Consider the following 57,671-nt stretch of genomic DNA (forward strand, 5'->3'; position numbering starts at 1 on the left):
CGCTTGCTTTGGTTTAACCTGAGCAGCTTAGCTTTTGCTGCGCTTTTTTCCGGCTTGAGATTTTGAGTTTTACGGCAACTGCTTGAGTTTTTTTGAATTACCCCTTGACAATCAAGACAGTCGCTACGATGGGACTGAACAGCACAAATACTCGGAGATTTTTTGATGTCTTTAACTTATCGCTGTCAACTACAGAATCGCTGGATTACACTGACGCAAGAACTGGCGAACAGTGGCGAGGCGAAAGTATGGCACACTAACTTTAATGGGTACTTAGCGAAAATCTACCACAATCCCCATAATGAAAGGGTTGATAAATTACAGTTAATGGTGAGAAATCGCCCTAGTGATCCTAATGCTCATCTTAACCATATTTCCTTCGCTTGGCCCTATTCTATCTTGGAAGATAAACAGGGAAAAGTCGTTGGTTTTTTAATGCCAGAAGTGGTGGGTTCAGAAACATTATTAAAGCTTTGTACGCCCATAATGAGAAGAAAATACAAGTTAGAAGCTAATTGGTATTTTCTTCATGTAGTAGCGCGGAATATAGCCGCTATTATCGAAGCAATTCACCTTAAAGGTTATGTTTTGGGAGACATCAAGCTAGAAAATATTTTAGTGAATAATCGGGCGTTGCCTACAATTATTGACACAGATTCATTTCAAGTATCAGATCCGGATAGTAGTAAAATATATCGGTGTTTAGTTGGCTCAGAAGGATTTACACCGGCGGAATTAATCGGAGTGAATATAGCAGATGTAGATCAAACAGAAGTGCATGATCGCTTTCGATTAGGAGTTGTTATTTATTATCTACTATTTGGCGGGCCGCCGTTTCGGGGATTGTGGCAAGGAGGAGGGGATTCCTTGGAACAGTCGGAACTAATTCGACGGGGACTATGGCCTTTTTCTGGGGATAAATTGCTTGTACCTAGTAATACAACAATCCCATTAAATATTTTACATCGCAACTTACACGCCTTATTTTTGCGTTGTTTCAATGAGGGACATAAATTCCCCCACAGACGACCGACGGCTGAGGAATGGCGCGGTACTTTGGAAGTTGCATTAAATGAGGTTATACGCTGTGGCAAAGTTGATAATCATTACTACAGTCGGAGTTATGGAAAGTGTTATTGGTGTGAGCGATTTAGTAATTTAAAGTTTGATATTTTTCCGGGTAAAAGTATCGCTACTGTGACATCTACACCGTCACCTAAAGTAGCGCCAACTCCACTGACAAACTTTACCGAAAACCTACCCAAGGGAATAACACTGGAGATGGTGAACTTACCAGCAGGTCAATTTCTCATGGGATCTCCTGACAGCGATCGCGATGCTAAAAGTCATGAAAAGCCTCAACACCAAGTTAAAGTCAACAGTTTTGCGATCGGGAAATATCCAGTGACTCAGGCACAATATGAAGCGGTAATGGGAAAAAATCCCTCTAATTTTAAAAACAATCCCCAAAATCCTGTAGAAAGGGTTAGTTGGGACGATGCTCAAGCCTTTTGTCAGAAATTGAGTCAAATAACCGGGAAAACCTATCGCCTCCCCACAGAAGCGGAATGGGAATATGCCTGTCGTGGGGGGACAACCACTCGCTTTTATTTCGGTGATGATGCTAATCAGTTAGGAGATTACGCTTGGTATGGCGGAAATTCTCAGCAGACAACTCATCCTGTGGGTCAGAAAAAGCCCAATGCTTGGGGACTCTATGACATGAGTGGCAATGTTTGGGAGTGGTGCGAAGACAATTGGCACGATAACTATATCGGAGCGCCAAGGGATGGCAGTGCTTGGCTGATAAGGGATAATGATTATCAAATACTGCGGGGCGGTTCTTGGTACTTCAATCCCGATTACTGCCGTTCCGCTTTCCGCTACTTCAACAACCGCTGCGGCAGCTTCAACTCCTTCGGTTTTCGGGTGGTGTGCGTCCCCACTGTGACATCTACACCGTTACCTATTGCTACTGTGACATCTACACCGTCACCTAAAGTAGCGTCACCATCACCCTCTTCGCCACCACCTCCCCCAGCAAAGCTAACTCTATTTACCGAAAACCTACCCAAGGGAATAACACTGGAGATGGTGAACTTACCAGCAGGTCAATTTCTCATGGGATCTCCTGACAGCGATCGCGATGCTAAAAGTCATGAAAAGCCTCAACACCAAGTTCAAGTCAACAGTTTTGCGATCGGGAAATATCCAGTGACTCAGGCACAATATGAAGCGGTAATGGGAAAAAATCCCTCTCGGTTTAAAAATAATCCCCAAAATCCTGTAGAAATGGTTAGTTGGGACGATGCTCAAGCCTTTTGTCAGAAATTGAGTCAAATAACCGGGAAAACCTATCGCCTCCCCACAGAAGCGGAATGGGAATATGCTTGTCGTGCGGGGACAACCACTCGCTTTTATTTCGGTGATAATGCTAATCAGTTAGGAGATTACGCTTGGTATGGCGGAAATTCTCAGGGTAAAACTCATCCTGTGGGAAAGAAAAAGCCCAATGCTTGGGGACTCCATGACATGATTGGCAATGTTTGGGAATGGTGCGAAGACAATTGGCATAATAACTATCAGAATGCGCCAAGGGATGGCAGTGCTTGGCTGACAAATGATACTGATTATCAAATAGTGCGGGGCGGTTCTTGGTTCAACCATCCGAATGACTGCCGTTCCGCTTACCGCAGCAACCGCTACCGCCGCGACTACCGCTTCAGCTTCATGGGTTTTCGGGTGGTGTGCGGTGTCGGGGGGACTCTGTAACCCTTATTTTCTTTTTACCCTTTTTTACCCTTTTTTACTTTTTTCAATTTTTCTCTTTTTCCCACCTAGCGGCGGGTCGATTTTTTTGGGAAAATTGAGGTAGTAATCTGTAGGTTAAGTTAAGGTTCGTAGTTGCGCTTTAGCGCCAACTTGGAATACAATATATAGGGGTCTGCCTTAAAGCGATATTCAGGTAGAACCTGAAGGGAGCATTCCCGGGTAGAACCGGGGAACGGGATAACGAGATAACAAGCAAACCAATAGTGAATCTCGCGTATTTTATTTTAAAATTGATAGAATAAACTATAAAAAGATAATGACAATGGTAAACCTAGAAACAATTCAAAAAGATATTGCGTCCCTTCCCCTCGACGCACAACAGACTATTATTGAACTTGTAGATATTCTAAAAAAACGATATTCTCCCAACCAACAGGAAATCAAAGAGCAGGGAACAGAAGATTGGTCTGATTTTATCGGTTGTATAGAAGCTGAACCAGACCTTTCGCAAAACTATAAAACCTATTTAACAAGTGAACTTAATCAAAAATATGATCATTGTTGATACTGGTTTCTGGCTGGCCCTTGCCAATAAAAACGACTCACTTCACCCATTAGCAAAAAAACAATTTCAAAAATTAATCAATCAACAATTTATTACAACCTGGTGCGTTGTCACTGAAACTTGCTACTTACTACAAAAACGAGTAGGAATAAATGTTCCAAAAACCTTTATTCATAAAATATCCACAGGAGAACTACAGGTATTCAACCTCAAAACTAAACACTGCCAACGCCTTGAAGAACTGATGTAAAAATATAGAGATTTGCCAATGGATTTAGCCGACGCATCCTTAGTTATTTTGGCAGAAGAATTAGATTCAGGTAAAATTCTTTCCGTTGATTATCGAGATTTCAATACCTATCGTTGGAAAAATACGGAGCCATTTCAAAATCTTTTTCAAGAACAAATGTAATTTAGTGTCATCATGAATATTCAACTAAAACCCAATCAAGAACAATTTATCCAAAAACAGTTAAAAAGTGGCAGATTTAATAATTCAGAACAAGTCATATATACCGCTTTTTACTTGCTAGAAATCCTCGATCAAGATGACTGACAATGGGTAGAAGAAACTCGTCAAAAAATTGACGTGCCATAACAGAATTAGATAATGGAGAGGGATTAGATGGAGAAAAAGTCATAAATTATATACTAGAAAAATTTCAAAAAGCGCAACAAAAATAATTATGAATCGTTAGATTATTGCGCCTTCAGCCAGTCAATATTTAAACAAGATTGCCGATTATTTTTTAGTAGTAAATATTAAAGCAACTGAAAAACTATTCAGAAAATTTTACAAAAAGTGTCAACAATTAGTATAATTTCCAAGGTTAGGACGCAGCTATAGTCATATTAAACCATCCTTAAGAGGTTTACCTTTAGATGGATATATTATTTTCTAGCGAGTAATTGAATGAAACGGTGGAAATTTTAAGGATTGTTAATGGTCGTCAAGGGCTCTTCTAGGTTCTGTGTGATAAGTTTAACTTACATAGGATCGATCTTTGTGTCCTCTGTGTCTCTGTGGTTTCTTCCACTCCTTCGCCAGCAGGACTGTATCTTAGAATACATTTTACCCACCAAATCCAAGAGAGCCCGTCAAGATTTAGATGCTTTATTCTCCGAGATAAAATAAAGGTTGAATGATGCAATTCATCTGCATAAAAACGGGCGTTGTCGAATTGAAAGATGTTCCGAATCAGCCCGGAACTGAAATTACTTTGACTTGCCCTGAGCCAAGTCGAAGGGTAGCAAGGATTGCATGACATCTTTCCTATTCTGATCTGACAACGCCCTTTCCTAGCAAAGTTTTTGAGTATTTTCCCCAATCTTCATCAATAATGCTGGCTAAGTACATAAATTTTCACAACTCGATCGCTACAACTAACCAGCCAAGAACTACAATAACTCTAGCATCTGTGTCAAAAAAGGCCTATCTATGCAACTTTCGCCCCAAGAAAAAGATAAATTACTCATTTTCACGGCGGCACTGCTCGCCGAAAGACGCAAAAACCGCGGTATTAAGTTAAATTATCCCGAGGCGATCGCCTATATTAGTGCCGCCATCCTCGAAGGTGCTAGGGAAGGTCGTAGCGTGGCTGAATTGATGAGTTACGGCACCACTTTATTAACTCGCGAGGAGGTAATGGAAGGCATCCCGGAAATGGTTACGGAAGTACAAATCGAAGCGACTTTTCCCGATGGTACTAAATTAGTTACCGTTCACAATCCCATTCACTAACAGGAGATTTTTAGCACTTATGATTCCGGGAGAAATTATCACACCATCTGGGGAGATCGAGATTAATGTCGGTCGCGACACCCTGCGTATTTCTGTGGCTAATACAGGCGATCGACCGATTCAAGTGGGTTCCCACTATCATTTTTATGAAGTTAACGAAGCCCTGGAGTTCCAGCGCGAATTAACTAAAGGAACCCATCTGAATATTCCCGCAGGTACATCAGTTCGATTTGAACCGGGAGACACGAAAGAGGTGGAATTAGTTGCCATTGCGGGAACTGAAGAAATTTATGGCTTTAATGGTTTAATTAATGGTTCTCTCAAGGGCAAGAAAAAGAAAAAGTAGGGCTTTGACGGAAAAATTATCACAGTTCGATCGCTCAATTGTGGTAACATCAAGGCAACGATAACTAATTCTTTTCAAGACTATGACGACGGTAAAAATTGGTATCATTGGCGGCAGTGGTTTGTATAAAATGGATGCCCTCAAGGATATGCGGGAAGTATCCCTCGATACTCCTTTTGGTTCTCCTTCCGATGCTTTAATTATTGGGACTTTGGAGGGAACAGAAGTGGCCTTTTTAGCGCGTCATGGTAGAAATCACCATTTTTTACCGACCGAATTACCCTTTCGAGCTAATATTCACGCCTTCAAACAGTTGGGGGTTGAATATATTATTTCCGCTTCGGCGGTTGGTTCCCTAAAAGCCGAAGTTAAACCCCTAGATTTAGTCATTCCCGATCAATTTATTGACAGAACCAAAGAGAGAATAGCGACTTTTTTTGGGGAAGGAATTGTTGCCCACGTTCCCTTTGGCGATCCCGTTTGTCCCCAATTAGCCGAAATTTTAGGGGATGCCGTCGCTAGTTTAAACCTACCGGAAGTTACCTTGCATCGGGGCGGTACATACCTCTGTATGGAGGGGCCAGCTTTTTCTACTAAAGCGGAATCAAATCTCTATAGAAGTTGGGGGGCAACCGTGATCGGTATGACCATTTTAACCGAAGCAAAATTAGCCCGGGAAGCGGAAATTGCCTACGCTACCTTAGCCCTAGTTACCGATTACGATTGTTGGCATCCCGATCACGATCAGGTCACTGTAGAAATGGTACTCGAAAATCTATACCGTAACCCTATTAATGCCCAAAAAGCCATCCGAGAAACGGTGCGCCGTCTGATGGCTAATCCTCCCGTTTCCGCCGCTCATTCTGCCCTTAAATACGCCATTCTTACCCCTCTAGATTCTGCCCCCGTCGCCACTAAGGAAAAATTAGCGCTCCTTTTGAAAAAATATCTTGAATAAATAGAGAAATAGCCGAGAAAAGTCGCCGATGAATCTAGAAATGGGTCATTTTTCTGGCTGTGATCCAGACGATTAATTTGACCCAAATTCTAGGTTATCTCTAGCTTAACTAGCTAGATATTCTCTGATGTTGCCCTTGCGTTTTCTCAATTTAGCGATCGCTTCTCGTTCGATCTGACGGACGCGTTCACGACTGATATTGAGTCGAACGCCAATTTTCGCTAGGGTGAGGGGCTGGCCATTATCTAAACCAAAACGCAGACAAATCACTTCTTTTTGTTGGGGGGTGAGGTCTGCCATCAGTTTTTCCAAATCCACCTGTAGGGAAGAATGGGCAGTGTAATCTTCGGGGGAAAGTCCCGTATCTTCCAAGAGTTCCCCTAATTCCGTGTCTTGATTGTCCCCCACCTTTAAGTCAAGGGAAAGGGGTTGACGGGCTTTTTCTAAGTAGTCTCGCACCTGTTTGGGAGTTAGGTCTAATTCCTCGGCTAATTCGGCAATGGTGGCAGCGCGACCTTTATCTTGAGCTAGTTGACGCTGGGCTTTTTTGATTTTATTCAGTTTTTCGGTAATGTGGATGGGCAGACGGATGGTGCGACTTTTTTCTGCGATCGCCCGGGTGATAGCTTGGCGAATCCACCAATAGGCATAGGTGGAGAAGCGATAGCCTTTGGTGGGATCGAATTTTTCCACACCTCTTTGCATTCCAATGGTTCCCTCTTGGATGAGATCTAATAGATCTAGATTGCGTTTTAGGTATTTTTTGGCCACGGAAACCACTAGACGCAGGTTCGCTTCTACCATCTTGCGTTTGGCGAAATCCCCCGCCCCTAATTCTCGACGGAGTTGTTCTTCACTAATTTCCGCCGCTTCTGACCACTGGCGATCGCTGGGATCGCTGCCAAGTTTCGCCCTTAGGGATTCCTTGATTTTTTCCAGAAAAATTAATCTTTGTACCTGTTTCGCGTAGAGAATTTCCTCTTCATGGCTGAGAAGGGGAACTCGGCCAATTTCTCTGAGATAGGCGCGAACTGGGTCGGTCTGGTTTTGCGAGGTTTTCATAAGTGCGCGTCGATTGAGGGTTGATATTCAGGGATTTATGGCGTTTTTCAGATCGCTTCTCCAGGGGCAGTTAAGGAGATGCTATCAGGGTTTTTTCTAGTTTTGTAAAGAGATAAGTAAGTGGTTACTCAAGGATAGAGAGAAATCTAATTGGGGATTTAATTGCCTCTATAGTCCAGTTTTTAGCTATATATAGAGTTTCTGGGCATAAATGGCAAGTAGTGAGAAGCTTGGTTATTTAACTAATATTACAACAATTATTAAATAATGTAAAGTTTATGAGAGAAAAAATTATCCTCATCAGGAAAGCACCGATGAAGAGGAGGTTTGAGTATCCCTACTCATAGATTACCCAGAGGTTTCCGATCAGGCTGCAATCTAGATGACAAAATCAGCAATTTTCTCAGATAGCGATCGCAGAATAAGGGGTGAGGGAAGTGGGGAGATGGGAGAGGGGAGATCGGGGAGTGGGGGAGTAGGAAGTATAAATAAAAATAATCTTCTGCCTCCTGCCTCCCGTCTCTTGACCTTGCCTAGCGGTTCAGGGGGGATTGTGTAAAGATAAGAGAAGATCGGTTTTTTTTCACTAAACCTATGGCCACTTCTTCCATTGCCGTTAGAGAATTACCTCTCTTTCCCCTACCCGAAGTTGTTTTATTTCCGGGTCGTCCCCTGCCCTTGCACATCTTCGAGTTTCGCTATCGGATTATGATGAATACGATATTGGAAGAAGATCGCCGTTTTGGGGTCTTAATGGTAGATCCGGCCACGGGAGAAATCGCTAAAGTCGGCAGTTGTGCGGAAGTTGTCCGTTGTCAACGTCTCCCGGATGATCGCTTAAAAATTCTCACCATCGGTCAACAGCGTTTCCGTGTCCTAGAATATGTCCGGGAAAAACCCTATCGCGTCGGTTTAGTGGAGTGGATTGAAGATGTCCCCACCACCCAGGATCTGCGACCTCTGGCCAAAGAAGTGGATCGACTGCTGCGGGATGTGGTTCATCTATCAGCCAAATTAACTGCTCAAAAAATTGAACTTCCTGACGATTTGCCTAGTCTTCCCCTGGAATTATCCTACTGGGTGGCGGGTAATCTCTACGGTGTGGCCGGGGAACAACAAGCTTTATTAGAAATGCTCGATACAGTCAGTCGTCTGCAACGAGAATCGGAAATTCTCACCTCGACTCGCAATCATCTGGCCGCTCGCACGGCTCTTAAAGATGCTTTAAATCAATGATATTGAGGTTTTCAAGCTTGAGGAGATGGAAGTGGAGGTGTTATTTCAGTGATCAGTGAAACGATGGCAAGAAACTGCTATTTAATACTGCTCACTTAAAACTCACATCTGATAACTGCTAACTGCTAACTGATTATTGATAACTCTCGATTACTTGACGAAATTCGCTTTTTTGTTTGACTCCGCGCATTTCCTTCACTAATTCCCGCTCCTTAAAGAATTGTACCGTGGGAGTACCGGTTACTTGACCCATTTTGGCAATTTCTGGGTCAGCTTCGATGTCAATTTCCACAAAATAAATTTTGCCATCGTACTCATCGACCACTTTATCTAAAATCGGTTTCAGGGTTTTACAGGGGCCACAGGTGGGAGAAACATATTTTACCATTAACAAGCGATCGCCATCGTGGAATAATTTCCGCAAAGCATAACCCCCAACGTGACGAGTTTTGTGAATATCAAAAGTCTCCTCCGTATCAGCCAGGGTTTCGCTAACGGTTTTCGTCTCGTAATGTTCAGAAGTGGCCGATTGACGGTATTCTTGGATTAAATTATGCTCCGATAACCATCTTTCTGCCAATAACGCCGCCATACACCCCGTACCTGCGGCAGTGATGGCCTGACGGTATTCGTGGTCCTGCACGTCTCCTGCGGCAAAAACCCCCTCGACGCTGGTAGCAACAGTCCCCGGTTTGACTTTCGCATAACCCACCTCGTCTAATTCTAGTTGTCCTTGGAATAGGGAAGTATTGGGAGTGTGACCGATGGCATAAAATAACCCTCTCACGGCTAATTCGCTAATGTCTCCCGTTTGCGAGTTTTTAATGCGTAATCCTGCCATTTTACTGCCTGTACCGAACACATCCACCGCTTGGGTGTGAAAATGAACGGTAACTTTCGGATTATTTAACACCCGGTCCTGCATTGCTTTCGAGGCGCGCATCGCTTCCCCGCGAATTAATAAATGGACGTGGGAGCCGTATTTAGTTAAATATACGGCTTCTTCCGCCGCCGAGTCACCGCCACCAATGACAGCGAGGTTTTCCTCTCTAAATATCGGTGTAGCACCGTCACAGATAGCACAAGCAGAAATGCCGTTACTCCAGAATTGGGCCTCGCTGGGTAATCCTAAGCGTTTGGCAGTGGCTCCCGTGGCGATAATAATACTATTGGCCTTCACTTCCCGGTCCGTGGAACGAATGGTAAAAGGACGCTGACTTAAATCCACCGAGATAACATCTTCGGTATAGCATTGGGTCCCCCATCTTTCGGCCTGTTCCTTCATTCTTTCCATCAGCTTCGGACCGGTGATTCCTTCGGGAAAACCGGGGAAATTTTCTACTTCTGTGGTAGTCATCAATTGTCCCCCCGGAATGCCTCCCGCTTGGAAACCCTCAAACATCAAGGGTTTTAAGTTCGCACGCGCCGCGTAAATCGCCGCCGTATATCCCGCGGGTCCCGAACCAATAATGACTAAATTCTCGACAGTCATAACCGTAAATGCAACTCATAACGACTACGCTTTTTAGTATAGCAGCATCAGTTACTGGTTATCTATGTAATATTTTTCGTCACTGACTCTACCAGTGGGTAAAGTCTGCCCCAAATTGAGATAGGGATAACAGTTTAATACGGGTATCTTGAGCGACTTTTTGGCGCATTTGGGCGGTATTATAGCCCCAATCGGCTAAATATAAGCCCACATCGTTTAAATCTGCTTGTTGCTGCACTAATTCCAAGGCATCGAGACGATCCTCGACAAACCACAAATTAGCGGGAGATTCCCGTAAATCAGCCAGTATTTGCTGAATAGTGACGTATTTCGGCTGTTTAATTTCCTTGCCAATTAATCTCGCTGCCGGAAAATTAATTGCTACTTTTTGTAACAATCGCTTGACAAAACGACTTTCTTTGGTAGTGATAATATAAACCAAAAAATCCGAGTCTAAAAGAGAGGCTAGGCGATCAATGGCGGGTTGATAAAATTGATGTAAGGCTAACCAAGACTCTAGATCCGACTCAATCCATTGATCCCTAAGACCATCGAGAGCATTTGAGAGAACTTTTTTCGCTATTTTCTCCCTTTCTAGCAGATTTTGCCGAATTGACGGCCAATTATTTAAAGCTTCCTCGTCGGGAATACCGAGAACGAGCGATCGCAACAGTAAAGGCATTTCCCAACCGGTTTCGATAACGGGACGAAGTTGCGAAAACCTCGGAAAAAAATACTCGGGAATTATTTCTGGCCAAAGGGTTTCATAGGTGCGTTTGCTAATCTGAAAGTACTCGATCATGCCATCACAAAGAACACCATCAAAATCGAGTGCTAGAATGCGGGGAGATTGATTCATAAATGCTGGTTTAATCTCAATAATGGCAGTATAGCGCAGCTATTAGCTATTCTTTGCTTCATCGTTGACATAACATAGCTGTCTGATGATTTCGGTGACAGAATTTTTCAATCCCTCTGCATGAATCCAGCCCACATATACAGCATATACAATATTTTGATGATTGTCCTGTATATAAACATGATGGACACGATATAAATCTGAGCTTAAATAAATATAACCACTGGCATCTTTAAATTTACCTTCTAGTAATATTTTTTCTTTTAAAGGTTTCATTTTTGCCAGATCTTTAGTCACCCCAGATATTTTAGCTATTCTTTCTATGGCAAGATCAACACAAGTGTTATTACTGTAACTATGACCATGATTATAATCCTGCTGATCAAAATAAATTGTCTCTACTATATTTTTGGCCACTTTATCTGATGTTAGGTAATAGGTATGAGCATTAAGGGAATTCAATACTACGGCAGCAATTTCTACAGAATCAAAAATATTGCCAGTCGCTTCTAGATAATAATCGCTCATTAAAATCTTGGATACATCGGTTATAGAATCAAAAAGAGGACGAATTGGATAAGCGATAATATCGGAGGAATTGATCAGATTATTCCAGAGCAAACGCTGGCCTTGATGCTGGGTAATAAATTTTTCAATTTGATTAGCATCAATGCCTAGAGTTAGATTTAAAAATGGGATCGGTGAACCCATTGTTGTTACACTAGATAGGGAAAGTTTGCCCCGCTCTTTACCGATAAGATCACGAATTTCATGAGCGGGATCTTTAGGATCAAAACGCTCAGAAAATAACAGATCCCAAAGGATTACAGTACCCAAAGAATGGGCGACTATATGTAATTCGGTTTCCCGGGGATAAGCTTGAATAAGATCGATTAATTGATCAGCAATAATGCGGCGAATTTGTTTTCCTCGATCGCTGCCTAAATAGCTAAATGCGTCACCGATAAAATAAGATAAATACTCTTTTCTAAAATTTTGATAGCGAAAGGATTGCTCGGGGTTAAAATTACTATTTTTCTGTTTTTGTATCTGTAATTCTTGGTCGATATCTCGCCATAATTTTTCGGTTCCTTTGAGGACATTTCCCCAAAATCCTGCATAACAGTAGGGAATTGTCCGATTTTTGCGTTTACATTCTTCTTCAATTAGTTTAATTAATTTATTGGCATAACTAGCATCTCTTGTGGCCACTCCATGAATAAAGTAAATAAGCATAATAGATTTATCTCAATAAGCGGTGATCGGAATCTTTCTTAATATACCCTTCTAGCTTCAGAAAAATATCAGGATGGAGGGAGATATAGTAATACACAATTAAGGCGATTTGTCAAGAGATGGTGGAGGGATTATTTAGGTTCTCTCTCCACTGACCAATCCTCTGAGGATAATCCCATAGTTTCTACTCCTTTTACACAAAAATAGTAGATATCTTGGGCGGAAAAATTAGTTTCTACTATAAAAATATTATTTTCAAGTTTTTGAGGTCGGCGAAATTTTGTGTCATCTTTCGATAAAAAGCGAGGAAACTCTAGCACAATCTCTTGAAACTTTTCAGGATCTAGATCGTAGAGAGTATTCAATGTAAAAATTAGTACATCTTTCCAAGTTTTTACTGTTTGTTGTTTACCACGAATAATTAGTTTTTTGGGTTTTGTATCCTTGACAGATGCAGTTTCATTGACCGGCAGCGAATCATCGCCAAAATAACTCCAAATTTTTATAACACGGTCGGCCAAATATTCGGCACGTTGTTCAATATCTTCTTTTTGCCATGAGTTAATACTATCAAAGTATTTATTGATTTCAAGATGGCTTTTATGGAGTTCTTCTTTCTTGTGAGAAAAATCTTTATCCGCCAGTTCTCCATTATAAGCCGTCAGGGTTAAATTACCTAAAGTATGCACAAGAAGTTGATGGGTAATATCTGCATCTGTTCCTAAATAATCTCTCCACTTATCATTTAATTTTTGCGGCATAATATGTTCAATAGTCAGGCGAGAATCACTTAAATTTACAGTTTCTCGATGACCAAAAGATTCTTCGATCGCACCGAGAATAATTTTCGCTTTTTCGCCGCGATTTCCTCCGTATAGTTTAATGGTTATTAACTTTTCTTTAAAATCATTATCTTTTGGGTAGTCCTTCTTTTGAAGAGAGATTTTTAATCTTTTAATAAAAGGTTCAGAGTTTAAAGCAGCATCTTTCTGAACTTGGGAATATAGTAAAGCAAAAGTTTTATTAAGTCCGCGGGTCTGAATACCACAAACAAAACGACGGACAAGAAAGTTTTCAAGGGTTTTTAAAACCTCTATAAAATCCTTTTCAGATAATTTGCCATTTTCCCAATCATCATAACAATTTAAAAGAAATGGATAGATAGTAGAGACTTCTAGACCTTGGAAAGAATCAAGATATTTACGAATACTAGAATTAGTTTCAAGGGTGGGAGTGATTAGTTTGGCATAATACATAGAAAATGTATATAAGTCCTCTATATAGAGAGCAGGATTATTATCAGCTAGTTTATTTTTAAAGGCAGAATAAATTTCGTTATTTCTAATTTCTGCCCCACTTTTTGATAAATAGTGACGGATAAATTCTGTTAAATTATCTCCTAAGTTTTTTTGCATCGGCAGCCAGTATCTATCATATAGTGTCTGTTGCTCCTCTTGACGAACCTTCATAAATAAATGATTACGAATTAAATCGGCCTCAGTTAAAGGCTGCCCCGTGGCATTCAAACTTTCAAATACTAGGTAGGGATCATCATCATTACCAAGAGTTATATTGACCAAGGATAAGTTATTACAGATAACTTCTGTTAGTTTATCTAACGAATATGGTTGTTCATTAATCTTTCTTTTAAAAAAGAAATAACATTGGGATATGGTATTTTCCTTGTCACTGATTTTGTTATTGATTACAGACTGAAAATATTCTCGATCTAATTGGGTAGGTTGAATTCTAAAGTAATCAGAACCTTTTTTAAACGAATTAACAAGAAATGTTATCTTAATTTCTTCACTTAACTCGTGTTTTTGTTTGTCTTTCGCTACGTCTCGCAAGGCAGCAAAGAGCAGAAAAATAGTCGTTAAACGTTGCTGTCCATCAATTAGCAGATATTTATTGACCACGCCAGAGTTAGGCGAAACTTGAGTTTTAACTATCGAACCCATAAAATGGGGGCGAGGGTTTTCTTGACCGTACAAATAGCTGATGTCATCCCATAAATCTTCCCAATCTTTCTTTTTCCAACTATAAGTGCGCTGAAATAGTGGAATTATATATTGTGTGTTGCCTTGAATAATTTCTTGAAGAGTAACTACCGATGCTTGCATAGACGCTAGTATAGGAAGATTCACTGATTATTCCTAGTATTTATCACTCTAACACAGCAATTTGGCACTGTCTAGGATCCTGGCGGTAGCCTAGGCCTTGCTAACCCAGCGGACGAATTGCTATATAATACAAATGCCCGCTATTATAGAATTATATTTTTTACTTTTAACTTAGTCTTATGGTTTCACAACTAGATAAAACTAACGTCACTGAAATTATCTACCCCGATAGCGATGGTCAACCCATGGCCGATAATACCTTGCAATTTCGTTGGATTACGACGATTAAAACTAATTTAGACTGGCTATTTCGCCGGCAGTCTGATGTCTTTGTTGCAGGTGATTTACTCTGGTATCCTGTGGAAAATGATAATAAACTACGTCAAGCGCCGGATATCATGGTGGTTTTTGGGAGACCAAAAGGGGAAAGGGGTTCCTATCGACAATGACTAGAAAATCATATTAGTCCCCAGGTGGTTTTTGAAATCCTCTCTCCGGATAACACCCTCACGGAGATGTCCAAAAAACAGCTATTTTATCAGCGTTATGGGGTCGAGGAATATTATCTATATGATCCCCATAAAAATGATGCCAGTGCTTGGATAAGAGGCGAAAATCAGCTAGAAATTCTGGAAACTCTCGATAATTGGGTTAGTCCCCGTTTAGGTATTCGTTTTCAGTTAGGGGAACCGGAAATGTTGCTTTTTTATCCCGATGGACAAGCTTTCACCAGCTATAATCAGGAAAAACAACGAGCGGAACGATTAGCCAACAAACTGCGGGAATTGGGCATTAATCCTGACCAAATCTGAGAGGATGTTTCTTGGCTGCTATTAAAAACGGATTTGCTCTGAGAGTGCCTATTGACTAGAGGTAATACCGCGCTGACGTAATTGGTCGATAAAAAATTCTTCCAGGGAAGCACGAGCTAAATTAAGACTAATCAAGCGAGCATCGATACTAGACAGGGCAGCCAGAAAAGCATCGGGTTCTCCCTGTAGTTGTCCGTGCCAACAATTATCGCGCCAATGCAAACCGAGGAGCCATTGCTGTAGTTGATCCTCCCTACCACCTTGAACAATCACCTGATAGACATCAGCACGACCGAGAATTTGATCGAGGGAACCGACACAGAGTAATTCTCCCCGGGCTAACAGGGCAATGCGATCGCAAATTTGTTCCACATCGGAGAGAATATGAGAGTTAAAAAAGATGGTTTTCCCCCGTTGTTTGAGGGAGTGAATAATTTCTCGCACCTGATAGCGACCGATAGGATCTAGTCCCGACATCGGTTCATCGAGAAAGACTAATTCGGGATCATTGATTAATGCTTGAGCTATACCGATCCGTTGCATCATACCCTTAGAATATTGACGCAATTGTTTTTTCTGGGCAGTTTTGCGGTCTAATCCCACTAAATCCAATAATTCAGGAATGCGTTTGTTTTGCAGAAAAGAGGGAATTTGAAAAATGCTGGCGATTAATTGCAGGAATTCCCAGCCGGTGAGATAGTCGTAGTAGTAGGCATTTTCGGGAAGATAGCCGATGCGTTGCCTGACCGAGCGATCGCCAATTGGTTGACCGAGAATCAAGGCCCGTCCGGAAGTGGGTCGGACAATCCCTAAAAGGGTTTTTAAGAGCGTGGTTTTGCCGGCCCCGTTCGGGCCTAATAATCCAAAGGTTTCCCCCTCATGGACAATTAAAGTACAGTTTTTCAAGGATTCGATTTTTTTATTTAACCAGAATCCTGTCCGATAAGTTTTTTGTAAGTTTAACGTCTCTAGCACAGTTTGACGGCTGGTATTCGTCATTGTTTTGGAATCATCTGAGACAGAATACATGGGTCTGATATCCCTTTTCCGACACTTTGCCTTTATTATCCCCAAATTGTCAGCAGTAATGTCAAGGGTATCAAAATATCACGATTTTGGAACCCAGCAAAATTCCAACCAGTCTTGAGAAGGGGCATCAGTGCAGTTCCGGGCTAGGATACTAAATCCGGTTATTAAAGACTGATTATCTATTCCCTCTTTTGCCTTTTGCCCTTTGCCTTTTGCCTTTTTTAACTAGCCATCTCTGCCGCTAGTTTAGAAAATTGGTGTAACGTTGACACTTGAGCGGCAACTGGTACAATAGGGCGAACGCTTGCGGAAACCATACTCTTACACGAACACAGCATGAAACAACTCCTCAATTGCCTCAGTCCGCTGACAGTGGCCAGTGCAGCCACTATCGCTTTGGCCTACCCTAGCATCGCTCAAGTTAATCTGTCTGTTTATCCCGCTCCTTCCTCGTCGAACGAATCCATCGAATTATACGTTCCCCCGCCAGAAAACAATAACACCAATAATAATACCTGTACTCAATTGATTGGGGCAAATATCGATAAAATTATCAGTCAAGCTCCCAATCAGTGGGGTATATTAATCGAATCTATCGATCGCCAAACGGTTATTTATAGCCATAACGCTGATCGCTATTTTATCCCTGCTTCTAATACAAAGTTATTTACTACGGCTGCCGCTTTACAAGTGATGAACCCGGAGACGACAATTCAGAAAAAATCCCTGCGCGATTGGGTGAATATCACTAATCAGAGAAGTAATAATTTCTACGCCGACACTCTTTTTCGCTTTATCGGCGGTTCTAAAAGTGTTACTGCCATCTTGGCACAATTGGGCATCAATCCCAGTGGTTTTCGTTTAGCCGATGGTTGGGGATTATCCCGCCATAATACCGCTACTCCCCGCTCGATCGTGGAAATTTTGCGGGTGATGTATTATTCTCCTAATCGCGACACTTTCTATGCTTCCTTACCGGTAGCGGGAATTAGTGGCACCCTGAGAAACCGAATGCGTCAGACGGCCGCTACTGGCACAGTTTACGCTAAAACTGGCACTCTTACTGGTGTGCGGGCCCTATCGGGTTATCTAGAAAACCCCAACCAAGAACCGATGTTATTTAGCATTATCGTTAATAATCAACGGGTTTCCGGACAGGCTCTGGTGAAAGCGATCGATACTATTGTCCTACAGATGACCGAATCTCGTTCCTGTCAAGCTCAGTAAAGGTTAATAATAGCCATAATCTGCTTCAGTTTGGGTTTGGGTTTGGGGGGAGAGATATTCAAAATTAGAAGGATCTCGCAGAAAACGAAATATTTCTTCTTCGAGACGATGAATTAGATAGGGTTCTATGGAATTAGAATCGCGTAAACAGGCTAAATAGCCTTCAACGTATAGCCGGATCTCATCAAAACGTGAGCCACGGTGCCAAAGATCCACCATGTCATCGGTTAGTCTTTGATAGTAACGAATGGATTGGGTATCTTGGAGCATGGGCAGTAGAACAAAAAAGAGAGAGTGGGGGTAAGTTTGTATAGATAATACTAGGGAGAACTGCTATTCTTGGTCTCCCCTATCTCTATTGTACCCACCAAATCGGCAAAACACAGGCGAGGGTATTTTCAGTGATCAGTAAAGGGTGTGGGGTGTGGGGTGTGGGGTGTGGGGTGTGGGGTGTGGGGTGTGGGGAGAACAAAGCTGCCTTTTGCCTTTTGCCTTTTGCCTTTTGCCTTTTGCCTTTTGCCTTTTGCCTTCGTATAGATTATTCATGGTTTCTTTGTCTTTTTGCCCGTTCAATTTCTGCTTGTAGTTCTGCTATTTGTCGCTGCAATCTTTCGCTTTCGCTATCATTAGCATCAATATTAATTGAGCTTTTTACCCCTGTTTTGGCATAGTTTCCCTGGCGAATTTGACGATAGGATTCCGAGTTAAACCATTGCTGTAGATACTGGACTCTTTCCACGAAAAAAGGATGGTTAAAAAAGGAACCTTTACCGCCATTATAAATGAGAAATTTATAAATCTGGTTTAAGTTATCTTGGTCTAATTGTCGGTAGGCTTCCCCTTGACGAATAAATTCTTCTAAGTTGCATTCATGCAGATATTTTTGGCTTCCTCCTGCACATTTCATTAAAGTTCTCAGGACTAAATTTAAATCATCGGTAACTAATAAAGCGGCGCGGTCTGCTGATAATTCGGCTTTTCTGCGCCATTCATAAAAGGCATAAACTAGACCGGTAGTAATGGCTTTTCCTAGTCCTAAGGTGATGTCTCCAAGCAAATTAGCCGCCCCCATCACCCAAAAAGACATTTGAATTAAAATACTATGATCGCATTTTAAATGACCTAATTCGTGGGCAAGAATTACTCGAATTTCTTCTTCATCTAAGAGGTCTAAAAGGGCAGTATTAAAGACTATATAGGGATGTTCTGAACCCAAAGAATAGGCATTGGCTAAAGGGTTTTGACTGACATAAAGATTCGGTTCTGGGGACATATCTAAATCCCGCAGACATTGGCGATATATACCGTATAAAGTGGCGTATTGACGCGGGCCGACTTTTAGATCATTGCCCATTAATAAAATTTGCTGGGGACGTTCATAGAGATATTCGGAAAAACTTTTCGCTAATAAGTCAAACCCCGGAACTGATCTTAATGCTTGTTCAGCTTGCTGATCTAGGGGATGTTTAAAAGCTTGACTGGAAATATCAGGATAAGTTGGCATATTTTTTCAAGGAGAAAGGAAAAAAGGGAAAATAATAATTCAGTCGTTAATCAGACATAAACTGGTATTAATTGCCAAGTTTTTTAGATTTTCTTGCCAACTTTTTCGAGAGAAATGAAGGAGTTATAGTCGGGAACTACTTCTAGAAAACTCCGACTTTCTCAATAGGTTTTTAATTCTGCAAAATTGCGGATTCCAAAGTTGATTTGATTTCAGTGACATAGAATAGACCTGTGGGAGAAGTGAGCTTTTTTCTTGTTAACTATCTTTGGCAATAATTCCTAAATTTGATAACAAAGCTTGTAGGTTAGTTTGCACGGTAGCGGGTTGGTATCTCTTAATAGTTTCTAGGGAATTATCAGCGAGTTTTTGCCACAATTCCCTATTATCATAGAGTTCGATCACTGCGCAGGCAAATTCCTCGGCAGTATCGGCAATTAAAACATCCTGATGGTCGATTAATCCCATACCTTCGGCACCAATTTTTGTGGTAATAGTGGGTAATCCTAGGGAAAGACTTTGACCTATTTTACCCTTCATTCCCGCACCAAATCGCAGGGGAGCAACAAAAATCCGACTCTTTTGGAAATAGGGTTCTACTTCGGGAACATAACCGGTGACAATTACTTGATCACTGGCTAATTCCTTCACTTCATCCTTGAGGTTACTTCCCAATAAATTAACGGTAATATCGGGACGGGATGCCCAAACTAAGGGCATAATTTCTAAACATAACCACTTAACTGCATCAATATTAGGAGGGTGATTATAGCTGCCAATAAATACTAAACCCGATCGCTGGTCAAAGGCAACTTTTTCTGACAGGGAAATTTCTTCATGGATATTGGGGATTACCCAAACATTTTTCACTCCTAAAGAGGATAATACCTGCTTTTCGTCTTCGGTTACTACCACGGTTGCTTCCGCTTGGTTAGCATAGTTTAACTCTAATTTCTGATAGGTTTGCCAACTCCAGCTAGTATTTTGATAACTGGGATCGAGATAGTCTTTTTGTCGTTTTAAACGTAGAAAATGCAGGTCAATTGTATCATAAATAATTGGTGCTTTTGTTTTTAAGCGAATTAAGTCCATATACTTATCGCACAATTCGGGCCGACACAACCAAACTCCATCTATCAGAGGTAAATATTTGATTAATTTTTCTTCTAGATTATATCTTTGCGGTGTGCCATAAATAACTTCAATTCCCAGCTGTTGCAGGACAGAAGTATAGGGTTGTTCAGGATAGCCATTATCGGGAAAGAAAATCACTGAATAGCCTAAATTGAGCAGTAGCTTAAGAATATTTAATAAACGCACACAGCCGGACTCTCGATCGTATAGTGGCACATAGGAATCGATGACTAAAATTGTCGGTTTTCCTTGTAAACGTCGGGCAGCTTTCGGTACATTATTAGCATCGTTATCTAGGTGTTTAGTTAATACCTTTGACCATTTTTCTCGAAACTTAGTTTGATTAATAACTTGATATTGTTTGATCCCACTGGAAAGGTCTGTTCCCGAGGTGATTCCTTCGTAGTGAATGACGTTAGATTGGGGTTGATAGAGGACTTGATAACCCAATTCTCGGAGGGCAAAACATAAGTCTGTATCTTCGTAATACGCGGGGATAAAGTCTTGACAAAAACCACCTAATTGCTTAAATAAGTTCGTAGGAACTAATAAACTGGCCCCCGAACAATAGTCCACGGGACGCACATAATTATATTCTGGTTCATCGGGACTATCTAAGCGTCCATAATTCCAACCATCGGCAGAATTCCAGATAATTCCCCCCGCTTCTTGTTGTTTACTATTAGCATAAATTAACTTGGAACCCACCGCACCAACTCGGGGATTATTGATGATTAATTTTAATAAACTTTCTAGACAATTTTCTAGAATTCTAGTGTCGTTATTGAGAAAATATAGGTATTGACCTTTTGCTTGACTAGCCCCATAATTACAGGAACGAATAAAACCAGAGTTTTCTGCATTAGTTAATACTTTAATTCCTTTAATTAAAGTGGCTAATTGTTCTAAGGTTTCATCGCTGGAAGCATCATTAACAATGATTATTTCATAAGCTAAATCAGAACCTAGGTTAACACTTAAGGATTCCAAACAGTTAAAGGTGTAGGCAAATTGGTTATAAACAGGAATAATAATTGAGACTAAAGGATTGTCACTGCTGGCAATTTCTAGGGGCCGGGGTTCGGCTAATTTAGCACTTTCGATCACCTGTTCTTCAAATTCAGAGGAACTCTTTCCTGTGAGAATTTTAATAATTTTTCGTTTCGTCTTTTTGAGTGCTGGTTTCCATCCTTCCTCTTGGAGACTAAAGACAAATTTTTTGAGTAGTTTTTTAACTTTGAAAATAATCATTATTACCATAAATACTCCTCTAGAGAAAACCAATCTTGTGCTAAATTTAAATCTCTTTCTGCTCTAACAATAGCTCCTTCCTTTAATTGTTGCTTGAGGTAGTTTCTCTGTTGTTCCATAATATATAATTTAATCGCTTCATTAATTAAACTATTATATTCTTTTTCAGGATAATCACTACTTGTCAACCATCGATCGAGAAGTTCCATGGTATCTTCAGGGAGAGTTATCTGAAGTTGTCTGGCCATTTTGTCTTTTCTAACCATATCTAGGCAATAACAATTATAAACCCCTAGAGCGATTTTAGTTGCTGTCGGGATAAATTCTCGGGGCTGCGGCGATTAATTTTTGGGTGTAGGGGTGTTGGGGATGGCTAAAAATCTGTTCAGTGTCACCCATTTCAACAATTTTACCCGCAGTCATCACCGCAATTCGATCGCAGAGGAATCTCGCTAACCAAAGATCATGAGTTATAAATAAATAAGTGAGATTAAATAACTTTTGTAACTCTAACATTAACTCTAAAACCTGTGTCTGAACACTAGCATCAAGCATACTAACTGGTTCATCACAAATAACTAATTCCGGACGAGTAATTAAAGCGCGAGCAATGGCTACCCTTTGCTGTTGTCCTCCCGATAACTCCCTAGGATAGCGTCGATAAAATTCCTCTACTGGTGTCAAACCGACTCGATCTAACATTTCTAAAACCTGTTTTTTTGCCGTTTCTAGACTAATTTTTTGATGGATCAAAAGCGGATCGGCGATACTTTCTCCCACCGTCATTAGAGGATTAAGACAAGCGAGAGGATCCTGAAAAATCATCTGCATTAAGCGCCGTTTGGGACGCATTTTTTCCCCCGACAAAGGGGTTAAATCTTCTCCTAAAAATTCCACTTTTCCCCCAGTGGGTTTAATTAACTGTAATAGGGTTCGCGATAGGGTACTTTTCCCACATCCCGACTCCCCAACTAAACCGAAAATTTCCCCTCGATACAGTTCAAAATTCACTTCATCCACCGCTTTAATAAATTTCTTTTCTTTTTTTAAAAAACTATCTAAAAAGTTACCTTCTAGGGTATAATACTGTTTTAAATTGTCCACCTTTAACACCGTTTCTTTGCCTTGAATTGCTGTTGATTTTTCCTCCCGTAACTGTAGGTGTAAAGCAGCGGACAAAAGAGAACGAGTGTAGGGGTGTTGAGGTGTATTAAAAACTGTTTTTATCGCTCCCGATTCGACAATTTTGCCCCCCTGCATCACCGCTAATTGATCGCAATATTCTCCCACCATCGCTAAATCATGGGAAATTAACAATAATCCCATCTGTTCCTCGCTGCATAAACGCTTTAATTCCCGCAGAATTTCCGCCGAAACTGTCACATCTAAACTGGTGGTGGGTTCATCGGCAATAATTAACTTAGGGTTTAATAATAAAGCTAAAGCAATAGCCACTCTTTGCCGCATTCCCCCGCTAAATTCGTGAGGATATTGGGACCAACGATTAGCGGGAATTTTTACTTTTTCTAGGACGGTACAAGCTTGACTTTTAGCTTGACGATAGGTTAAATTTCCTCGATGAGCTTGCAAGGTTTCCACACAATGATCGCCAATAGTCATCAGCGGATCCAGTCGCGTCATCGGATCTTGAAACACTAATCCCACCGCTTCCCCGCGAAACTTTTCTAACTGTTTGCTAGACAAAGATAAAAGCGATCGCCCTTCAAAGGTAATCTCACCTTCCACATGAGTGTGATTAGGTAATAACCTTAAAATAGCCTTACCGATGGTCGATTTTCCACAACCAGATTCACCCACTAATCCCAGAGTTTCCCCTTTGCCTATACTAAAAGATACCCCATCGATCGCCCAAGAGGGAGAACTTAATTCGGTCGGGTAGGCAATTTTTAGGTCTTTAATTTCCAACATGAGGCGATCGGTAAGGATAAAAGTTAGGACTTAGGGTCAAGTATGCCACACAAATGGCGATCGAGCATTTAATTACTAATCGACAACTGCCCCTAACAAAACCCGACAATACCCCTTTAAAGTTGCCACTCGATCGCTAATTATCTGTAAACGCTTCTCCCGTCCTTGCCGGGCTGAGGCCAAAAAAAACCAGTCCGTCTCCAGCAATCGCCAGGATCGATATAGTTCCGTCTGGACCGCGCGCCAACGATTAGCGACTTCTGGGCTGAAATTGTCATCATTTAGTGACAATATCTCCCCTGCTAGACAGGTTTGTAAAGCTTGAAAAGATTTTGATCCCGTGGGGACATCCCCATCCAGAAGGGCAAGACTGAAATCCTCCAGTTTTCTTAACAAAGATTCGTAGGCTTGACGGTAATTTTTCGGTAGCATCCAATACAAAGCGCGTTAGAATTTGTTACATAAGATTAACGATTTGTCTTCACGGTTGCAAGTCCTCCTCCTGACTGGAGACAAAAACTTAAAAGAATCTCGCCTTTTTCGCCGATAAGTCCGATTCCAGTGTTAGAAAATTAAGCAGTCTGGCATCCCTTCGGCCTAATAATTTTCTATTTATCTGTCTCCACCACCCCTATTATCCCCCTGATCTAACCATGAACGCCATCACTGCCCCCCAACCAGAAATCCTCACCGCCCTTCCCCGGGCCACGGAACCGAAAAAAGCGTTAGTTTTACCCGATTGGCTGCAAGAATGCCTAATTAACCACGAAAACGACCCTCAGAATCCCGATATCGATTTAATCTGTCGGGCCTTTAATTTCGCCTACAAACTCCACGAGGGACAGTATCGCAAATCTGGGGAACCCTATATCGCCCATCCCATAGCCGTGGCGGGATTACTGCGGGATCTCGGGGGTGATGGGGCAATGATCGCGGCAGGATTCCTTCACGATGTGGTGGAAGATACGGAAGTCACCCCCGAAGAAATCGAGGCTAGATTCGGTGTTGAGGTGCGTAATTTGGTGGAAGCGGTGACAAAACTCTCCAAATTCAACTTTTCTAGCAAAACTGAACGGCAAGCGGAGAATTTTCGCCGAATGTTCCTGGCGATGGCTCAAGATATCCGCGTCATTGTGGTAAAATTAGCCGATCGCCTGCACAATATGCAAACCCTCGAACACCTTAACCCGCAACAGCAGCAACGCATCGCCCTCGAAACTAGAGAAATCTTTGCTCCTCTGGCTAACCGTTTAGGGATTGGGCGATTTAAATGGGAATTAGAGGATTTATGCTTTAAATACCTCGAACCCGATGCTTATCGCGCCGTGCAGTTATTGGTATCGGAAAAACGCATTGATCGAGAGGCCCGCATCGAAACCGTTATTAACACATTGCGGGAAAAATTGCAAGAAATTGGCATAAAAGTTCTTGATTTACAAGGTCGCCCCAAACATCTCTACGGCATCTATCATAAAATGCACAATCAGGGCAAGGAATTCGAGCAGATTTATGATATCGCCGCCGTCCGCATTATCGTCGAAACTAAAGAAGAATGTTATCGTTGTTTAGCCATAGTTCACGACCAATTTACCCCGATTCCCAACCGTTTTAAAGACTATATCGGTTTACCAAAAGCTAACCGTTATCAATCCCTCCATACCACCGTTGTTGGGTTAAATGCCCGCCCCCTAGAGGTGCAGATTCGCACCCTAGAAATGCACCATGTTGCTGAATACGGGATTGCAGCCCATTGGAAGTATAAAGAAACCGGTTCTAGTCAGACAACTTTAACCGCCGAGGATGAAAAATTCGCTTGGCTGCGTAATCTTCTCGACTGGCAAAAAGACCTGAAAGATGGCCAAGAATACATGGATGGCCTAAAAAATAATTTCTTTGAAGAAGATATCTATGTTTTCACCCCTAAAGGTGATGTGGTGGCCCTGGCCCAAGGTGCGACACCGGTAGATTTTGCCTATCATATTCATAGCGAAGTAGGTAATCAGATGAAAGGGGCAAGAATTAATGGTAAATGGTCAGTTCTTGATGCTCCCTTGCAAAATGGTGATCTGGTGGAAATTCTCACCAGCAAAAATAGTCACCCTAGTTTAGATTGGTTAAATTTTGTCGTTACTCCTAGCGCCAGAAATCGCATCCGGCAATGGTACAAAAAATCGCGCCGAGAAGAAAATATTAGCCGAGGTCGTGATTTATTAGAGAAAGAATTGGGGAAAACTGGCTTCGATGCCCTGCTGAAATCGGAACGAATGCAATCGGTGGCTAAACAGTGCAATTATGTGGCAGTAGATGATTTATTGGCGGCTTTGGGTTACGGCGAAGTTACCCTAAAAAATGTGGTTAATCGTCTGCAAGAAACAGTTAAAAATCAACAGGAAATTTTAACAGCTAAAAATCCGCCCGATGTCCTGACTGATGCCCAATTGATTCTACCACCTCCTCCCGTTCAAAGGGCTTTACCCGTCAGTAAATCACCGATCGCCGGTGTGGAGGGATTAGTCTATCGTTTAGCCGGTTGTTGTTGTCCTTTACCCGGAGAAAATATTACTGGTATAGTCGCCCATGCGGGGGAAGGTATTGTTATTCACCGTCAAGGCTGCTCGAATGTGGAAAGAGCCGAAGCTGAACGCTTAATTCCTGTTAGTTGGAATCCCGTAGATGAGCAGGGACGTTATCCAACTTATCCGGTAAATATTCAGATTGAAGTGATTGATCGCGTCGGGGTTTTAAAAGATATTCTCTCTCGTTTAAGTGACCAAAATATTAACGTTCGCAATGCCGGAGTTAAGACTAATTTCGGTAAACCCGCTTTAATTTCCCTGAAAATTGAAGTAAAAGACCTGCAACAATTTGAACGCTGTGTTAGTCAAATTAAGCTGATGAGCGATATTTTAAACGTTCGTCGCACCAGTCAGGTAAAAAGCGATCGAGAGTAGGGTGAACCTGAAATTGCTACTCATATCCCCCAAACCCCGGACCGCCTTAGCTTTGGAAGTGGGATGCTGACACTGACTAAAACCATGATGGCAATATCGGCACTTTTTGTCACCGAACAGCGTAGGATCGATAATTAATCTGAGCGCAAAAATCCCTATGTTATTATCCCTACTGTCAGTCATCAGTTTTCTGATCAGTTTTCTGGTGGTTGCCCTGATTAAACAACGTTTTAGTCAACAATTGTTAGATATTCCCAATGAGCGTAGCAGCCATAGTCAACCCACACCTAGGGGGGGTGGACTCGGTTTTGTCGTCGCTTTTGCTCTGACCGGCGGCCTCAGTTATTTTCTCCTTCCTCCTTCCCTACCTCTCATTCCCCTGTGGTTGTCCCTGACTCCTTTGATTATTATCGGCCTTCTCGATGATCGTCGCGGTATTCCCTCTAGTATTCGCTATTTAGTGCAGTTATCCTCCGCTAGTGTTGCGGTTACTTTTTTCGGTGCTTTTCCCCAATCGTGGCTATTAGATTTGGGTTTTGTCGGCAAAATTTTGGCTATTATTCTCACAATTATCGGCCTGACTGCGATCATTAATTTTTATAATTTTATGGATGGTCTCGATGGCTTGGTGGCTGGGTGTACGGCGGTACAATTAGGATTTCTCGCTCTCTATTTTCAGCAACCAATTTTATGGCTTTTAGTGGCAGCTTTAGGCGGTTTTCTCCTCTGGAATTGGTCGCCAGCGAAAATTTTTATGGGCGATGTGGGTAGCACCAGTCTGGGGGCAATTGTCGCTATAGTTTTACTTAATAACCAGGGCGATCAAGGTCAAGCTTGGTCAGCTTTGACTATCACTTTTCCTCTGATTGGTGATGCTATTTATACCCTGATTTGTCGATTATTTAGAAAGGAAAATATCTTCCAAGCTCACCGCAGTCACCTTTATCAAAGATTACAAAAGTCTGGCTTGTCTCATTCACAAGTAGCGATTATTTATATGGTGGTAACTCTCCTGATTGCTATTAGTGTTAACTACTTAGGAAACCTAGGAGCATGGCTGAGTTTACCTCTGATTCTAGGATTAATTGTTATCGGAGAAATTTATCTGAACAGGAGAGTTAGCGAGCATAATTTAGCGGTGACAAGAAAAGAATAAAATTTTTATTGCTATGGCTCCTGGAGTAAAACCAAGAGAATGTTATACTAAATCCTCGTGAAAGATTATAGGAAAAGGGGGGGAAGAGCAGAAGTAATCACTCAAAAACTGATGGTTTTAATCCAGCCAAAACAGAGCGATTCACCTATTATCCCTCCTAACCAAGAGAAAAGAAAAAATTAATATTTATCGGCCGAGGTTAGCTGATACGATTAAGGGGATGACTATCATTCCAAGGTCAATGAGCGCAAGAACGTTATTCGATAAAGTCTGGGACGCACACACGGTTAAGATTCTTCCCAGTGGACAGACACAATTATTTATCGGACTGCATCTAGTCCATGAAGTCACCAGTCCCCAAGCTTTTTCGATGCTAAGAGAAAGGGGTTTAAAAGTATTATTTCCTAGACGGACTATTGCTACCGTCGATCACATCGTCCCCACCGAAAATCAGGCGCGTCCTTTCCTTGACGATTTGGCTGAGGAAATGATCCGGGCGATCGAAACTAATGTTCAAACCAATCATATTCCTTTCTACGGCATCGGTTCCGGCAATCAGGGCATAGTTCATGTGATCGCTCCTGAACAGGGCCTAACCCAACCGGGGATGACGATCGCCTGTGGTGACTCCCACACCTCCACCCACGGTGCTTTTGGGGCGATCGCTTTTGGCATCGGCACTTCCCAAGTACGCGATGTTCTTGCTACCCAAACCCTATCCCTATCAAAATTAAAAGTGCGTCGAGTGGAGGTAAACGGCGATTTAAATCCTGGTGTCTATGCTAAAGATGTAATTCTCCATATTATTCGTCAATTGGGCGTTAAAGGCGGTGTTGGTTACGCCTACGAGTATGCTGGTAGTACAATTGAACGGATGTCCATGGAAGAAAGGATGACGATTTGTAACATGGCGATCGAAGGTGGGGCCCGATGTGGTTATATCAACCCCGATCAAATCACCTACGATTACCTCAAAGGTCGTGATTTTGCGCCGAAAGACTGGGAAAGTGCGGTTAATTGGTGGGAAAGCATTAAAAGCGATGCCGATGCGGTTTATGACGATGTGGTGGTCTTTAATGCCGGCGAAATCGAACCCACCGTTACTTGGGGGATCACTCCGGGCCAAGGAATCGGGGTTAACGAAGTCATTCCCACTCCCGATAGTTTACCAGCAAGTGAAAGAGCGATCGCAGAGGAAGCCTATCAATACATGAAACTCACCCCCGGCGCCCCGATTAAAGGCACAAAAATCGATGTCTGCTTCGTCGGTAGCTGTACTAACGGCCGGATCAGTGATCTGCGCGAAGCGGCCAAATTTGCCCAAGGTCATCGTGTGGCCCCCCATGTGAAAGCTTTTATCGTACCTGGTTCCGAAAGAGTCAAAAAACAGGCGGAAGCGGAAGGATTAGACCAAATTTTCCTAGCATCGGGCTTTGAATGGCGCGAGGCGGGCTGTTCCATGTGTTTAGCCATGAATCCTGATAAATTGCAGGGAGATCAGATCAGCGCCTCCTCCTCCAATCGTAACTTTAAAGGTCGTCAAGGTTCCGCTTCCGGGCGTACTTTGTTGATGAGTCCGGCGATGGTGGTAGCGGCAGCAATTAAAGGGGAAGTCACCGATCCCCGGGAGTTGTTACAGTAGTTATCTCAATGGTGAGATAGGAGTCAGGCTTCGGCCGTGAGATCAGCGTTCGACCGAGCGTTCGACAAAAGCTCACGCCGAAGTCTCACGCCGAGGTCCGAACGGAGTCAGGAGATTATTTTTATTGGTTCTCCCTTCTCCCTTCTCCCTTCTCCCTTCTCTACAATAATTACTCGCAACCAGAAATACCTTGTGTTTATATCATACTTTGTGCTTTTTGTCAAAAAAACTTTTTTTTTGCAATAAAACTACATAAAAAAAAGATCATCGTTGTGGGTGAGATTGACTAATTTACCGGTTTTAATTAGGATCACCTTCTAGGTGTGGCAAGGGTTTCAACCATTGCTGGCCAAAAAAGCACAGATCAAACCATTGTGAAATTCTATCAAATCGCTGTACCCATTATAACGTCGTTGTTAAATAAAAATCTTTCTCAATTAATTCTTAAGAATTTATAAATATTGCGGAAGGTTAATTTAAATATTCTCAAGTTTTTGCAGTAAATCAATAATTTTTACTTATCTTTGTCCAACATTGGGTTAGAAGTCAGTTATCAGTTATCAGTTATCAGTTATCAGTTATCAGTTCACTGAGAAAACTCCCCACTTCCCACTTCCCACTCTCTTTTAATTTGACTGCCATAATTGCCAAGCTTTAACGAGATTTCCCCCCATCAAGGCAGCCACTGCATTTAAAGTCTTAATTTCCTCACTATCGGGATTTAATTTTCTTGCCTGATCTAAGACTTTTTGGGCTGCTTGCGGTTGCCAATCGTAGAGATAAATAAAACCTTGATAAGCATAATGATAGGGATTATGGGGGTCAATTTTAATCATTTCCTCCGTGGCTTTTATTGCCCCTGCCACATCCTGTTGTAGTACCTTAGAAATTGCTAATCCGTAGGCTAAAGATAATTTATCGGGGGGGTTTTGTTGCTGTAAACGATAGGAAAAGGCCTTGTCTGCTTGCAGCACATAATCCTGAATCGAATCGTATTGATTGATACGATTAGTTAACTCAAAAATTGGTTCAATACCCGTTAATCCTTGGCCAATATTAGCAGACTTTAAGCGCAATTGGGTCACTAAATCTAATTGGGGCGTTGCTAACTTGGCAACTTGAGGATCGATGGTAATTTCAGCATTAGTTTTAATCGGATAGGTTTCGCCAGTTTCCCGATTGAGATAGACAGCATATAAGCGATAAACTCCGGGGGTTGCTGCCGACTGCATGGCAGTTTTTTCAGTGACTTCAAAACTATTTTGTTGCTCTTCTGGAGTTAATTTTTTTGCCATTAATCCCCCCATAGCAATACCATGATCGTGCATCCAATAATCCTTCCCGTCCACTTCTTGCCAAGTTAAAATTACTATCCCTGACTTTAATTGTTGCCAGTCTCCTGCCCATTTGTAAACCACAGGAATTGGTTGATTAGGAGATGCTTTTTCAGCAATGGCAATCTCTCTTAATTCCACCCGTTTTGGCGCATTTTCAAGGGGTTTAACCGTGACGGATGGGTCTATTTTACGGTGTAGGGATAGGGTACTATCATCCGGTAGCTGCCAAGTTTTTTCCACTTGGAAATCTGAACCAGTGGCGACTCGATTAACAATTTTTTTCTGGACATCGGGGACGGAACCCTGTTCACCAGTTTTAGTTAAAAACCAATCTAAAGAATTGACATCCTTTTCGATATCTTCTTCCCTAACTCCCACCTGTCTCCCAGCAACCTGGAAATTATGTTTACCACCGTAGAAAGAGAAGGTATGTTGATTTAATTCGGGGGTGGAAGGTAAAACCCCTAGAGTGCTGCGAAGATAGGGAGAATCGGCTAGAATCTCTTTAACTACTTCTTCGTGCTGCCAACCAGTTTTTAAATAGGGATGGTGTTGTAATTCGGGACTAAAAACGTTAGTAATTATATCTCCCCCCAAGGGGAATAAATTTAAGCTGGTGAGGATAGCGGCAATGGTTATCGTTCCCCAACGGATAGCGGGGGCAAAACGACCTCGCCAAGATAATAAACCGACGGATAAAATTAAGGATAAAGTCGGTAAAAGCGGCAAAATATAACGAGCATCTTTATTGATGTTGAGGGATGATAATAGATATCCCCCCAGCAGAAAAACTCCTAACCAAATCCACACAGGACGATTAACCTTATCTTCAGTTTTTCTATGACGTAATGAGATTAATAATCCGACCACGGGAACTAATAATAATACCCAAGAAAGAAAATAGGGTAAAACTTGGGCGTAAAATGTCCAGGCATCAGGACTGGTAAGAGGCGGATCTCCCTCCAAAATTGCCGAATCTACCGTGGCACGTTTGCCCGCAGTTAACATTAATAACCAATTCGTCCGATACCAGGGAAACATTAACAATGCTGCCGTCAAAAAACTCAGCATTAGTTGTGCTAGATTGCCCCAACGTTTTCGCCGGAGATTTTCGCCCAATACCCACAAAATCGGTAAAAAGAGGAAAAATAGGGCGGTTTGTTTGACTAACATCCCTAAACCGAAAGAAATCCCGAAAGCGATCGCTTTTAGCCAGCTTTTACCACTAAATCGCCACCATGTCAAGCAGAAGTAAGAAAACGTTACAATTGCCGCTAAGGGAAAATCTAAGAGATATTCGAGGCGATAATAGTATAAACCTGGGAGAAATTGACAGATTAAGACTGCCCAGAGTGCTACAGTCCCATTAAAGAGGATAATTCCCAATCCGTACACAGAAAAGAGCAGTAGGGCGCTATAGATAGCCATTACCCACATACCCGCGTCAACGCTAATACCAAAGAGATTAAAGAAGGGAATCGTTAAAAGATAGGTTAAAGGGGGAATTTTCGGGGACATTAGCCATAAACCGCGCCACCAATCCCCATCAAACCAGCGCGGATTTTGGAAAGCTTGGGTATAGATAATCCCACCGTTGAGATAATCGGCCTGATCCCAAGCAGGAATAGTATGATCGAGACTAAACCAGAATCTATCGACTAATATCCCCAATATCCATATAATAGTGACAATAATTAACCCCTGTCTTCCATCTAGCGATCGCTTCAAAATGACTTCTCCCTAGTGCAACTCTCAATTATTCTGCCACGCTCTCAAGCGACCCTGAAAAAATCGCCAGCGAGAAACACCAGACCGATCGGGTAAAATAAAGATTTAGTGAAAAATTGTAACAGGAACTTGACAAATGCGAGTGGTGATCGTTGGTGCAGGGTTAGCGGGAATGGCAACAGCTATCGATCTGGTCGATGCGGGCTGTACAGTAGAAATCTTAGAATCTCGTCCCTTTGTCGGTGGAAAAGTCGGTAGTTGGGTAGATGCGGACGGTAATCACATCGAGATGGGCTTGCACGTCTTTTTTGGTTGTTACTATAATCTTTTTGAGTTAATGAAAAAAGTGGGCGCTTTTCAATCCCTACTACTCAAAGAACACACCCACACTTTTATCAACGAAGGGGGAAAAATCGGCGAATTAGACTTTCGTTTTGCCGCAGGTGCGCCTTTTAACGGTTTAAAAGCCTTTTTTACCTCCTCCCAACTCTCGGCAGCCGATAAAATCTTTAATTCTCTGGCCCTAGGTACCAGTCCCATCGTCCGCGGTCTGATAGACTTTCAAGGAGCGATGAAAACGATTCGGGATCTGGACTCGATTAGCTTTGCCGATTGGTTTCGTAGCCATGGCGGTAATGAAGGCAGTTTAAAAAAAATGTGGAATCCGATCGCCTATGCGTTAGGATTTATCGATACGGAAAATATCTCGGCCCGTTGTATGCTGACGATTTTCCAATTTTTCGCCGCTAAAACCGAAGCTTCCGTCCTGCGGATGTTGGAAGGTTCCCCCCACGAATACCTGCATAAACCGATTATTAACTATCTGGAGGCCCGGGGCGCCAAAATCTCTACCCGTCGTCAGGTGCGGGAAATTCTCTATTCTGGAGAGGGCGAAAATCTGCAAGTTAATGGCATGATCGTCGCTAACGGAGAAACCACAGAAACTATCACCGCAGATGCCTATGTTTGCGCTGGTGATGTCCCCGGTATTCAGCGTCTTATTCCCCAAGATTGGCGGAAAATGCCGATTTTTGACAATATTTTCCGACTAGAAGCTGTTCCCGTCGCCACGGTACAATTGCGTTTTGACGGTTGGGTGACGGAGTTAAATGATGCCGAAAAACGCCGACAACTGCAAAAAGCGGTGGGAATTGACAATCTTTTGTACACCCACCAAGCGGATTTCTCCTGTTTTGCAGATCTTGCTCTCACCAGTCCTAGGGATTATTATCGCCCCGGAGAAGGTTCTTTATTACAGTTGGTTTTAACCCCTGGGGATCCTTTTATTAAAGCTAAAAATGAAGATATCGCCCAGCACGTTTTAGCGCAGGTCCATCAGTTATTTCCCTCCTCGCGGGAGTTAAAGATGACTTGGTTTAGTGTGGTGAAATTGGCCCAGAGTCTCTATCGGGAAGCACCCGGGATGGATGTCTATCGTCCCTCCCAAGCGACTCCTATTGCTAACTTTTTCCTTGCCGGTAGTTATACCCAACAGGATTACATTGATAGCATGGAAGGGGCCACTTTATCGGGTAAACAGGCAGCCAGGGCCATCTTACAACAGGCCGAGCGCTGGAAATCTTTAGCGACGGTTTGAGCAAACAGCCGGCAATCTCCTCTCTTGAGAAGGGATTGCCTTTTACCTGATCTCAACCAGTAATTTAAATACGCAGGCAGCTGATTCTCTCTTGGGTTTGGTGGGTAAAATGTATTTTAAGATACAGTCCTGCTGGCGAGGGAGTGGAAGGAACCACAAAGACACAAAGAACACAAAGATTGAGCGCTCCTATATAAGTTAAACTGATCACACAAAGAAGAAGAGAGCCGATTTTACCTATCCACAACTAGAATACTAGAACTACTGAATAGAACGCCATATCTTTAATTGTCAAGGCTGCTCCAATATGAAAGATCGAGCCAATTCCCTGTATGAATCCGACTTCTACGGCTGGACGGAGCTACAAGCGAAAGCTCTAGCCAACCGACAGGTAGAAGCTCTGGACTGGCAAAACTTACGGGAGGAAATCATTTCCTTGGGTAAACAAGAATATCGAGAACTGGTGAGCCGTCTAACCGTTTTGGTAGGACATCTTCTCAAATGGGAATATCAGCCGGATAAACGTTCTCGCAGCTGGTTTTTGACGATTAGAGAACAGAGACGAGGGATCAGACGGCATCTACAGGGCAATCCTAGTTTAAAATCCCAGATACCGACGGCTTTATCCGATGCTTTCGAGGCCGGAGTCGATTTGGCTTTACGCGAGACGGATTTACCGATACGGACTTTTCCCTCTCACTGTCCCTTCACCTTCGAGGACATCATGGCCGACCATTTCCTCTGCGATACGAGTCAGGATTGGTCGTAAATTTAACGGTTATACCGCCTCGACGGGTATCTGTATCTCAACAAGTAATTTAAATACGCGGGCAGCTGATTCTTTTTTTTACTCTCTCCCCTCAATAATTTTAATTTCTTCCTCGCTTAATCCATAGAGTTTATAAACAATTATATCAATCAATTCATCGGTGGTGCTTAATTGTTGTTTTAGGGGTAAAAGTTTATCTAGACTGGTTTTATATTCTTTTTCTAGGGTTTCCTGTATTTGACGATCGAGTAAGTTAACGCTAATTTTCTTTTTGTTTTTTTTCAGTATCTCCCACAGTTGATCGCAGCTAAGATGGGGTTCGCTTTTTTGGTAGTCACCGAGATAGTTTTGGATTTTTGATTTGTTGGTTAAATTATTGATCTCACTGCCGATTATTCTCTCTAAATATCTTAAAAAGCTTTTGATTTCTTTTTGTTTTTCCCGATTTATCTCGATCATCTGTTCTGCTAAGTAGGACAGAATATCATGGACTATATCGGTTTCTTCTCTCCTAATATGTTCCTCGATTTCTTTTAATATTTCTTGCTTTTCTTGATAACTTTTGATAAGTTTCTCTAAGCAATGTTGACGGCGATCTCTATTGGTGTTAAAAGATATTTTAGGAATAAAAATTACGTTTAGTTCGTAGGCATTAATATGATTAGTCGTACTTGTAAGGCTGAATCTCCATTCCAATAATTTTGAATTTAAAAAAGCTAGAACTGTTTCTAGTTTATATTGTGTATCTACAATATAACCAACTGTGTCAGAACAAAAAAATCCCTCTTGAATAGTTGTTGCTATTATCCGTCGATAATTATCGATTGCTGCACCTCTTTGATAGGCGATTCTTCTCTTTAAATGATCGTATGCTTTAACTTCTTTATTTGTACCACGTTTTTCAAGGAATTTTGTTTTATTTAAATACACTGGGTTTCCTTGTTTTGGCTTTTCGTAAAACTCATAACGACCTATATGCGCTCCACGAAGAACTATTTCACCTGGAGGATCATCTGATATAAATTCTTTGAATTGCTGATTGAACATAATCTCTCCAGGAGTCGGATAACCAATGGTTTTAAATAAAACACATCTAGGATTTTCACATAGGTTTAATAACAATTTCCAAGACTCCTGATTGACTGTTGGTATAGATAAATTATCAGGATCAAATTTATCGATTTTTTCAGCATTAGCATAATATCGACGAGAATGATCTAGAATATCTTTGCCCTCATGAGTTCTCATCGAGAAATCTAGCGGTAATATGCCATTAAAAAGAACATACACACAAGTGGATAATTTTGCTTCACGAAAAACCCGATTATTGGGGTCATCTTTTTGCGGAAAAGCTTCAATACATATCAAACTGGTTTTTTGTAAAAGCTTACGTCTTAACTCAAATGTAAAACGATCACCTAGCAGTGACATAGGAACAATAAAGCTATGATAGCCATTTTTCTTAGCGAGACTTATAGCTTTGGCAACAAATAAACGATATAAGTTAACTCTAAATGCTCTAGCTTCTTTATAAATTTCTGTATTATCTATAAATTGTTTTTCGTCAATTACTCTACCGAGAGCGGATTCTGACAATTCATCATAAGGAGGATTACCGATTACTGCATCAAAACCGGGGTTATCCTTCCAAGAAGCGGAATCAAGATCGATAAAAACTTCAGGAAATTCCAGATCCCAATGAAAAAAACGCTTACTTTTATATAAACTAGCTGCCTGGTCTAAAATTCCTTGATCTGAACGGGGTAACTTATCCCAATTAATTGCCGATATATTACCACCGTAGCGCTGCAGAAACTCGATAGCAGTTTTAACCCCAAAAAAGCGAGAAAGGAAAACATCTAATAAACGCTTGTAGGGTTTAGCTTGACTATCAAAATCACGGAATAACTGTTCACTTGTTTCCACTTCAGCAAAAGTCGCATCGCTGAGGGTACTAATTCCCCGCATAATTTCCGCGGCCCGAAGTAACCCAACAAAAGGGCCAGTTAAAAGAGTTAATTGACCACTTTCTTCCTCGATCATAGCGGCTTCTGCGTCCTTGGCGGTAGTTCCGATCAGAGAATTACCACAACGTAAATGATGATCCAAAAAACTCAAAGGTGCGCCCACTGTGAAAGAATGTAACCAGAGACTAACCTTGGCCAATTCTACAGCCATCGGATTGATATCCACCCCATAAATACAGCGCTTCATCACCACTCTCTGTAATAATTGCGTGGGTTCAAGGGTGGGAGAATCGAGAATAATTCCCTGTTGTCGGAGATTGTCGATAATATTTTGTCGGGTGGTTTCCAACATGGTTAAAACGGGATTATCTTCGGGATAAAGATTGAGAATCTGGATTAACTCATCGGTGAGATAGTCCACTGCTTCTACTAAAAAATGTCCGCTTCCCATGGCGGGGTCACAGAGTTTAAGATCAAGTAAGGTGGTGATCGCTTTTTTTTCTAAGCGTTGTAGCTCTTTTTCTAATCCCTGCTGACTGAGATTTCCTAAACGTCTATCGCTGCTTTCTTGTCTTCGGGTGGCGATTTCTGTCATCACATCCCCGAACTGTCGCGCTCTTTGCTCTAAAATTGGTTTGAGGGTATGACTGACAATATATTTAACAATATAATCGGGAGTGTAATAGGAACCGGTGGCTTTTCTTTCTCCCCGATCATTTTCCAGATGTACCGATTCCCCCTCAATCACGATGCGATATTCCAGTAATCCCTCGTAAATTGATCCTAACTGTCGCACACCTAAAAAACTATAGTCGATCGGCTGTCCCTCAAAACGTGCTAACTTGTCTAAGATGGGCGCTAAAACCGCATCGGATAACTTGTATTGACCGAGAAAACAATTCACCCGGCCTTCTTCCATGTCAAATAAACCCCCGTTGTAACGAGGTACGGCTAAATTAGCATCCCCTCGATCGACAATGCGAAATAAACTGAGGAGAGCATCGTATATTCCCGTCGAGGTGCCACTAAAGACCTGCTGACGATCGATTTTAACGGCAATTTCTCGCGTCTTTTGCAATAAGCTGTAATCGCGATAGTCTCCCCTCACCGGCAGCAAGTCCCGCGCTTCTGCATAAAGAAGAAATAATAATTTATACAGCAGGGATAAACTCGCCTCATACAATAAATCTGGCTGTATGTCTGTATTTAATGATACAAAACCCTTAGAAATATCGGGAAAAATGCGATCAAAGACTAACTCTTTTAACTCGTTACCCACTCTGGTGGCATAGGTGGTACTTCCCTCCCGGACCCGTTCAAGGAAATTCTGACCGTGAATATCCTTAATAAAAGCCTCTTGACGGAAAAATAACCAGAAATACCGAAATTTTTGCCGGTCTCCCCCTTCTAATAGTTCCATCAAGTCCACTGGATAAAATTCCGTGGCTGTGGAGGACGCTTGACGGTAATATAAGCGCCATTCTCGACCATTGGTGAGAATACCCCAATCTACTCCCGTCCCCGTTAGATAATTGGTGATCTGAAAGGAAGGATTACTATTTTTCCAGATATCTCGCTGATCATTCTTAGAAACGTCACTAAGAGAACGTTGCCAGTATTTGGCCTCAGCGATCGCTAAAACTTGACGATAAAAGGCTTTTTCATTATTCTGGAGAGCATAGGCTTGATAACGGTCATTTTCTGTGGCAAATAGGGCATAATCTGGCCTTTCTGACCTTCCTTTTCCCCTACTGCTTACTTGCGGTATATAACTAAAACCGAGAATTTCTAGAATCGGTTGTATTAATTCCGCTTCCGTTTGCGCTTCGTTAAGAGTCGGCAAAATCGCCTTTTTTTGTTGATAAAGACTCTCTAAGCGGCCAAATGCCACGGATACATCCTCTTGCCATTCCGGAGAATCCGGCAGCCGATGCTCAAGATAGTGTTGAGAAAAAAGTGGTTTATTGCTTGCTTGTCCTGACATGGCCGATTATCCTAACATTGAGGGTATCTAGCCTAAAATTGAAGGGTTTGCAGGCAGGCACGGATTCCCATCATACAAGAATTATATGTCAAGTCTCCGATTTTGTCAAGGGTTTTGGTTAAAAAAAAATCGCCAAGACTTACCACAGCCGCAGGCTTGAATCGTAACTTATATAATGGGGATAAAAATTAAAATCCTTTTGATTTCAAGCTACCGACTGAACTGTGGTAGTCATCGATGACTGATAACTGGTAACTAAATGACCCCCCAAGCAATCCCTAAACTCAATCATTTGCCCTCTGCCCTAGCCAGAGAGGGAGCCGTCTGCCTAGAATTAGAAGATGGAGTTGCTATATTTCGAGCTTCCACTGCCGTTCAGACTCGGATTGAAGAATTACTCCAACTAGAGAAAGAATCAGCAATTACCCCCGCACAAAAGCAAGAACTCGATGCCTACGAAGAAATTGACGACTACCTCAGCTTTGTCAATCGTACCTTGCGGAATCTCAGCAAAAACCCCTCTTGATGTCTAAAAAGTTTTCCTCAGATTATTATCGTCTCTGATTCAGAGCAGGGTATCTAGCCTAAAAATGAAGAGGTCGCAGGCAGGCACGGATTCCCATTATACAAGAATTATATGTCAAGTCTCCGATTTTGTCAAGGGTTTTGGCAAAAAAAAATCGCCTCTGGGAGGCGGGGGTGAAAGGTATCACCCCAGGGAAATATTAAACGCCAAAAGACTTACCACAACCGCAGGTTTGACTAGCGTTGGGATTAGTGAATTGGAAACCACCGCCGATCATCGCGTTGCTGTAATCTAACATGAGACCGTAGAGATAGAGCAGACTTTTCTTATCAGAGACAATTTTAAAGCCATCGTAATCGAAAACCTCATCTTGGGGGCCAATATTGCTAGGATGCTCAAAATCCATCATATAGGACATTCCCGAACAACCACCCTGACGCACACCCACGCGCAGACATAAATCCTTGCCCTGTTGCCGTTTGAGCATGGTAAGGTGTTTGAGGGCAGCCTCACTGAGTAAAATTCCTTTTCCTTGAATCTGAGTAGCTTGTGTCATCTTTAGCAGGAACTCCTAAACGCAGTTGAAGGGGACAGATAAAACTTTACCTTCTCCTATCCATCTTAACGATAGTTGAGGACTGATGACTGGATTACTGTTTACTTTTCCCGGTCTCGCAGGATTTTTAGGGCAAAAAAGCAAAAAACTGGGATTATTAATTAAATAGCGTTGCCAGAGACGACCAGGTTCTTGTAACAAACGATAGAGCCATTCTAAGCCGATTTTCATCACCCAACCGGGTGCTTGAGACAGTTCACCTTCCCTGGGGGGGAAATTAAATCACGAAAACACTGCCTTGGGGATGCCGAAAAAGCAGCCGGAAAATGTCAAGAGAAATTCACTTTTCTAAGCGGAGATTAGCGCCGCTGCTATCGGTGCGATAAACCCAAGTTTTTTGGTTATCAGTCAAAATGATTCGCCATCCTGCCACCAGTGCTTGAGTACATAATTCTCCCGGTTTAGCTAATCCTAAACAACCATCGGGCCAAGTTTGTCGTTGTGCTGCTTGAATTTGCAAGCGATTAACGGCTATCTTGGTTTTCTGACTCAAATCTTGACGGGCGGCCTCGATTACCGAATTAGGTGGATCAGGAGATGCTAAACTAGGTTGTACCAAGAGGAGAGAAAGCAGACTCCCTAAGATTAAAATAGCAGTTGCTCCTTGAACGATTCTCGTTGTACCGATTGGTCTTGGCCGGTTCTGGCTAAAATTCTTTCTAGATATCATATTTAGTTCTGTCTCTTTTCTGGGAGTGATAGTCTGATCAAATCTTCCTGTTTATTATCAGTGTAACTGAAACTATGTTCCCTCTCTGGTTTTCGAGTCCATCGGTGTTTTCTCAAGAAAATTCCATCGTCCAAGTTCCTTCTCCTGAACCGGCGGTTGAAATCTCTCCCTCCAATTCGCCTTGGCTTTATAGCACAATTGCCTTAACTATTGCTCTGATCGGTTTAATTATTTACGGCAAATTCCAAATAGAACAGATCAAAAAAGAAGTTAGGATTGAACAATTTAAAAGTAAAGAGTTTAAAAAAAAGTTGAAGTTAGCACTTCATACCATCAAAAAAATGGAAACCGACCCCGATCTTGTCTATTCTAGGGTATTTAATCTCGATTATTTGCGGATGAGGATGGATGAGGCGGGTTTTCGTTCCGTCATTGTTAACCAGATTAAGATGAAGGTAACTAACTTAATCGGCGAAGCTTTAAGACCAAATACAGCCAAAAATGCTGGAGGAATTGTCGGTGCAGGAAGACAGATTAATGAAACTTTTGATGTCACCTACGAAGTGGAAGCACAGGAAGGAAAATGGAATAAAGGGGTTTTATTTCGGATTCAGATTGAACTGACAAAACTGCCCACCCAAACCAGTTCCACTACCGTTAACGAGATTATTAATTGTATAGAAACCTTTCTTTCTGCGGACTCAGATCAAGCTAATTGGCAACCAACTATTCATGGACAAATAGTTTTAATGAGTTGGGATGAAAAAGCGAAACCGACTCCTTTATTGGTATTAGAACAATCAAAAGAAGGAATCAATGTCACTTTTCGTTCCCATCCCCTGAAAACTGGCATCCCTTTAAGTGGCGATAGCGATTAAAATAGATGAGGATGAACTATCTTAGATGGATGGGCTTATGTTGTCTTTTTTCCTCCGTTGGTTGATTACCGCCGTCTCTTTATTGATTACAGCGCAAATAGTACCAGGTATAGAAATTAAAAATTTTACCGTGGCTTTGATTGCTGCTGTCGCTTTGGGTTTAATTAATGCTATTATTAGACCCCTGTTGATTCTTTTTACCCTGCCTTTAACTATTTTGACCCTAGGGTTATTTATTTTTGTGGTTAATGCTATTTCCTTTTCTTTAGCCTCCTATTTTATCCGTGGTTTTGAGGTAGAATCATTTTTTGCTGCTTTATTCGGTTCGATCGTGGTTTCGATCGTTTCAGGAGTTTTAAATAGCATTTTCGGTGACTAAATTGGGCAATAATTCGGTTTTTAACAACAGCTTGGCTTACTCTGATTGATTAATTCCTAATGTGGAGACGTTGATTATAACAACGTCTCTCTATTTTTTTTGTATGAGTAAATATCTACTGATTTGCCAGTGCTTTGGTCGTTAAAAATCAGGAAAATTTAATCCCAAGATTTCCATCTCAAGCAGCCAGATCAAGTTCAATTACTGTTAAAATCACCCTACACCTTGATAACTAAAAATCGATGAACCAATTAAACTTAGAAGTTGCGGGAAAAAAAGAACGTTTAGATGCTTGGATGGGGTCACAATTGCCCGATTTATCGAGATCGAGGCTGCAAAAACTGATAGAACAGGGATATATACAGTTAAATGGTCAAATTTGCACTAATAAAAATACTAAAGTTGCTCAAGGCGATCGCCTAAAGATTACCATTCCCGACAGTCAACCCCTGCAATTAACCGCCGAGGTGATCGATCTTGATATTCTTTACGAAGACGACTATCTGATTATTATCAATAAACCTGCCGATTTAGTGGTTCATCCGGCCCCCGGCCACGAATCGGGAACCTTGGTCAACGCTTTACTACATCACTGCCCCAATTTAGCCGGAATCGGTGGAATTCAACGCCCTGGCATAGTTCACCGCCTAGATAAGGATACCACGGGTGCGATCGTTATTGCCAAAACCGACCAGGCCCATCAACACCTACAGGCACAATTAAAAACCAAAACTGCCCGCCGGGAATACATAGCCCTTGTCCACGGTGTCCCCAAAAGCGAAACAGGTACAATTGATCTGCCGATCGGTCGTCACCGCGGTGATCGCCAAAAGATGGCTATTATTGCCGTGGAAAAAGGCGGTAGAAATGCCGTCACTCACTGGCAAGTCAAGGAAAGACTAGGCAACTACACCTTAATGGAATTTCGCCTAGAAACTGGCAGAACTCATCAAATTCGCGTTCATAGCAGCCATATCGGTCATCCGATTCTTGGGGATCCCCTCTATAGTTCGGGTCGTTCCATCGGGATTAATCTACCTGGGCAATTACTTCACGCCCATCGTTTAATTTTAATACATCCGGTCACGGGAGAGAGCCTAGAAGCGATCGCTCCCTTACCCGCTATTTTCCCGAAAGTTTTAGCTATTTTACGGCAGAGAAACCCCTAGCGTACAAATTGCGGCATAATCTCCGCTGCGGTCCATAATCCGTAGATACCGCGACGATGCAGGGAAACCCCCGCTTTCAGATAACCGAAAGCTGGCCCGCAGACATTAGCTGCCATACTGGTTTCATCACCTAAAGTGAAGGTATGGGTGGAAATTTTGCCTTCAAAAGTCCGCCCCGTGACTTTAACATTGGTACTTAAGGGCTTTTTCGGGTTGCGCGTATCCACCACACCCCCGACGGAAACCCGATCGCGTCCACAGATTCCAGCCAATTCCAGCATAATATCGTCCGCGTGTTCCATATTTTCGAGGCTGAGAATGCCATTGGTTTTATTTAACAGCATTTCCACTTCTGCGTCACTCATCTGGCGGGCTGTTTCTGGGTCGTAACCGGGTAAATGGGCGATATCTTCGCGAATAGTGGCACGATAAGCCTCCCAGTTGGCAATTCCCACGCCAAAGGTAATTTTAACGCTATGAATCTCTGCATAACTCTGGGCAGCTAGGGCGGCAGCTGCAGTTAATAGTCCGGGGGTAGCGCCGCAGCCGGTCATGTAGGTGATGCCGGCGGCTTCTAGGTCTGCTTGTAGTGCTAAGATTTGTTCCATGGCGCTGGTGCGTTTGAGGGCATCGACTAAAACCCCGCGCCAACCTAAGCGAATGAAGGTTTTAGCGATATCGGCCATGAAATTGTTAGGTAAATTCGGTAAGGCGAGGAAATAACCTTCTACGTCGGCAGTTTTGATTAATTCCTCGATACTGTTCTGGCTGAGACTGCCATAATTTTCCAGATAACCGATCGAACCCCGGTCATGATAAATTTTGTTACAGGTATTGACATCTAGACCGTCTTTATGGTATGCAAAACCAGCTTTATCGGCGGCGGCAGTCCAGAGCATTTCCTGTTTGGGGGCGAGAATTCTAGCGGCAGCCTGTCCCAAACCACCAAAACCTAAAACACCGATCCGAAGGCGATCGCTGGCTATTTGTTTATTCATATTTGTTCTGATTCCTATAGACAAACTTCTATGATCTCGGCGGTCGTGGTTCGCCGTTGCATCTCCTTTATTTTCAATTTATCGCTTCAGGTCGTCTTTTTTGTGTAGTTTTGTTAAATTATGCCTCCTGGGTCAAGGTTCGCCCTTGACGATGAAGAAAAGTTACGGGAAACTTACAAAAAATGAAAGTGGTTGGCTGAGATAATATAAAGTTTTGCTAAAATTTTAACCAGATTGCTACGATTAGCAAACTATCGTAAATTAAAACGATAGGGAGCTTTGCAAACCCCAGATCACGCCGAGAAGACCTATGAGCATGGAAAGCCTAGAGTTTATCATCTATCCCGATGGTCGCGTCATGGAAAAGGTGACAGGCATAGTCGGTTCGTCTTGTCAAGAGGTGACGGCGGCGATCGAGGCACAACTCGGGCAGCTGATGTCTCAGGAGAAAACCTCGGATTATTACCATCAAACCGTCAGCCAGTCAGAGAAAGTCAGCAACGCAGCCACTTTTAGCGACTGGTAATTTTTCATCTTTCCCAATCCCTTTATTTAAGCCACTGAAAAACCATGTCACACTTTAGCAATATCAAAACCAAAATCCGCGATCTATCCTACCTAAAAGCCGCCCTGAGCGATATGGGGATGGAATGGAAAGAGGGTTCCCACCCCGTCAAAGGTTATCAAGGTCAAACTTTAAGCGCAGAGGTGGTAATCGAGCAAGATAACAATTACGATATCGGTTTTCGCTGGAATGGTAACGAGTACGAGTTAGTTGCCGATTTACAATACTGGCAACAACCCCTAACCGTAGAAGGATTTTTAAGAAAAGTAAATCAAGGTTATGCCTACCACACCATTCTGGCAGAAACTGCTAAACAGGGTTTTCAGGTGGCAGCACAGGAAAAAAATACTGATGGTTCCATTCGTCTAGTGGTACAACGTTGGAGTGCCTAATGGCTGATTTTTCTCCCGAACGCTCTGGTTTTGAACCAGAGTTAGGGGGATTCCTAAGAGATTCCCCCGATCGCACCGGTTTTGAACCAGAATTGGGCGGTTTACTGCGCCAGAAAGCGGTTTACGTCGATGAGGTCACTTGTATTGGTTGTAAACACTGCGCCCACGTTGCCCCCAATACCTTTTTTATTGAAGGTGAATACGGTCGCTCTCGCGTCTATAATCAGGACGGTGACGAAGAAGAAATTATTCAAGAAGCGATCGAGACTTGTCCGGTTAACTGTATTCACTGGGTTAATTATAATCAGTTGTCGTCCCTTGAGGAAGAACGCAAACATCAAGTGATTAAACAGTTAGGTTTTCCTCAGATTCACAAGAAATTTAGCCCCGCAGATTTAGATATCTAGGGTGGATAGGTGCATCCTCATCCACCTATTATTTCCTAGCAGTCATGTTTGTTAAGTAAAGAGCGACTATGTACGTTTTAATTGGTGGGGCGGGAATGGTGGGGCTAGGTTTAGCCCAACAACTTTTAGACTTGGGACACACCGTCGCCATCGTTGATGTGGATCCTTTAGCTTGTCGGTTTGCCCGGGAAAAAATCGGTGTCATGGCCTTTGAGGGGAGTGCTGTCAGCACAAAAGTTCTGCTAGAGGCGGGGATTCGACAAGCTAACGCGGTTGTTGCCGCCCTGAGGGACGATGCCATGAATCTAGCCCTAGTCACCCTGTCTAGAAGTTATGGCATTTCCCATATTGTGGTGAGAATGTGCGATCGCGAATTTCTCGAGGCCTATCGTCTTGCTGGAGCTAGTCACATCATCAGCACGATTGATTTAGCCGTTGCCACCATGGCCAATGCGATCGAATACCCCGAAGTAGAATCGATGATGCACTTTGAACAGGGACAAGTGGAGGTGCTAAAGCTGCCCGTCCCCAAGGATTGTTATGTAGCTGGGCGTACCGTTGCCCAAATCGCTCAAGATGCCAACTTTCCGACCGGTTCGCTGATTATTGGCTATCAGTGTCATCCTTCCGCCAGTTTAGAGATTCCCAACGGCAATACCGTCCTAGAAGCAGGCTCAACTATTCTCGTGGTCACTCGTCCGGAATTCGTCAAACCTATGATCGATTACCTCGGCATTCAAACTAATCATCGTCCAACGATAGAAGTTTCTCATCCAAACCTTTAACGTAGAATTGTACTAAATCTTCTGGTACAATGCGTTTGCGAAGTGCATCGCTCAAGGCTGCTTTCTCAGCGAGGAACAATCGTCGTCGAATGGCATCTAACTGACTGTTGTTAGGCTCCTTTTGCCCCGATCGAGACTGATTATAAGCATCCCGCAGCACCCGTTCCGATACCGCCACTTTTGCCTGATAAGATGCCCACAGTTCTTCGTACACTGCTTTCGGTAAAACGCCGGATTTCAGTAAATTGGCTAACTCATCTTGTGCCGCTTTCGACGCGATCAACTGCAGCTGCAACTGGCCAATCTCCTGGGTTACTGCCGAAACCTGACTAATATTGAGCTTTTTAATTAACCAGGGTAAGGCTAATCCTTGGATAACCAGAGAAAATAACACAGCCCCAAAGACTAGCTCGATGATCAATTCCCTCCCTGTTAGAGTCAAAGGAATGGCAACCGCTAGGGCCATGGAGAGGGAACCCTTGATGTTGCCCAAAATCAGAATATGTTGCCAGCGTAAGGGGATTGGTCGATCGATCCAGCGAAGTACCGATAGTAAAGAATACACTGACAGAATACGCCCCAATTGATAAGCCAAAATGACCAGCACAATCGATGGCAAGGTTTGCCATAGGGTCAAGGGGTTGATTTCAATGCCAATAAGCAGAAAAATAAAGGTATTGACGATAAAACCGGCATATTCCCAAAAACTGATCAGGGTAATGCGATCGGATGCAGAGGCGCTGCGAGGCAGCCCCAAGTTACCAAAGACAAGTCCGGCAATAACTACCGCCACCGCTCCCGATACACCCAAAAACTGCCCGAGTTGAAAAGCTCCCAAGGCAAGTGCAACGGTAAGCAAAAGGCTACTCAGCGGATCCCGTAAGCGCACATAGATGGGCAGACACAGGTAGCCTAGGACAGCGCCCACTAATCCCCCACCCAGAGCAACGATCAACACTTCCTCGATGACTTGTGTGGTGCTGATGGTTCCGGTTGCGTAAATCACCAAGAGCAAATTAAAGGTGACAAGTGCGGCTGCATCATTAAATAGTGTTTCCCCTTCTACAATAGTCGAGAGCCTAGAGGGAACCCGAATTTCTTTAAAGACAGCAATGATCGAGACAGTATCGGTATTTGCTAGAATCACTCCCACCAGTAAGGCGGGAATCCAATCTAGCCCCAGCCCAAATTTTACCAGAACTGCAATAATCGCCGCAGAAAAAACCGAGCCGGGACCTGCGAGCAGTGCGATCGGTTTAAAGGTACTGCGAAGACGGCTGATATCCGTATTAATCGCCGCTTCAAAAATCAGAATCGGCAGAAAAAGGTTAAGCACTAAAAACGGATCTAAGCCAATACGACGGGATAACAGATCGGTAATCGGTAATCCTGCTAACACCAAACCTGCCACATAGGAAATGCGTAATCGCTGGGTTACTAGGGCCACGGCAGTGGCAATCAGTAGCAGCAGGATTAAGATAAGAACCAGTTCAGGAATGTCTCCCACCGTTTGGCTGTTCACAGCAGAACTGCTATCCAAGGATTTTTGTTGTGCTGCCCAGGCTACTAATAATTCTCCCCTCATAAGACGATATTCTCGGTTTTACCAAGAATTAAGAACTTGGCTATTTTTATAATATAAGGGAGGTTATGGCAGTTACAGCCTTTCTCAGAAAGATGAGGTTAGTTATTGTAGCTAAAATACTTGATGAGTAAGGATTAGTCTGTACTTCATCTCTAGGAGAAAGAATGAGAAATTTTCTATTTACCCGGTGATTGCTGTGGGGAGGGGAAAGTTAGAGGCAATCGGGGCAAAATGATAAGTATTTTATATACAAACATCTTCAATACTTAAAAATATTTAAATTTACAATTGGTAATATTTATTTTTACTCAAGAATTTATTGAGAATAATTTCTATTTATTTACGAGGTGACAATACTTCCAGCGATTTTGGTATAATTTCGAATTATGCTATGGTGGTTTTTTCTGTGCTTTTTTGGACTTCTCAAGGTCTAGCTTGCCTTGAAACCATTGCTAAATCTAGACTTTCCCTTTTAGCCAAACCAAACACTTTCGCCAATTATCCCTTTTTTCCCTAACAACGTTAATCTAATTTTTGTGTAGTTTTGTTGCAAAGTCAAATTTTTTTTGACAAAATGCCTAAATTGTGGTAAAGAGATAGATTGTTGATAGGTGGCAATTCACACCGAGGCAATCAATAATTAGGAGAAAGTTGGCGAATTTAACCGAAAATTGGGAAGATTCAGAATAATTAGCCGAAGAACTGGATAATATCTTGGAGGAGAGAACCTGATGGATTATCTCTTTGATAGCGATGCTATTGCAGAAAAATCAGCGATAAAAACCCTTTTTACCGATCTAGCCCAGCTCTAACGCCTGGGAAGATCAGAAAAATCCCAATTGAGCCGAAATTAGCTTAATCAAAAAATATGCTATAATCAGAATGTAAGCACAAGGGGCCGTAACGGTTTCGACAGGTTAGCGAAAGCTCCCCCGTGATACAGGTCGAGAGTGAGTCTCCTCTCGTAAATCAAAGGCTCAAACAAAAAGTAAATGCGAACAACATCGTTCCTTTCGCTCGTAAAGCCGCTCCTGTAGCTGCCTAATAGTCTCTAATCGACTCGAGCATTCATAGTTTGACTCCGTTAAGGACTATGGATCAACCCCCAACGGATGCCACGTTTAACTTTCTCTAGTTAGTTAACCGTCTAAGCTTTAACTAGAGCATCCCACTGTCCGGGATAAGTGACAGTCCCCGTTTCGAGGGTAATCGAAACTAAACCTGTGAATGAACGGACAGTCAATACCTAATTTGGACAGCAGTTCGACTCTGCTCGGCTCCATTGATTAGTTTAATGAAAAACCTTCTCTCCCGCATGGACGGGGTACAAACACCGATCATTCCCGTGGTCGGTCAATTAATTAAAGCGAACCCGGGTACTATTTCCCTAGGTCAAGGGATTGTTTCCTATGATCCACCCCGGCAGGCGATCGAATGTATTTCTTTATTTTTAGCTAATCCCAAAAATCATCAATATCAATCTGTGGCAGGAATTCCCTCCTTATTAAGGGTAATTCGGGAAAAACTAGCCGAAGATAATCAGATAGAAATCAGCGATAAACAGGCAATTTTTGTGACGGCGGGCAGTAATATGGCTTTTATGAATGCTATTTTAGCCATTACTTCCCCAGGGGATGAAATTATTCTCAACACGCCCTTTTATTTCAATCATGAAATGGCCATAAAAATGGCTGATTGTCAAGGGATTTTGGTCGCCACAGACAAAAATTATCAATTGCGTCCAGCCGCCATTGAAGAGGCAATCACGGAAAAAACTAAGGCAGTGGTGACGATTTCTCCTAATAACCCCACGGGAGTAGTTTATCCAGAAAATACCCTAAGAGAAGTCAATCGAATCTGTCAAAAAAAGGGCATCTATCACATTCATGATGAGGCTTATGAGTATTTTACCTATAACCATGCCCGCCACTTTTCCTCGGCGGCAATTGTTGGCAGTGAATCCTGGACTATTTCCTTATTTAGTCTCTCAAAAGCCTACGGTTTTGCCGGTTGGCGGATTGGTTATATGGTAGTACCAGAACATTTATCTGAGGCGATTAATAAGATTCAGGATACCATTTTAATCTGTCCGCCGGTGGTTTCGCAATACGCGGCACTAGGGGCATTACAGGTGGGTAAAAGCTATCCTTTAGAACAGTTAAAAACCATCAGTCAAGTTAGAGAAATTTGCCTGAATGCTCTCGAATCAATCGGCGATATCTGTGATGTTGCCACTGCGGAAGGGGCTTTTTATTTCTTCCTGAAAATTACCACGGACAAGAATGATTTTCAGTTAGTTAAAAGTTTAATTGAGCAGCAGCGGGTGGCGGTGTTACCCGGTTCAACTTTTGGGATAACAGAGGGCTGTTATTTGCGTCTTGCCTACGGTGCTTTATCTCCAGAAACAGCTTTAGCGGCAGTAGAAAGATTGGTGAAGGGACTGCGTTATTTTAGTCAGTGATTTTCAAGAATAAATACTGGTTTTCTTTCTTGGTTTTTACTTTACCACAGCCTTTCTCCTAAAGATAAGGACTCCCTAAAACCAGAGAGTTTGTACCTCACTATTAAGATAAATGCTATAGGATAACCTCTGGTTCTATCTTTTGGGCTATTCTTAGTTTAGCCGAACGAGAACGAGGATTTTTAGCCTGTTCTTCCCGGCTGGGGATAATCGGCTTTTTCGTGATAATTTTCAAGGAATTATCTTCGCGAAAGCCATACTTGATCAGACGATCTTCTAGACTATGAAAACTGATCATAGCGATAATTCCCCCGGATTTTAGCCAGTGGGGGGCTTGATTTAACAATTTTTGCAGAGAATCTAATTCTTGATTAACAGCGATGCGTAGGGATTGAAAAACCCGCGTTGCCGGATGAATACGTCCATAACGGTAACTAGCGGGGACAGAACTAGCGATGACAGCTGCTAATTCAGTGGTGGTAGTAAAAGGACGTTTTTGGACGATCGAGCGAGCAATAGGACGAGATAAACGTTCTTCTCCGTATTGATAAAAAAGATCCGCTAATTCTTTTTCCTGCCAATGGTTAATAATATCGGCTGCCGTCAGGGATTGACAGCGATCCATGCGCATATCTAAGGCTGCCGTGTGGCGAAAACTAAAGCCGCGCTCGCTCTGATCGAATTGGGGAGAACTGACTCCTAAATCGGCGATAATGCCATCAAAACTGCTATTTTGTCCGTCATAATCGGCGAAGTTCCCCCACCAGAGGGTTAAACGGCTATCTAGATAGGGGGCGAGACTAATTTTAGCGGCTTCTAGGGCGCTTTGATCGCGATCGATGGCGGTTACTGTGGTTTCGGGATGGGCTTCTAAAAGCAAGCGGCTGTGTCCACCACCGCCTAGGGTAAGATCGAGATAATGCCCCCCGGGTTGAATATTTAAACCCGCGATTAATTCTTGACTCAAAACGGAAATATGGGGAAAATCTTGATTCATTTGTACTTGTCACTTCCTGAAAATGGCGATTTACCCTAAAAATAACTGATAGGCCCGGTTTTGACTTTCATCCCAATAGCGATAGCCGAGAGTATCGAGAAAAGCTTGCCATTGATTCATTTCATCGGGGGGGACCTGTATGCCCACGACGATGCGCCCGTAATCGGCCCCGTTATTGCGATAATGGAAAACGCTGATATTCCAGTGGGGACTCATGGAGGCGACAAATTTCATTAAAGCCCCCGGTCGTTCGGGAAACTCGAAGCGATAAAATAATTCATGATCGGCTAAATGCGATCGCCCTCCCACCATGTGGCGCAGATGCAATTTAGTTAATTCGTCATCGCTAATATCGAGGGTTTTAAAGCCGCAAGCTTCAAAACTCTCGGATAATTTCTTGGCATCGCTGCGATTTTCGATCTGGGCGCCGACAAAAATATGCGCTTCTTTTTCATCGGCAATGCGATAACTAAATTCGGTTAAATTGCGTTTGCCGACACATTCGCAAAAACGGCGTAAACTGCCCGGTTGTTCGGGAATAGTCACAGCATACAACGCCTCGCGCCGTTCCCCTAATTCCGCCCTTTCCGCCACAAACCGCAGACGATCAAAGTTCATATTCGCCCCACAAGCCACAGCAACGAGCGTTTTATTCTCAATTCCTTCTCTTTCTACATAAGCTTTCGCTCCTGCTACCGCTAACGCCCCCGCAGGTTCTAAAATCGAGCGTGTATCTTGAAAAACATCCTTAATCGCCGCACAGATATCATCCGTATCCACGAGGATAATCTCATCCACATACTGCTGACAGAGACGAAAAGTCTCCTCTCCCACCTCGCGCACCGCCACCCCATCGGCAAATAATCCCACCTGGGACAAACGCACCCGATAACCGGCTTTTAGGGATTGATTCATCGCGTCTGAGTCCACAGGTTCCACCCCGATAATTTTAATTTCTGGGCGTAAACGCTTGACATAGGCTGCAATACCTGATATTAGCCCACCGCCACCAATAGCAACAAAAATCGCCTCGATCGGTTGCTGATATTGTCGTAAAATTTCCATACCGATCGTACCCTGGCCGGCGATTACCTCCGGGTCATCGAAGGGATGGATAAAAGTTAAGCCTTTTTCCGCTTCTAATTGCCGCGCATAGGTGTAGGCATCATCGTAGGTGTCACCGTACAGGACGACAATTCCCCCCCGGGCTTTTACCGCGTCGATTTTGACTTGGGGAGTGGTGACAGGCATAACGATAATCGCTTGGGTTCCCAATTGCCGCGCCCCCAAAGCGACTCCCTGGGCATGATTTCCCGCCGAAGCAGCAATTACGCCTTTTTGTAACAAATCTCTTGACAAATGCGCCATTTTGTTGTATGCGCCGCGCAGTTTAAAAGAGAAAACCGACTGCATATCCTCGCGCTTGAGTAAAAGCTGATTGTGCAAGCGTTGGGAGAGATTGGGGGCAAGTTCCAAGGGGGTTTCTTGGGCGACATCGTAAACGCGTGCGGTGAGGATTTGAACCAGGTAATCGCAGTACATTATTCTTTTTTGGCGGTGGGGATTGGCGAGTCAGGCTAGGATCCAGAATAGATCATCGTCTGTCCGGTTAGCAATAAAGAGCGATAAGCCTTGAATCAGTTATCAGCTTCTGAAGGCAAGAGGCAAGGGGCAAAAGACAGAATCTGACAATTCTCCTACCTAAAAAGAAGGTTAGAAACTAAGCACATCAAAGCTTTTAGCTTAACCAATTAGGTCTTAGATTCGGTCGAGTTATCAGTGATCAGTGATCAGATGCGAGTTATCAGTTCACTGATTACTGTTTACTGAACACTGAAAAAAGCTCCCCGCTACCCTGAAGCTGGATGAATATTCAACAAAGACTCGATCACAGAATTAACCACAGCTGCTACGCAGGAAATCGCCACACTATTACCCGTTAATTTTCGCATAGTTTGATAACTGCCGACAATTTGATAATCATCGGGAAAACCTTGTAAACGTAGCATTTCTCTTTCTGTTAAACGTCTTTTCCCATCCACTAACAAATAATTATAGGATGCTCCTGCTCGCAAGGCACAGGAATAGGGATAAGCACTGACATTACCTCCTTTATTTTCGTGCCAGATAGTCGGTTCACTATAAGGTTTTTTTCCCTCTCTTTTCAGAAGGCGACTTTTTTGAATTTTTTCGGAAGCATAATAAAAATCCGAAACATTTTCCTCTAATATTTCCGTTAAACTTGTTCTAGATAAAGCTGGTTTTGGCCAGATAAAACGCCGCGCTTCTCGGAAACCAACGATAAAAATCCGTTCCCGTTTTTGCGGTAAACCAAAATTAAGAGCATTCAAAACCCGATAATCGGTATAGTAATCTAAATCTTGCAGAGTATCGAGAATAACTTCTAAGGTTTTTCCCTGTTGATGTCCCTGCAATTGCTTGACATTTTCCAGAATAAATGCTGCGGGTTGTTTGACTTTTAAAATACGGGCAATCTCAAAAAATAGCGTGCCTCTGGTATCTTCAAATCCTTTTAAATCACCACAAATACTAAAGGGTTGACAGGGAAATCCCGCCATTAAAATATCATGATTGGGAATATCTAGGGCAGCAATTTCGGTAATATCTCCTTGAGGTTGTTCGCCAAAATTAGCGTGATAAATTGACCGAGCATCTTTATCTATATCACAGGAAAAAACACAATCAGATTCTAAGTTTTTTTTGCAACAAACTTGTTCAATCGCAACTCGAAACCCTCCTAAACCACAAAAGAGGTCAATAAAACGAATTTTTTTACTATCTTTCAGGAGATTCATCGATAGTTGAGATTGTAGCGATAGGGATATTCTCTTTGATTTTAACTTATTCAACTTTTTCAAATTCAGCAATGGGAATCTGGACGGCAATCGGCTTTTGATCCTTGTCTAATAAATAGTTTTTGGTGATTTTTAGCATTGGAGTTTCCCCTAAAAGTTCTCTAGATTATTATTGATAAGCTGAATCGTGATCGGAATAGGTATATCGGTTGGTAGAGAAAAGATAAGCAACTGACAAATAAAGATAGCAGTATCTTTCTATCAAGGAAAAGTTTTGTAAATTTCTCTACGATGTGCGACCCGTTGACAGATGATGGTTTGATTGGGTTTATCAATAGTCAGGCCAATCCTATAATCTGCAACTCTAATTTTATATTTATCTTTATGTCCTTTCATTTTATCGAGATAGCCTAATTCAAAAGGATTGTCAGTTTCTAACTCGGAAAATACGATCAACTCAATACGAGATTGTATGTCTTTTGGCAAAGAGGTTAATTCTTTTAAAAATCTCTTGTTGTATTCAACTTTCCACATTTTTATTTTTAAGCAACTCTAAATATTGTAAGGCTTTTTCTTTGTCTAGGATTTGATCATTTTCAACTTCTTCGATGAGTTTTCCTAGTCCGTAATCCTCTAGGATTTCTTCGATTTTTTCAAATTCAGCAATGGAAATCTGAACGGCAATCGGCTTTTGATCTTTGTCTAATACATAGCTTTTGTTAATTTCTAGCATTTGGTTTTCCCTAAAAGTTCTCTAGATTATTATTGATAAGCTGAATCGTGATCGGAATGTAAAGAAAGTATTCGTAAATAATCACCTTCTCTAGCAGCAATTGCTCTACATTTTTGCGTGATTCTAAAACTGTACAAGTTTTCTCCTTTTTGACCTTTTTTAGAATTAATCTTCTCCCATTTTAATCCTTGATCTTGATATAACTGCTCCCAAGTTAGTTGAGAAATTTTCCTGAAAGTTTTCAGAGCGGATGATGCTTCACTTTTGGGTAAATTGAATAAATCTCGCTGAAAAATCGGGTTGTTCAGATCAAGTAAAACCTTACTCATTATTTTCAAGTTTGCTCTCTAGGGATTCTAGATCTGATAACTGCGGTGGATGATTGGCATTCCATGTCAGAGCTTGATCTAATTTTTCTCGAAAAGGCGATCGATTTATCCAGTCTTCGTTTACGGGAGAGCGATCGAGTAAATTTTGATAAAACTCATTCCACAGTTGACCCCATTCTTTTAGATCGATAACAACTGCTGTTTTTTTTCCTGTTTCATCGACAATATACTGAATACCTTTCATGATTTAAATTGTTGTGAGATGGATATTAATTAATAACTATATTTTAATCGATTCACGAGAAGATATGGATTTGACAATTTTATCCCGTTCCCATGTTCTACCAGGGAACGCTCCCTTCAGTTTCTACCTGAATACTGGTTTAAGGCAGAGCCTTAGATATGGTGTTCCAAGGCAGAGCCTCGAAATAAGAAATCATGCCGAAGTGAAGCTAACGATATAATCGGATACAGCCCAAGCTGCATAATTAAGAGCCTGACGAATATCTTCCTCCTCTAACTCTGGATAAGCCTCTAAGACTTCCTGAATAGATAACTGACTAGCCAACAGTTTCAGAACAAATCCCACAGTGATACGCATTCCTCGAATCGTTGGCTGTCCAAGACATATTTGTGGATTAACAGTAATACGGTCTAGCTCTTTAATCACTGTGGAACTCCTGAGATAAACTCCTCTTATATTGTTACATACAGCAATGAATTGTTATCGCTTTAACTCTTGTGTCGGCAATGAATTGGCAATTAATCAGAAATTAATATAAGCAATTATTGTAGGTTGGGTTGAGCGAAACAATACTGGGTCGAAAATGGCTCAATTTGATTGTTTAAGCGAAACCCAACAACTCCAAAGGTTACTCTTTGTTGGGTTTCCTTGCGTCAACCCAACCTACGAGGCTGTAACCTTTATATGTTACATTTTACGGGTCTCGACGCGAGAGAAGCCGCTTTACACCGTGAAATAAAAGATAGATTCCTATCGTCCCTCCGATTAACCCACTAACATAAGCCACCCACCACAACAACTCCATCAATGCATCCCAAAACCCATGAAAAAACCCATGAAAAAACCCCAAATCCCACAACCACACCCCCCCAACCCCCAAAAGAAAACAAAACCCTAACAAGATCAACACACAAAACAACTCGTACAACCTCACGTAAACCGACCCCAAACTCTCATACGAGGCGTCATCAAAAGGGAGGTGTCCTAGGGGTGCTTTTAGGTCAAAAGTGACTTGTCCGTAAGTTATCCATAGCCAATTCTCTCGCCAGCCTACTCTATCTCCGAAAGCGTTCCAGACCTTCCATACTCCCTCCCGCGTCCCGCCGAGGTCGCGATAGATCTTCGCCTGCACGGAAAACCCGAAGCGACCGTTACTATATTTCACCCATAATTGGTCAATGGTTCGCAAATCCTCACAGGGAAAATTATCGATATCCCATACCCGTCGCCATCCTTTTTTTGTGCGGTCAGCCTGTAGCATCACTCTCGTGGTTTCTTCGTTCGCTTCTTTCCATTGCTGCCGTTTTAATAAATCTTCTAGCCTCCGATAATCGATTCCTTTTGCACTTTTAAGCTGAATAGATGGGGGAGTTTGGGGAACGGAAATAACGGGATTAACAGGCTTTTGAATAGTTGTCTGGGGTATAGAGACTGATGTTTTTATCTGCAAAGCTTGCAACACTTCCGACGCTGATTGATAGCGTCTTTTCGTACCAAACTTGATTAATTTATCCAGAATATTCCCTAACTCATTACTAACGGGATTATTAACCAACCGATGTCGCCATACCCATTGGTGTTCCCCCCCATCGAATAAATCAAAGGGAGATATTCCAGTTAATAAATAAAGGCAAGTTACACCCAAACTATACAAATCACTGGCATTAACTGCCTTGCCATTTCCCTGTTCTGGGGCAATATATTCGGCAGAACCGATAATTGTTCCCGTCATGGAACGATTTAAAGGACTGACAAATTTTGCCGCACCAAAGTCCACTAAAATCAATTTATTATCGCTTTTTCTGCGAATAATATTTTCGGGTTTAATGTCGCGATGAATTACTTGTTTACTATGAATAAATTCTAGAATCGGTAAAATCTCTGACAAAAGATGTTTAATTTTGGCTTCGTTAAATACTCCTTCCTGTTTTAATTCTTGTTCGAGATTTTGTCCTTCGATATATTCCTGGACGAGATATTGTCGCCCATCATTACCGGTAAAATAGGCGTAAAGTTCGGGGATTTGTGGGTATCTTCCCAAACTATCTAAACGAATCGCTTCTTCTTTAAATAATTCTGCTGCTTTTTGTAAAGTTCCTGTTCCCTGCGCTGACGGGAAAAATTGTTTAATCACACAATAGGGTTTTGAGGGTTTATCTTCATCTATCGCTTGAAATGTCTTACCAAAACCCCCTTGACCGATTAATTTTAGCGCTCGATAACGTTCTCTGAGCAGTAATTGAGAACCGCACTTATGACAGAATTTATCCGTGGGGGTGTTTTGGTGCGAACAATCGGGATTGAGACAGAGACTCATAGCCGTTTGACAAGTGTGGGAAGATTAACACTTATTATACTAAATCCGTTGAGTAACGCACAGAAAACGGGTTTCTCGGAGAAACCCGTTTTCTGCTCATGCACTCATGCAAAAGGGGGAATAAATAATCAGTCTTTAAGTAGGTAGGCGTTAAAAATTATCAGACACCACCCTTATCAAGGGGGGACTAAGGGTAGGGTTGATTCATGAATCAACCCTACTATGAATCAAACCTAGTACTAAGGGGCGATCAAACTTAATAACCAGATTTACTATTATACAAAAAGAAAGCAAGCTAGAGCGACTCTAGTAGGCAAATTTTCTCTGATAATTGGTTAAAAATATCGATAAAAATAGGTGAGTTAGCAAAGCGTAACCCACCCGATATCTATTTGCG

The 57,671-nt window shown here is 42.3% G+C and carries 50 protein-coding genes, 1 other RNA gene and 3 pseudogenes; 25 read left to right on the top strand and 29 right to left on the bottom strand.

What is annotated here, in order from left to right; translation table 11 throughout:
* Positions 1-165: 165 nt before the first annotated feature.
* From MiAbW_RS12085 to MiAbW_RS12120, 7 genes and pseudogenes are all read left to right on the top strand, one after another.
* Positions 166-2,772: an SUMF1/EgtB/PvdO family nonheme iron enzyme gene (locus tag MiAbW_RS12085; RefSeq protein ID WP_151696323.1), complete on the top strand. Its 2,607-nt coding sequence runs from the start codon at positions 166-168 to the stop codon at positions 2,770-2,772.
* Between the two features lie 316 nt (positions 2,773-3,088).
* Entirely contained in the window at positions 3,089-3,337 is a 249-nt protein-coding gene (locus MiAbW_RS12090; RefSeq protein WP_238707270.1) for a hypothetical protein, read from the top strand.
* Positions 3,324-3,749: pseudogene (locus tag MiAbW_RS20110) on the top strand (type II toxin-antitoxin system VapC family toxin). Before MiAbW_RS12090 ends, MiAbW_RS20110 begins: the two are co-directional and overlap by 14 nt.
* A gap of 12 nt (positions 3,750-3,761) precedes the next feature.
* The gene (locus MiAbW_RS20475; protein ID WP_274596529.1) at positions 3,762-3,893 is read left to right on the top strand and encodes a ribbon-helix-helix domain-containing protein; all 132 of its coding nucleotides are present in this window, start codon (positions 3,762-3,764) and stop codon (positions 3,891-3,893) included.
* 882 nt (positions 3,894-4,775) lie between these two features.
* A complete protein-coding gene (gene ureA / locus MiAbW_RS12110; protein WP_151696325.1) occupies positions 4,776-5,078 on the top strand; it encodes an urease subunit gamma in 303 nt (100 codons plus the stop codon).
* A gap of 19 nt (positions 5,079-5,097) precedes the next feature.
* Positions 5,098-5,424 (top strand): urease subunit beta, encoded by a 327-nt coding sequence (locus MiAbW_RS12115; RefSeq protein WP_108937799.1) that lies wholly within the window; start codon positions 5,098-5,100, stop codon positions 5,422-5,424.
* 82 nt (positions 5,425-5,506) lie between these two features.
* The gene (locus MiAbW_RS12120; protein WP_151696326.1) at positions 5,507-6,382 is read left to right on the top strand and encodes an S-methyl-5'-thioadenosine phosphorylase; all 876 of its coding nucleotides are present in this window, start codon (positions 5,507-5,509) and stop codon (positions 6,380-6,382) included.
* A 105-nt stretch (positions 6,383-6,487) separates the two neighbouring features.
* Here MiAbW_RS12120 and MiAbW_RS12125 read toward each other — a convergent pair whose 3' ends face one another.
* Entirely contained in the window at positions 6,488-7,444 is a 957-nt protein-coding gene (locus MiAbW_RS12125; protein WP_151696327.1) for an RNA polymerase sigma factor, RpoD/SigA family, read from the bottom strand.
* Between the two features lie 594 nt (positions 7,445-8,038).
* Between MiAbW_RS12125 and MiAbW_RS12130 the strand changes: the two genes are divergently transcribed.
* Complete coding sequence (locus MiAbW_RS12130) at positions 8,039-8,680, top strand: LON peptidase substrate-binding domain-containing protein (RefSeq protein WP_151696328.1); 642 nt, start codon at positions 8,039-8,041, stop codon at positions 8,678-8,680.
* A 133-nt stretch (positions 8,681-8,813) separates the two neighbouring features.
* Here the strand turns inward: MiAbW_RS12130 and trxB are convergent, their stop codons facing one another.
* From trxB to MiAbW_RS12150, 4 genes are all read right to left on the bottom strand, one after another.
* Positions 8,814-10,172, bottom strand: coding sequence for a thioredoxin-disulfide reductase (trxB, locus tag MiAbW_RS12135; RefSeq protein ID WP_151696329.1), 1,359 nt, complete (start codon positions 10,170-10,172; stop codon positions 8,814-8,816).
* An 88-nt stretch (positions 10,173-10,260) separates the two neighbouring features.
* Positions 10,261-11,031, bottom strand: a complete 771-nt coding sequence (locus MiAbW_RS12140) for an HAD family hydrolase (protein WP_151696330.1) — start codon at positions 11,029-11,031, stop codon at positions 10,261-10,263.
* Between the two features lie 42 nt (positions 11,032-11,073).
* Entirely contained in the window at positions 11,074-12,267 is a 1,194-nt protein-coding gene (locus MiAbW_RS12145; protein ID WP_151696331.1) for a hypothetical protein, read from the bottom strand.
* 131 nt (positions 12,268-12,398) lie between these two features.
* Positions 12,399-14,390, bottom strand: coding sequence for a DUF262 domain-containing protein (locus MiAbW_RS12150; protein ID WP_151696332.1), 1,992 nt, complete (start codon positions 14,388-14,390; stop codon positions 12,399-12,401).
* Between the two features lie 179 nt (positions 14,391-14,569).
* On the opposite strand from MiAbW_RS12150, the pseudogene MiAbW_RS12155 reads away from it, so the two are divergent.
* A pseudogene (locus MiAbW_RS12155) lies at positions 14,570-15,202 on the top strand (Uma2 family endonuclease).
* 48 nt (positions 15,203-15,250) lie between these two features.
* Here the strand turns inward: MiAbW_RS12155 and MiAbW_RS12160 are convergent.
* The gene (locus tag MiAbW_RS12160) at positions 15,251-16,231 is read right to left on the bottom strand and encodes an ABC transporter ATP-binding protein (RefSeq protein WP_151696333.1); all 981 of its coding nucleotides are present in this window, start codon (positions 16,229-16,231) and stop codon (positions 15,251-15,253) included.
* 336 nt (positions 16,232-16,567) lie between these two features.
* Here MiAbW_RS12160 and dacB point away from each other — a divergent pair, with 336 nt between their 5' ends.
* Positions 16,568-17,458 carry a D-alanyl-D-alanine carboxypeptidase/D-alanyl-D-alanine endopeptidase gene (gene dacB, locus MiAbW_RS12165; protein WP_151696334.1) on the top strand — a complete coding sequence of 297 codons (891 nt, stop codon included), beginning with the start codon at positions 16,568-16,570 and terminating at the stop codon, positions 17,456-17,458.
* A gap of 3 nt (positions 17,459-17,461) precedes the next feature.
* On the opposite strand, the gene MiAbW_RS12170 is transcribed toward dacB, so the two are convergent.
* The 6 genes from MiAbW_RS12170 to patD all read right to left on the bottom strand — a co-directional run bounded on the left by MiAbW_RS12170 (position 17,462) and on the right by patD (position 23,708).
* Positions 17,462-17,728: a DUF6761 family protein gene (locus MiAbW_RS12170; protein ID WP_045356196.1), complete on the bottom strand. Its 267-nt coding sequence runs from the start codon at positions 17,726-17,728 to the stop codon at positions 17,462-17,464.
* Between the two features lie 268 nt (positions 17,729-17,996).
* On the bottom strand, positions 17,997-18,962 hold the full coding sequence (locus MiAbW_RS12175; protein WP_151696335.1) for a M48 family metallopeptidase: 966 nt from the start codon (positions 18,960-18,962) through the stop codon (positions 17,997-17,999).
* A 258-nt stretch (positions 18,963-19,220) separates the two neighbouring features.
* Complete coding sequence (locus MiAbW_RS12180) at positions 19,221-21,356, bottom strand: glycosyltransferase (RefSeq protein ID WP_151696336.1); 2,136 nt, start codon at positions 21,354-21,356, stop codon at positions 19,221-19,223.
* Positions 21,350-21,595 carry a hypothetical protein gene (locus MiAbW_RS12185; protein WP_151696371.1) on the bottom strand — a complete coding sequence of 82 codons (246 nt, stop codon included), beginning with the start codon at positions 21,593-21,595 and terminating at the stop codon, positions 21,350-21,352. Before MiAbW_RS12185 ends, MiAbW_RS12180 begins: the two co-directional genes overlap by 7 nt.
* 55 nt (positions 21,596-21,650) lie before the next feature.
* Positions 21,651-23,276 carry a dipeptide ABC transporter ATP-binding protein gene (locus MiAbW_RS12190; protein WP_151696337.1) on the bottom strand — a complete coding sequence of 542 codons (1,626 nt, stop codon included), beginning with the start codon at positions 23,274-23,276 and terminating at the stop codon, positions 21,651-21,653.
* 75 nt (positions 23,277-23,351) lie between these two features.
* Positions 23,352-23,708: a heterocyst frequency control protein PatD gene (gene patD / locus MiAbW_RS12195; RefSeq protein WP_151696338.1), complete on the bottom strand. Its 357-nt coding sequence runs from the start codon at positions 23,706-23,708 to the stop codon at positions 23,352-23,354.
* Between the two features lie 221 nt (positions 23,709-23,929).
* Here patD and MiAbW_RS12200 point away from each other — a divergent pair, with 221 nt between their 5' ends.
* The 3 genes from MiAbW_RS12200 (at position 23,930) to leuC (ending at position 29,025) form a co-directional block, all read left to right on the top strand.
* Positions 23,930-26,227 carry a RelA/SpoT family protein gene (locus MiAbW_RS12200; protein ID WP_151696339.1) on the top strand — a complete coding sequence of 766 codons (2,298 nt, stop codon included), beginning with the start codon at positions 23,930-23,932 and terminating at the stop codon, positions 26,225-26,227.
* A gap of 157 nt (positions 26,228-26,384) precedes the next feature.
* Positions 26,385-27,383: an MraY family glycosyltransferase gene (locus MiAbW_RS12205; RefSeq protein WP_151696340.1), complete on the top strand. Its 999-nt coding sequence runs from the start codon at positions 26,385-26,387 to the stop codon at positions 27,381-27,383.
* 241 nt (positions 27,384-27,624) lie between these two features.
* The gene (gene leuC / locus MiAbW_RS12210) at positions 27,625-29,025 is read left to right on the top strand and encodes a 3-isopropylmalate dehydratase large subunit (RefSeq protein WP_151696341.1); all 1,401 of its coding nucleotides are present in this window, start codon (positions 27,625-27,627) and stop codon (positions 29,023-29,025) included.
* A 626-nt stretch (positions 29,026-29,651) separates the two neighbouring features.
* Here the strand turns inward: leuC and MiAbW_RS12215 are convergent.
* The gene (locus MiAbW_RS12215) at positions 29,652-32,090 is read right to left on the bottom strand and encodes a glycosyltransferase family 39 protein (RefSeq protein WP_151696342.1); all 2,439 of its coding nucleotides are present in this window, start codon (positions 32,088-32,090) and stop codon (positions 29,652-29,654) included.
* 136 nt (positions 32,091-32,226) lie between these two features.
* Here MiAbW_RS12215 and zds point away from each other — a divergent pair, with 136 nt between their 5' ends.
* Both zds and MiAbW_RS12225 read left to right on the top strand, forming a co-directional pair.
* Positions 32,227-33,687: a 9,9'-di-cis-zeta-carotene desaturase gene (gene zds / locus MiAbW_RS12220; protein WP_151696343.1), complete on the top strand. Its 1,461-nt coding sequence runs from the start codon at positions 32,227-32,229 to the stop codon at positions 33,685-33,687.
* Between the two features lie 307 nt (positions 33,688-33,994).
* A complete protein-coding gene (locus MiAbW_RS12225; protein WP_151696344.1) occupies positions 33,995-34,456 on the top strand; it encodes a DUF29 domain-containing protein in 462 nt (153 codons plus the stop codon).
* Positions 34,457-34,534: 78 nt separating this feature from the next.
* Here the strand turns inward: MiAbW_RS12225 and MiAbW_RS12230 are convergent, their stop codons facing one another.
* Entirely contained in the window at positions 34,535-38,407 is a 3,873-nt protein-coding gene (locus MiAbW_RS12230; RefSeq protein WP_151696345.1) for an Eco57I restriction-modification methylase domain-containing protein, read from the bottom strand.
* A gap of 259 nt (positions 38,408-38,666) precedes the next feature.
* On the opposite strand from MiAbW_RS12230, the gene MiAbW_RS12235 reads away from it, so the two are divergent.
* The gene (locus MiAbW_RS12235) at positions 38,667-38,933 is read left to right on the top strand and encodes a hypothetical protein (RefSeq protein WP_002773197.1); all 267 of its coding nucleotides are present in this window, start codon (positions 38,667-38,669) and stop codon (positions 38,931-38,933) included.
* 199 nt (positions 38,934-39,132) lie between these two features.
* Here MiAbW_RS12235 and MiAbW_RS12240 read toward each other — a convergent pair whose 3' ends face one another.
* The 3 genes from MiAbW_RS12240 to MiAbW_RS12250 form a co-directional block, all read right to left on the bottom strand.
* Complete coding sequence (locus tag MiAbW_RS12240; RefSeq protein ID WP_151696346.1) at positions 39,133-39,489, bottom strand: iron-sulfur cluster assembly accessory protein; 357 nt, start codon at positions 39,487-39,489, stop codon at positions 39,133-39,135.
* A gap of 15 nt (positions 39,490-39,504) precedes the next feature.
* On the bottom strand, positions 39,505-39,744 hold the full coding sequence (locus MiAbW_RS12245; RefSeq protein WP_274596530.1) for a WecB/TagA/CpsF family glycosyltransferase: 240 nt from the start codon (positions 39,742-39,744) through the stop codon (positions 39,505-39,507).
* 85 nt (positions 39,745-39,829) lie between these two features.
* The gene (locus MiAbW_RS12250; protein WP_151696348.1) at positions 39,830-40,219 is read right to left on the bottom strand and encodes a hypothetical protein; all 390 of its coding nucleotides are present in this window, start codon (positions 40,217-40,219) and stop codon (positions 39,830-39,832) included.
* Between the two features lie 74 nt (positions 40,220-40,293).
* On the opposite strand from MiAbW_RS12250, the gene MiAbW_RS20115 reads away from it, so the two are divergent.
* The 3 genes from MiAbW_RS20115 (at position 40,294) to MiAbW_RS12265 (ending at position 42,645) form a co-directional block, all read left to right on the top strand.
* On the top strand, positions 40,294-41,097 hold the full coding sequence (locus tag MiAbW_RS20115) for a hypothetical protein (RefSeq protein ID WP_238707272.1): 804 nt from the start codon (positions 40,294-40,296) through the stop codon (positions 41,095-41,097).
* Between the two features lie 37 nt (positions 41,098-41,134).
* Positions 41,135-41,476, top strand: coding sequence for a phage holin family protein (locus MiAbW_RS12260; protein WP_151696349.1), 342 nt, complete (start codon positions 41,135-41,137; stop codon positions 41,474-41,476).
* Between the two features lie 242 nt (positions 41,477-41,718).
* A complete protein-coding gene (locus MiAbW_RS12265) occupies positions 41,719-42,645 on the top strand; it encodes an RluA family pseudouridine synthase (protein ID WP_151696350.1) in 927 nt (308 codons plus the stop codon).
* Here MiAbW_RS12265 and bioU read toward each other — a convergent pair.
* Positions 42,642-43,643 carry a (S)-8-amino-7-oxononanoate synthase BioU gene (bioU, locus tag MiAbW_RS12270; RefSeq protein ID WP_151696351.1) on the bottom strand — a complete coding sequence of 334 codons (1,002 nt, stop codon included), beginning with the start codon at positions 43,641-43,643 and terminating at the stop codon, positions 42,642-42,644. The two genes, MiAbW_RS12265 and bioU, sit on opposite strands and share 4 nt — an antisense overlap.
* A 310-nt stretch (positions 43,644-43,953) precedes the next feature.
* Between bioU and MiAbW_RS12275 the strand changes: the two genes are divergently transcribed.
* The 4 genes from MiAbW_RS12275 (at position 43,954) to MiAbW_RS12290 (ending at position 45,792) form a co-directional block, all read left to right on the top strand.
* Positions 43,954-44,169, top strand: a complete 216-nt coding sequence (locus MiAbW_RS12275; protein ID WP_002752708.1) for a DUF2997 domain-containing protein — start codon at positions 43,954-43,956, stop codon at positions 44,167-44,169.
* A gap of 44 nt (positions 44,170-44,213) precedes the next feature.
* Positions 44,214-44,600: a DUF1257 domain-containing protein gene (locus tag MiAbW_RS12280; protein ID WP_002731926.1), complete on the top strand. Its 387-nt coding sequence runs from the start codon at positions 44,214-44,216 to the stop codon at positions 44,598-44,600.
* Positions 44,600-45,007: a ferredoxin gene (locus MiAbW_RS12285; RefSeq protein WP_002747586.1), complete on the top strand. Its 408-nt coding sequence runs from the start codon at positions 44,600-44,602 to the stop codon at positions 45,005-45,007. The genes MiAbW_RS12280 and MiAbW_RS12285 overlap by 1 nt, the downstream gene beginning before the upstream one ends.
* Before the next feature lie 68 nt (positions 45,008-45,075).
* A complete protein-coding gene (locus tag MiAbW_RS12290; RefSeq protein WP_151696352.1) occupies positions 45,076-45,792 on the top strand; it encodes a potassium channel family protein in 717 nt (238 codons plus the stop codon).
* On the opposite strand, the gene MiAbW_RS12295 is transcribed toward MiAbW_RS12290, so the two are convergent.
* Positions 45,749-47,377 carry a cation:proton antiporter gene (locus MiAbW_RS12295; protein ID WP_151696353.1) on the bottom strand — a complete coding sequence of 543 codons (1,629 nt, stop codon included), beginning with the start codon at positions 47,375-47,377 and terminating at the stop codon, positions 45,749-45,751. The genes MiAbW_RS12290 and MiAbW_RS12295 overlap by 44 nt on opposite strands.
* A gap of 894 nt (positions 47,378-48,271) precedes the next feature.
* On the opposite strand from MiAbW_RS12295, the gene ssrA reads away from it, so the two are divergent.
* Together ssrA and MiAbW_RS12310 are read left to right on the top strand one after the other, a co-directional pair.
* Positions 48,272-48,662, top strand: a transfer-messenger RNA (tmRNA) gene (gene ssrA, locus MiAbW_RS12305).
* Positions 48,663-48,671: 9 nt separating this feature from the next.
* Positions 48,672-49,838, top strand: a complete 1,167-nt coding sequence (locus MiAbW_RS12310) for a pyridoxal phosphate-dependent aminotransferase (protein WP_151696355.1) — start codon at positions 48,672-48,674, stop codon at positions 49,836-49,838.
* A 115-nt stretch (positions 49,839-49,953) separates the two neighbouring features.
* On the opposite strand, the gene rsmH is transcribed toward MiAbW_RS12310, so the two are convergent.
* The 10 genes and pseudogenes from rsmH to MiAbW_RS12355 form a co-directional block, all read right to left on the bottom strand.
* The gene (gene rsmH / locus MiAbW_RS12315; protein WP_151696356.1) at positions 49,954-50,835 is read right to left on the bottom strand and encodes a 16S rRNA (cytosine(1402)-N(4))-methyltransferase RsmH; all 882 of its coding nucleotides are present in this window, start codon (positions 50,833-50,835) and stop codon (positions 49,954-49,956) included.
* Between the two features lie 30 nt (positions 50,836-50,865).
* Positions 50,866-52,377: a threonine ammonia-lyase, biosynthetic gene (ilvA, locus tag MiAbW_RS12320; protein WP_151696357.1), complete on the bottom strand. Its 1,512-nt coding sequence runs from the start codon at positions 52,375-52,377 to the stop codon at positions 50,866-50,868.
* Positions 52,378-52,685: 308 nt separating this feature from the next.
* Positions 52,686-53,651, bottom strand: coding sequence for a DNA cytosine methyltransferase (locus tag MiAbW_RS12325; protein WP_151696358.1), 966 nt, complete (start codon positions 53,649-53,651; stop codon positions 52,686-52,688).
* 49 nt (positions 53,652-53,700) lie between these two features.
* Positions 53,701-53,790 (bottom strand): annotated as a pseudogene (locus MiAbW_RS20775) (hypothetical protein); the annotation flags it as partial.
* Positions 53,791-53,912: 122 nt separating this feature from the next.
* Positions 53,913-54,185: a type II toxin-antitoxin system RelE family toxin gene (locus MiAbW_RS12330; RefSeq protein ID WP_061433426.1), complete on the bottom strand. Its 273-nt coding sequence runs from the start codon at positions 54,183-54,185 to the stop codon at positions 53,913-53,915.
* Positions 54,172-54,384 carry a hypothetical protein gene (locus tag MiAbW_RS12335; RefSeq protein WP_151696359.1) on the bottom strand — a complete coding sequence of 71 codons (213 nt, stop codon included), beginning with the start codon at positions 54,382-54,384 and terminating at the stop codon, positions 54,172-54,174. Before MiAbW_RS12335 ends, MiAbW_RS12330 begins: the two co-directional genes overlap by 14 nt.
* A 29-nt stretch (positions 54,385-54,413) precedes the next feature.
* Positions 54,414-54,713, bottom strand: coding sequence for a hypothetical protein (locus MiAbW_RS12340; protein ID WP_002769520.1), 300 nt, complete (start codon positions 54,711-54,713; stop codon positions 54,414-54,416).
* Positions 54,706-54,957 carry a hypothetical protein gene (locus MiAbW_RS12345; RefSeq protein ID WP_151696360.1) on the bottom strand — a complete coding sequence of 84 codons (252 nt, stop codon included), beginning with the start codon at positions 54,955-54,957 and terminating at the stop codon, positions 54,706-54,708. The genes MiAbW_RS12340 and MiAbW_RS12345 overlap by 8 nt, the downstream gene beginning before the upstream one ends.
* Positions 54,958-55,149: 192 nt before the next feature.
* Complete coding sequence (locus MiAbW_RS12350) at positions 55,150-55,383, bottom strand: DUF433 domain-containing protein (protein ID WP_002775448.1); 234 nt, start codon at positions 55,381-55,383, stop codon at positions 55,150-55,152.
* 268 nt (positions 55,384-55,651) lie between these two features.
* A complete protein-coding gene (locus MiAbW_RS12355) occupies positions 55,652-57,274 on the bottom strand; it encodes a GUN4 domain-containing protein (protein WP_238707273.1) in 1,623 nt (540 codons plus the stop codon).
* Positions 57,275-57,671 lie beyond the last annotated feature (397 nt).

Source organism: Microcystis aeruginosa NIES-4325, from assembly GCF_008974145.1.
In the GTDB taxonomy this organism is placed as follows: Bacteria; Cyanobacteriota; Cyanobacteriia; order Cyanobacteriales; family Microcystaceae; genus Microcystis; species Microcystis aeruginosa_G.

Excerpts from the sequence above, each read along its gene's own strand:
- MiAbW_RS12085 (WP_151696323.1), top strand. The coding sequence starts at position 166 with ATGTCTTTAACTTATCGCTGTCAACTACAGAATCGCTGGATTACACTG.
- MiAbW_RS12090 (WP_238707270.1), top strand. The coding sequence starts at position 3,089 with ATGACAATGGTAAACCTAGAAACAATTCAAAAAGATATTGCGTCCCTT.
- MiAbW_RS20475 (WP_274596529.1), top strand. The coding sequence starts at position 3,762 with ATGAATATTCAACTAAAACCCAATCAAGAACAATTTATCCAAAAACAG.
- ureA (WP_151696325.1), top strand. The coding sequence starts at position 4,776 with ATGCAACTTTCGCCCCAAGAAAAAGATAAATTACTCATTTTCACGGCG.
- MiAbW_RS12115 (WP_108937799.1), top strand. The coding sequence starts at position 5,098 with ATGATTCCGGGAGAAATTATCACACCATCTGGGGAGATCGAGATTAAT.
- MiAbW_RS12120 (WP_151696326.1), top strand. The coding sequence starts at position 5,507 with ATGACGACGGTAAAAATTGGTATCATTGGCGGCAGTGGTTTGTATAAA.
- MiAbW_RS12125 (WP_151696327.1), bottom strand. The coding sequence starts at position 7,444 with ATGAAAACCTCGCAAAACCAGACCGACCCAGTTCGCGCCTATCTCAGA.
- MiAbW_RS12130 (WP_151696328.1), top strand. The coding sequence starts at position 8,039 with ATGGCCACTTCTTCCATTGCCGTTAGAGAATTACCTCTCTTTCCCCTA.
- trxB (WP_151696329.1), bottom strand. The coding sequence starts at position 10,172 with ATGACTGTCGAGAATTTAGTCATTATTGGTTCGGGACCCGCGGGATAT.
- MiAbW_RS12140 (WP_151696330.1), bottom strand. The coding sequence starts at position 11,031 with ATGAATCAATCTCCCCGCATTCTAGCACTCGATTTTGATGGTGTTCTT.
- MiAbW_RS12145 (WP_151696331.1), bottom strand. The coding sequence starts at position 12,267 with ATGCTTATTTACTTTATTCATGGAGTGGCCACAAGAGATGCTAGTTAT.
- MiAbW_RS12150 (WP_151696332.1), bottom strand. The coding sequence starts at position 14,390 with ATGCAAGCATCGGTAGTTACTCTTCAAGAAATTATTCAAGGCAACACA.
- MiAbW_RS12160 (WP_151696333.1), bottom strand. The coding sequence starts at position 16,231 with ATGTATTCTGTCTCAGATGATTCCAAAACAATGACGAATACCAGCCGT.
- dacB (WP_151696334.1), top strand. The coding sequence starts at position 16,568 with ATGAAACAACTCCTCAATTGCCTCAGTCCGCTGACAGTGGCCAGTGCA.
- MiAbW_RS12170 (WP_045356196.1), bottom strand. The coding sequence starts at position 17,728 with ATGCTCCAAGATACCCAATCCATTCGTTACTATCAAAGACTAACCGAT.
- MiAbW_RS12175 (WP_151696335.1), bottom strand. The coding sequence starts at position 18,962 with ATGCCAACTTATCCTGATATTTCCAGTCAAGCTTTTAAACATCCCCTA.
- MiAbW_RS12180 (WP_151696336.1), bottom strand. The coding sequence starts at position 21,356 with ATGGTAATAATGATTATTTTCAAAGTTAAAAAACTACTCAAAAAATTT.
- MiAbW_RS12185 (WP_151696371.1), bottom strand. The coding sequence starts at position 21,595 with ATGGCCAGACAACTTCAGATAACTCTCCCTGAAGATACCATGGAACTT.
- MiAbW_RS12190 (WP_151696337.1), bottom strand. The coding sequence starts at position 23,276 with ATGTTGGAAATTAAAGACCTAAAAATTGCCTACCCGACCGAATTAAGT.
- patD (WP_151696338.1), bottom strand. The coding sequence starts at position 23,708 with ATGCTACCGAAAAATTACCGTCAAGCCTACGAATCTTTGTTAAGAAAA.
- MiAbW_RS12200 (WP_151696339.1), top strand. The coding sequence starts at position 23,930 with ATGAACGCCATCACTGCCCCCCAACCAGAAATCCTCACCGCCCTTCCC.
- MiAbW_RS12205 (WP_151696340.1), top strand. The coding sequence starts at position 26,385 with ATGTTATTATCCCTACTGTCAGTCATCAGTTTTCTGATCAGTTTTCTG.
- leuC (WP_151696341.1), top strand. The coding sequence starts at position 27,625 with ATGAGCGCAAGAACGTTATTCGATAAAGTCTGGGACGCACACACGGTT.
- zds (WP_151696343.1), top strand. The coding sequence starts at position 32,227 with ATGCGAGTGGTGATCGTTGGTGCAGGGTTAGCGGGAATGGCAACAGCT.
- MiAbW_RS12225 (WP_151696344.1), top strand. The coding sequence starts at position 33,995 with ATGAAAGATCGAGCCAATTCCCTGTATGAATCCGACTTCTACGGCTGG.
- MiAbW_RS12230 (WP_151696345.1), bottom strand. The coding sequence starts at position 38,407 with ATGTCAGGACAAGCAAGCAATAAACCACTTTTTTCTCAACACTATCTT.
- MiAbW_RS12235 (WP_002773197.1), top strand. The coding sequence starts at position 38,667 with ATGACCCCCCAAGCAATCCCTAAACTCAATCATTTGCCCTCTGCCCTA.
- MiAbW_RS12240 (WP_151696346.1), bottom strand. The coding sequence starts at position 39,489 with ATGACACAAGCTACTCAGATTCAAGGAAAAGGAATTTTACTCAGTGAG.
- MiAbW_RS12250 (WP_151696348.1), bottom strand. The coding sequence starts at position 40,219 with ATGATATCTAGAAAGAATTTTAGCCAGAACCGGCCAAGACCAATCGGT.
- MiAbW_RS20115 (WP_238707272.1), top strand. The coding sequence starts at position 40,294 with ATGTTCCCTCTCTGGTTTTCGAGTCCATCGGTGTTTTCTCAAGAAAAT.
- MiAbW_RS12260 (WP_151696349.1), top strand. The coding sequence starts at position 41,135 with ATGTTGTCTTTTTTCCTCCGTTGGTTGATTACCGCCGTCTCTTTATTG.
- MiAbW_RS12265 (WP_151696350.1), top strand. The coding sequence starts at position 41,719 with ATGAACCAATTAAACTTAGAAGTTGCGGGAAAAAAAGAACGTTTAGAT.
- bioU (WP_151696351.1), bottom strand. The coding sequence starts at position 43,643 with ATGAATAAACAAATAGCCAGCGATCGCCTTCGGATCGGTGTTTTAGGT.
- MiAbW_RS12275 (WP_002752708.1), top strand. The coding sequence starts at position 43,954 with ATGAGCATGGAAAGCCTAGAGTTTATCATCTATCCCGATGGTCGCGTC.
- MiAbW_RS12280 (WP_002731926.1), top strand. The coding sequence starts at position 44,214 with ATGTCACACTTTAGCAATATCAAAACCAAAATCCGCGATCTATCCTAC.
- MiAbW_RS12285 (WP_002747586.1), top strand. The coding sequence starts at position 44,600 with ATGGCTGATTTTTCTCCCGAACGCTCTGGTTTTGAACCAGAGTTAGGG.
- MiAbW_RS12290 (WP_151696352.1), top strand. The coding sequence starts at position 45,076 with ATGTACGTTTTAATTGGTGGGGCGGGAATGGTGGGGCTAGGTTTAGCC.
- MiAbW_RS12295 (WP_151696353.1), bottom strand. The coding sequence starts at position 47,377 with ATGAGGGGAGAATTATTAGTAGCCTGGGCAGCACAACAAAAATCCTTG.
- MiAbW_RS12310 (WP_151696355.1), top strand. The coding sequence starts at position 48,672 with ATGAAAAACCTTCTCTCCCGCATGGACGGGGTACAAACACCGATCATT.
- rsmH (WP_151696356.1), bottom strand. The coding sequence starts at position 50,835 with ATGAATCAAGATTTTCCCCATATTTCCGTTTTGAGTCAAGAATTAATC.
- ilvA (WP_151696357.1), bottom strand. The coding sequence starts at position 52,377 with ATGTACTGCGATTACCTGGTTCAAATCCTCACCGCACGCGTTTACGAT.
- MiAbW_RS12325 (WP_151696358.1), bottom strand. The coding sequence starts at position 53,651 with ATGAATCTCCTGAAAGATAGTAAAAAAATTCGTTTTATTGACCTCTTT.
- MiAbW_RS12330 (WP_061433426.1), bottom strand. The coding sequence starts at position 54,185 with ATGTGGAAAGTTGAATACAACAAGAGATTTTTAAAAGAATTAACCTCT.
- MiAbW_RS12335 (WP_151696359.1), bottom strand. The coding sequence starts at position 54,384 with ATGCTAGAAATTAACAAAAGCTATGTATTAGACAAAGATCAAAAGCCG.
- MiAbW_RS12340 (WP_002769520.1), bottom strand. The coding sequence starts at position 54,713 with ATGAGTAAGGTTTTACTTGATCTGAACAACCCGATTTTTCAGCGAGAT.
- MiAbW_RS12345 (WP_151696360.1), bottom strand. The coding sequence starts at position 54,957 with ATGAAAGGTATTCAGTATATTGTCGATGAAACAGGAAAAAAAACAGCA.
- MiAbW_RS12355 (WP_238707273.1), bottom strand. The coding sequence starts at position 57,274 with ATGAGTCTCTGTCTCAATCCCGATTGTTCGCACCAAAACACCCCCACG.